This window comes from Amycolatopsis sp. NPDC043885, from assembly GCF_056435685.1.
Genome location: NZ_JBWKEA010000026.1, coordinates 1 through 57,671 on the forward strand (window position 1 = coordinate 1; position 57,671 = coordinate 57,671).

The 57,671-nt window shown below is 69.3% G+C and carries 51 protein-coding genes (1 of these 51 running past the window's edge); 20 read left to right on the forward strand and 31 right to left on the reverse strand.

The genetic code is table 11. The features are described from left to right. Positions 1 to 265: 265 nt before the first annotated feature. Both AC069I_RS41215 and AC069I_RS41220 read right to left on the reverse strand, forming a co-directional pair. A complete protein-coding gene (locus AC069I_RS41215; RefSeq protein WP_276370645.1) occupies positions 266 to 1,090 on the reverse strand; it encodes a tRNA (adenine-N1)-methyltransferase in 825 nt (274 codons plus the stop codon). Between the two features lie 60 nt (positions 1,091 to 1,150). Beyond that, positions 1,151 to 2,302 carry a M50 family metallopeptidase gene (locus AC069I_RS41220; protein ID WP_340681806.1) on the reverse strand — a complete coding sequence of 384 codons (1,152 nt, stop codon included), beginning with the start codon at positions 2,300 to 2,302 and terminating at the stop codon, positions 1,151 to 1,153. 128 nt (positions 2,303 to 2,430) lie between these two features. Here AC069I_RS41220 and AC069I_RS41225 point away from each other — a divergent pair, with 128 nt between their 5' ends. The 3 genes from AC069I_RS41225 to AC069I_RS41235 all read left to right on the forward strand — a co-directional run bounded on the left by AC069I_RS41225 (position 2,431) and on the right by AC069I_RS41235 (position 5,219). Then, positions 2,431 to 3,324: a RecB family exonuclease gene (locus tag AC069I_RS41225; RefSeq protein WP_340681807.1), complete on the forward strand. Its 894-nt coding sequence runs from the start codon at positions 2,431 to 2,433 to the stop codon at positions 3,322 to 3,324. A 9-nt stretch (positions 3,325 to 3,333) separates the two neighbouring features. Continuing rightward, positions 3,334 to 4,119, forward strand: coding sequence for a thioesterase family protein (locus AC069I_RS41230; protein ID WP_478267787.1), 786 nt, complete (start codon positions 3,334 to 3,336; stop codon positions 4,117 to 4,119). A gap of 164 nt (positions 4,120 to 4,283) precedes the next feature. After that, entirely contained in the window at positions 4,284 to 5,219 is a 936-nt protein-coding gene (locus tag AC069I_RS41235) for a ParA family protein (RefSeq protein WP_034306615.1), read from the forward strand. 72 nt (positions 5,220 to 5,291) lie between these two features. Here the strand turns inward: AC069I_RS41235 and hisG are convergent, their stop codons facing one another. The 5 genes from hisG to AC069I_RS41260 form a co-directional block, all read right to left on the reverse strand. Beyond that, on the reverse strand, positions 5,292 to 6,137 hold the full coding sequence (gene hisG, locus AC069I_RS41240; RefSeq protein WP_478232653.1) for an ATP phosphoribosyltransferase: 846 nt from the start codon (positions 6,135 to 6,137) through the stop codon (positions 5,292 to 5,294). Positions 6,138 to 6,169: 32 nt separating this feature from the next. Next, positions 6,170 to 6,433 (reverse strand): phosphoribosyl-ATP diphosphatase, encoded by a 264-nt coding sequence (locus AC069I_RS41245; RefSeq protein ID WP_034306611.1) that lies wholly within the window; start codon positions 6,431 to 6,433, stop codon positions 6,170 to 6,172. A gap of 72 nt (positions 6,434 to 6,505) precedes the next feature. Next, a complete protein-coding gene (locus tag AC069I_RS41250) occupies positions 6,506 to 6,997 on the reverse strand; it encodes a methylated-DNA--[protein]-cysteine S-methyltransferase (RefSeq protein ID WP_340682101.1) in 492 nt (163 codons plus the stop codon). Between the two features lie 15 nt (positions 6,998 to 7,012). Further along, positions 7,013 to 8,476: an AlkA N-terminal domain-containing protein gene (locus AC069I_RS41255; protein ID WP_478228326.1), complete on the reverse strand. Its 1,464-nt coding sequence runs from the start codon at positions 8,474 to 8,476 to the stop codon at positions 7,013 to 7,015. A 56-nt stretch (positions 8,477 to 8,532) separates the two neighbouring features. Beyond that, positions 8,533 to 9,213 (reverse strand): HAD family hydrolase, encoded by a 681-nt coding sequence (locus tag AC069I_RS41260; RefSeq protein ID WP_478228325.1) that lies wholly within the window; start codon positions 9,211 to 9,213, stop codon positions 8,533 to 8,535. A gap of 178 nt (positions 9,214 to 9,391) precedes the next feature. Here AC069I_RS41260 and AC069I_RS41265 point away from each other — a divergent pair, with 178 nt between their 5' ends. Next, a complete protein-coding gene (locus tag AC069I_RS41265; RefSeq protein WP_126732014.1) occupies positions 9,392 to 10,291 on the forward strand; it encodes a PAC2 family protein in 900 nt (299 codons plus the stop codon). 105 nt (positions 10,292 to 10,396) lie between these two features. On the opposite strand, the gene AC069I_RS41270 is transcribed toward AC069I_RS41265, so the two are convergent. Genes AC069I_RS41270 through AC069I_RS41280 form a run of 3 tightly spaced genes read right to left on the reverse strand, consistent with a single transcriptional unit; the run spans position 10,397 to position 13,056 of the window. Beyond that, positions 10,397 to 11,221, reverse strand: a complete 825-nt coding sequence (locus AC069I_RS41270) for a metallophosphoesterase family protein (RefSeq protein WP_378444121.1) — start codon at positions 11,219 to 11,221, stop codon at positions 10,397 to 10,399. A 15-nt stretch (positions 11,222 to 11,236) separates the two neighbouring features. Next, entirely contained in the window at positions 11,237 to 12,481 is a 1,245-nt protein-coding gene (locus AC069I_RS41275) for an MFS transporter (RefSeq protein ID WP_478228324.1), read from the reverse strand. Continuing rightward, positions 12,478 to 13,056, reverse strand: coding sequence for an ArsR/SmtB family transcription factor (locus AC069I_RS41280; RefSeq protein ID WP_478228323.1), 579 nt, complete (start codon positions 13,054 to 13,056; stop codon positions 12,478 to 12,480). Before AC069I_RS41280 ends, AC069I_RS41275 begins: the two co-directional genes overlap by 4 nt. 151 nt (positions 13,057 to 13,207) lie before the next feature. Here AC069I_RS41280 and AC069I_RS41285 point away from each other — a divergent pair, with 151 nt between their 5' ends. Continuing rightward, positions 13,208 to 13,678, forward strand: coding sequence for a MarR family winged helix-turn-helix transcriptional regulator (locus AC069I_RS41285; protein WP_478228322.1), 471 nt, complete (start codon positions 13,208 to 13,210; stop codon positions 13,676 to 13,678). Between the two features lie 146 nt (positions 13,679 to 13,824). After that, positions 13,825 to 15,432, forward strand: a complete 1,608-nt coding sequence (locus AC069I_RS41290) for an ABC-F family ATP-binding cassette domain-containing protein (RefSeq protein ID WP_478267788.1) — start codon at positions 13,825 to 13,827, stop codon at positions 15,430 to 15,432. A 50-nt stretch (positions 15,433 to 15,482) separates the two neighbouring features. On the opposite strand, the gene mshC is transcribed toward AC069I_RS41290, so the two are convergent. The 4 genes from mshC to AC069I_RS41310 all read right to left on the reverse strand — a co-directional run bounded on the left by mshC (position 15,483) and on the right by AC069I_RS41310 (position 20,932). Then, on the reverse strand, positions 15,483 to 16,721 hold the full coding sequence (gene mshC, locus AC069I_RS41295) for a cysteine--1-D-myo-inosityl 2-amino-2-deoxy-alpha-D-glucopyranoside ligase (RefSeq protein WP_478267789.1): 1,239 nt from the start codon (positions 16,719 to 16,721) through the stop codon (positions 15,483 to 15,485). 74 nt (positions 16,722 to 16,795) lie between these two features. Then, positions 16,796 to 17,560 (reverse strand): MerR family transcriptional regulator, encoded by a 765-nt coding sequence (locus tag AC069I_RS41300; protein ID WP_478228320.1) that lies wholly within the window; start codon positions 17,558 to 17,560, stop codon positions 16,796 to 16,798. Between the two features lie 19 nt (positions 17,561 to 17,579). Next, complete coding sequence (locus tag AC069I_RS41305; protein WP_478267790.1) at positions 17,580 to 19,538, reverse strand: vWA domain-containing protein; 1,959 nt, start codon at positions 19,536 to 19,538, stop codon at positions 17,580 to 17,582. After that, on the reverse strand, positions 19,535 to 20,932 hold the full coding sequence (locus tag AC069I_RS41310) for a sigma 54-interacting transcriptional regulator (RefSeq protein ID WP_478232645.1): 1,398 nt from the start codon (positions 20,930 to 20,932) through the stop codon (positions 19,535 to 19,537). Before AC069I_RS41310 ends, AC069I_RS41305 begins: the two co-directional genes overlap by 4 nt. 133 nt (positions 20,933 to 21,065) lie before the next feature. Here AC069I_RS41310 and AC069I_RS41315 point away from each other — a divergent pair, with 133 nt between their 5' ends. Beyond that, positions 21,066 to 21,863: a hypothetical protein gene (locus AC069I_RS41315; RefSeq protein ID WP_478228317.1), complete on the forward strand. Its 798-nt coding sequence runs from the start codon at positions 21,066 to 21,068 to the stop codon at positions 21,861 to 21,863. Between the two features lie 4 nt (positions 21,864 to 21,867). Here AC069I_RS41315 and AC069I_RS41320 read toward each other — a convergent pair whose 3' ends face one another. Together AC069I_RS41320 and AC069I_RS41325 are read right to left on the reverse strand one after the other, a co-directional pair. Beyond that, positions 21,868 to 22,488: a VC0807 family protein gene (locus AC069I_RS41320; RefSeq protein WP_340682113.1), complete on the reverse strand. Its 621-nt coding sequence runs from the start codon at positions 22,486 to 22,488 to the stop codon at positions 21,868 to 21,870. Further along, complete coding sequence (locus tag AC069I_RS41325; RefSeq protein ID WP_478228315.1) at positions 22,485 to 23,369, reverse strand: alpha/beta fold hydrolase; 885 nt, start codon at positions 23,367 to 23,369, stop codon at positions 22,485 to 22,487. The genes AC069I_RS41320 and AC069I_RS41325 overlap by 4 nt, the downstream gene beginning before the upstream one ends. A gap of 87 nt (positions 23,370 to 23,456) precedes the next feature. Between AC069I_RS41325 and AC069I_RS41330 the strand changes: the two genes are divergently transcribed. Continuing rightward, entirely contained in the window at positions 23,457 to 24,029 is a 573-nt protein-coding gene (locus tag AC069I_RS41330) for a TetR/AcrR family transcriptional regulator (protein ID WP_478228314.1), read from the forward strand. Between the two features lie 208 nt (positions 24,030 to 24,237). On the opposite strand, the gene AC069I_RS41335 is transcribed toward AC069I_RS41330, so the two are convergent. Further along, the gene (locus tag AC069I_RS41335) at positions 24,238 to 25,284 is read right to left on the reverse strand and encodes a ferrochelatase (RefSeq protein WP_478267791.1); all 1,047 of its coding nucleotides are present in this window, start codon (positions 25,282 to 25,284) and stop codon (positions 24,238 to 24,240) included. A gap of 85 nt (positions 25,285 to 25,369) precedes the next feature. Between AC069I_RS41335 and AC069I_RS41340 the strand changes: the two genes are divergently transcribed. The 3 genes from AC069I_RS41340 to AC069I_RS41350 all read left to right on the forward strand — a co-directional run bounded on the left by AC069I_RS41340 (position 25,370) and on the right by AC069I_RS41350 (position 27,622). Next, positions 25,370 to 25,954, forward strand: a complete 585-nt coding sequence (locus AC069I_RS41340) for a TetR/AcrR family transcriptional regulator (RefSeq protein ID WP_478228312.1) — start codon at positions 25,370 to 25,372, stop codon at positions 25,952 to 25,954. Positions 25,955 to 26,027: 73 nt separating this feature from the next. Continuing rightward, positions 26,028 to 27,209, forward strand: coding sequence for a Cmx/CmrA family chloramphenicol efflux MFS transporter (locus AC069I_RS41345; protein WP_478228311.1), 1,182 nt, complete (start codon positions 26,028 to 26,030; stop codon positions 27,207 to 27,209). Between the two features lie 8 nt (positions 27,210 to 27,217). Beyond that, positions 27,218 to 27,622, forward strand: a complete 405-nt coding sequence (locus tag AC069I_RS41350; RefSeq protein ID WP_478228310.1) for a nuclear transport factor 2 family protein — start codon at positions 27,218 to 27,220, stop codon at positions 27,620 to 27,622. Positions 27,623 to 27,726: 104 nt separating this feature from the next. On the opposite strand, the gene fabI is transcribed toward AC069I_RS41350, so the two are convergent. Both fabI and fabG read right to left on the reverse strand, forming a co-directional pair. Further along, positions 27,727 to 28,494: an enoyl-ACP reductase FabI gene (gene fabI / locus AC069I_RS41355; protein WP_034306560.1), complete on the reverse strand. Its 768-nt coding sequence runs from the start codon at positions 28,492 to 28,494 to the stop codon at positions 27,727 to 27,729. Between the two features lie 50 nt (positions 28,495 to 28,544). Beyond that, positions 28,545 to 29,249: a 3-oxoacyl-ACP reductase FabG gene (gene fabG, locus AC069I_RS41360; protein WP_478228309.1), complete on the reverse strand. Its 705-nt coding sequence runs from the start codon at positions 29,247 to 29,249 to the stop codon at positions 28,545 to 28,547. 190 nt (positions 29,250 to 29,439) lie between these two features. On the opposite strand from fabG, the gene AC069I_RS41365 reads away from it, so the two are divergent. The 6 genes from AC069I_RS41365 to AC069I_RS41390 all read left to right on the forward strand — a co-directional run bounded on the left by AC069I_RS41365 (position 29,440) and on the right by AC069I_RS41390 (position 36,241). Then, the gene (locus AC069I_RS41365; RefSeq protein WP_478267792.1) at positions 29,440 to 30,798 is read left to right on the forward strand and encodes an MFS transporter; all 1,359 of its coding nucleotides are present in this window, start codon (positions 29,440 to 29,442) and stop codon (positions 30,796 to 30,798) included. Between the two features lie 10 nt (positions 30,799 to 30,808). Then, positions 30,809 to 31,477, forward strand: a complete 669-nt coding sequence (locus AC069I_RS41370; protein ID WP_478228307.1) for a response regulator transcription factor — start codon at positions 30,809 to 30,811, stop codon at positions 31,475 to 31,477. 3 nt (positions 31,478 to 31,480) lie between these two features. Beyond that, complete coding sequence (locus AC069I_RS41375; RefSeq protein ID WP_478267793.1) at positions 31,481 to 32,884, forward strand: sensor histidine kinase; 1,404 nt, start codon at positions 31,481 to 31,483, stop codon at positions 32,882 to 32,884. Then, on the forward strand, positions 32,881 to 33,822 hold the full coding sequence (locus tag AC069I_RS41380) for a TAXI family TRAP transporter solute-binding subunit (protein ID WP_478267794.1): 942 nt from the start codon (positions 32,881 to 32,883) through the stop codon (positions 33,820 to 33,822). The genes AC069I_RS41375 and AC069I_RS41380 overlap by 4 nt, the downstream gene beginning before the upstream one ends. A gap of 100 nt (positions 33,823 to 33,922) precedes the next feature. Continuing rightward, a complete protein-coding gene (locus AC069I_RS41385; RefSeq protein WP_478232634.1) occupies positions 33,923 to 35,209 on the forward strand; it encodes an alpha/beta hydrolase family protein in 1,287 nt (428 codons plus the stop codon). 600 nt (positions 35,210 to 35,809) lie between these two features. Beyond that, a complete protein-coding gene (locus AC069I_RS41390; RefSeq protein ID WP_478228303.1) occupies positions 35,810 to 36,241 on the forward strand; it encodes an acyl-CoA thioesterase in 432 nt (143 codons plus the stop codon). Here the strand turns inward: AC069I_RS41390 and AC069I_RS41395 are convergent. Then, a complete protein-coding gene (locus tag AC069I_RS41395) occupies positions 36,229 to 37,824 on the reverse strand; it encodes an alkaline phosphatase D family protein (protein WP_340682126.1) in 1,596 nt (531 codons plus the stop codon). The genes AC069I_RS41390 and AC069I_RS41395 overlap by 13 nt on opposite strands. A gap of 111 nt (positions 37,825 to 37,935) precedes the next feature. Here AC069I_RS41395 and AC069I_RS41400 point away from each other — a divergent pair, with 111 nt between their 5' ends. After that, positions 37,936 to 38,397, forward strand: a complete 462-nt coding sequence (locus AC069I_RS41400) for a tRNA (cytidine(34)-2'-O)-methyltransferase (protein ID WP_478228302.1) — start codon at positions 37,936 to 37,938, stop codon at positions 38,395 to 38,397. 80 nt (positions 38,398 to 38,477) lie between these two features. Here AC069I_RS41400 and AC069I_RS41405 read toward each other — a convergent pair whose 3' ends face one another. The 5 genes from AC069I_RS41405 to AC069I_RS41425 all read right to left on the reverse strand — a co-directional run bounded on the left by AC069I_RS41405 (position 38,478) and on the right by AC069I_RS41425 (position 43,681). Continuing rightward, positions 38,478 to 39,458 (reverse strand): VWA domain-containing protein, encoded by a 981-nt coding sequence (locus AC069I_RS41405; RefSeq protein ID WP_378444146.1) that lies wholly within the window; start codon positions 39,456 to 39,458, stop codon positions 38,478 to 38,480. Beyond that, a complete protein-coding gene (locus AC069I_RS41410; protein WP_478228368.1) occupies positions 39,455 to 40,339 on the reverse strand; it encodes a DUF58 domain-containing protein in 885 nt (294 codons plus the stop codon). The genes AC069I_RS41405 and AC069I_RS41410 overlap by 4 nt, the downstream gene beginning before the upstream one ends. A gap of 70 nt (positions 40,340 to 40,409) precedes the next feature. Then, positions 40,410 to 41,480 (reverse strand): AAA family ATPase, encoded by a 1,071-nt coding sequence (locus AC069I_RS41415; protein ID WP_034306533.1) that lies wholly within the window; start codon positions 41,478 to 41,480, stop codon positions 40,410 to 40,412. A 300-nt stretch (positions 41,481 to 41,780) separates the two neighbouring features. Next, positions 41,781 to 42,323 (reverse strand): molybdenum cofactor guanylyltransferase, encoded by a 543-nt coding sequence (mobA, locus tag AC069I_RS41420; protein ID WP_478228301.1) that lies wholly within the window; start codon positions 42,321 to 42,323, stop codon positions 41,781 to 41,783. A 2-nt stretch (positions 42,324 to 42,325) separates the two neighbouring features. Then, a complete protein-coding gene (locus tag AC069I_RS41425; RefSeq protein ID WP_478228300.1) occupies positions 42,326 to 43,681 on the reverse strand; it encodes an NlpC/P60 family protein in 1,356 nt (451 codons plus the stop codon). 386 nt (positions 43,682 to 44,067) lie between these two features. Between AC069I_RS41425 and acnA the strand changes: the two genes are divergently transcribed. Both acnA and AC069I_RS41435 read left to right on the forward strand, forming a co-directional pair. Beyond that, entirely contained in the window at positions 44,068 to 46,875 is a 2,808-nt protein-coding gene (gene acnA, locus AC069I_RS41430; protein ID WP_478228299.1) for an aconitate hydratase AcnA, read from the forward strand. 74 nt (positions 46,876 to 46,949) lie between these two features. Continuing rightward, positions 46,950 to 47,753 carry an alpha/beta fold hydrolase gene (locus AC069I_RS41435; RefSeq protein ID WP_478267795.1) on the forward strand — a complete coding sequence of 268 codons (804 nt, stop codon included), beginning with the start codon at positions 46,950 to 46,952 and terminating at the stop codon, positions 47,751 to 47,753. 404 nt (positions 47,754 to 48,157) lie between these two features. Here AC069I_RS41435 and AC069I_RS41440 read toward each other — a convergent pair whose 3' ends face one another. The 6 genes from AC069I_RS41440 to AC069I_RS41465 form a co-directional block, all read right to left on the reverse strand. Further along, positions 48,158 to 51,067, reverse strand: a complete 2,910-nt coding sequence (locus AC069I_RS41440) for an AfsR/SARP family transcriptional regulator (RefSeq protein ID WP_478267796.1) — start codon at positions 51,065 to 51,067, stop codon at positions 48,158 to 48,160. A 382-nt stretch (positions 51,068 to 51,449) separates the two neighbouring features. Further along, a complete protein-coding gene (locus tag AC069I_RS41445) occupies positions 51,450 to 52,622 on the reverse strand; it encodes a pyridoxal-phosphate dependent enzyme (protein WP_478267797.1) in 1,173 nt (390 codons plus the stop codon). Positions 52,623 to 52,644: 22 nt separating this feature from the next. Further along, a complete protein-coding gene (gene sbnA / locus AC069I_RS41450; protein WP_478267798.1) occupies positions 52,645 to 53,631 on the reverse strand; it encodes a 2,3-diaminopropionate biosynthesis protein SbnA in 987 nt (328 codons plus the stop codon). Positions 53,632 to 53,669: 38 nt separating this feature from the next. After that, the gene (gene sbnB, locus AC069I_RS41455; RefSeq protein WP_478267799.1) at positions 53,670 to 54,719 is read right to left on the reverse strand and encodes a 2,3-diaminopropionate biosynthesis protein SbnB; all 1,050 of its coding nucleotides are present in this window, start codon (positions 54,717 to 54,719) and stop codon (positions 53,670 to 53,672) included. Between the two features lie 32 nt (positions 54,720 to 54,751). Then, positions 54,752 to 55,759 carry a TauD/TfdA family dioxygenase gene (locus AC069I_RS41460; RefSeq protein ID WP_478232624.1) on the reverse strand — a complete coding sequence of 336 codons (1,008 nt, stop codon included), beginning with the start codon at positions 55,757 to 55,759 and terminating at the stop codon, positions 54,752 to 54,754. Positions 55,760 to 55,771: 12 nt separating this feature from the next. Beyond that, positions 55,772 to 57,671, reverse strand: partial view of a non-ribosomal peptide synthetase gene (locus tag AC069I_RS41465; RefSeq protein WP_478267800.1) — the 3' portion only. It continues 620 nt past the right edge of the window; only the last 1,900 of its 2,520 coding nucleotides appear in the window; its start codon lies beyond the right edge, outside the window — the gene reads right to left on this strand; its stop codon occupies positions 55,772 to 55,774.

Here is a 57,671-nt window from a genome sequence, read left to right on the forward strand (position 1 = left end):
ATCACCACACAAGCCCTGGTCACCACGCCGACAGGCCGGTCAGTGTCCGTGAGGTCCTGAAACATCAACTGTCCGACATGTCCTGAACTCAGACAGATCATTCTAACCGTCTATGCCGCTCACGACCCCGGCAAGAAGCGGACATCATGACATCAATCGGGCACGCAATCGGCGAAGACGGCCCGCGTGACAGGAAGTCGATCACGCCACGTTTGCCCTTCCCGCAAAGAGAACCCGAAACGCCACTCACGACCGGCTGTACCGATCAGCCCTTGCCGGAGCGGCGGTGCACCCGCGGCGAAACGGTGCCGTCAGCCAGACGGCGCGCCGTCAGCAGGAACGCGGTGTGCGCGACCATCCGGTGGTCCGGCCGCACCGCGAGGCTCACGACGTGCCAAGGCCGCATGAGGGTCTCCCACGATTCCGGCTCGGTCCAGCACTGCTGGTCCCGCAAGGCTTCCGTGATCCGCGAAAGCTGTGTGACCGTCGCCACATAGACCGTGAGCACGCCGCCCGGCACCAGATGCGCGGCGACCGTCTCCAGCTGGTCCCAAGGCGCCAGCATGTCGAGGACGACGCGGTCGACCTCGCCGGTGTGCGTCGACAGGTCCGCGACCGTCAGCGACCAGTTGTCCGGCTTGTGGCCGAAGAACTTCTCGACGTTCCGCTCGGCGTGTTCGGCGTGGTCGTCCCGGATCTCGTAGGACCGCACGGTCCCTTCCGAACCGACCGCCCGCAGCAGCGAACAGGTCAGCGCGCCGGAGCCGGCGCCCGCCTCGAGTACCCGCGCCCCCGGGAAGATGTCGCCCCACATCACGATCTGCGCGGCGTCCTTCGGGTAGATCACCTGCGCGCCACGCGGCATCGACAACACGTAGTCCGGCAGCAGCGGGCGAAGCGCCAGATAGTGGCTGCCGCCTGCCGAAGTGACGACCGATCCCTCCTGCGCACCGATCACGTCGTCATGCGCCAGCGCGCCGCGATGGGTGTGATATTGCTGTCCCTCGGCGAGGACCATGGTGTAGTGCCGCCCCTTGGAGTCGGTCAGCTGAACCCGGTCACCAACACGAAACGGCCCTCGGACCGACACTGAACCTCCATACGCGCGAACACAGATCGACGACCGATCCTCGCAGGTGGCCGCACCGCGCTACGCCGGGGGTCGGCTCCGGGTCATCGCGGCGCGCAGGTCTTCACGCCTGAGCACCCCCGCGGGCCTGCCTTCGTCGTCCACCACGAGGAACTGCCACGCGGCCGTTTCCCGCACCCGCTCGGCTATCTCCTCCCCCGACTCCGAGGAAAGCAGCACGGTGTCGGCACGGATCGGCTCCGCGGCCATCTCCGCGGGCGCGTGCGGCGACGTCCCGGCCAGCTGCGCGGCTGCCGTCTCGTCGAGCAGGCCCGCCGCGACGCCGTCGGCACGCACCAGGACCACCCCGCGGCCCGCCGATGCGGCCAGCGCGTCCGAGACGGGGCTTTCCGCCGGAAGCTGGAGAACGGGACGGACGAGTTCGCTCAGCCGCACACCTTCCGGCCACCCCCGGCGGGTTTCGGCGGCGAGTTCGCTTCGGGCGCCGAGGATCACGAACCACGCCGTCACGACGCAGACACCGAGCCGGAGCCAGCGGTCCTCGCTGCCCGCCGCCAGCCCCCACAGCGCCCAGACGAGCAGTCCGGCGGCGACGACACCGCCACCGACGACCGCTGCCCGCGTGCCCTTCTCACGGCGGCCGGTCGCCGCCCAGACCCCGGCGCGGACCAGCCTGCCGCCGTCGAGCGGAAGCCCGGGAAGGAGGTTGAAGATCCCGACGGCGAAGTTCGCGACGGCGCATTCGGCGATGAGCAGCCATGCCGCGCTTTCCGGTGGGACGGCGAACATGAGCAGACCGCAGAAACCGCCGAGCAGCAGGGAAACGATCGGTCCCGCGGCCGCGACGAGCCCTTCTTGCCTCGGCTCGCGGGGGGTCCTGGCGACCTCGGAGAGACCGCCGAGCAGGAACAGCCGCAGGCGCCGGACCGGGATCCCGAGCCGCAGCGCGACCAGGCAGTGCCCGAGTTCGTGCGCGAGCACGGAGAGTCCGAGAAGGACCGCGAACGCGGCCGCCAGCAGCCACGAGGTCAACGTCGTCGCGCCGGGCAGGATCCGCCCGACCAGCGGCGTGTAGAGCACCACGATGATCAGGGAGCCGATCCACCACGAAGGGGCCAGCAGCACGGGGATCCCGGATACCCGGAACAGCAGGAGCCCACCCTCTGGCGCCACGCCTCGTCGAGGCGGGCCCTGCTCACCCGTCACCGCCATGTGTCAGAGCGTAGATGCCCAGGTGTGGGGTGCCGGTAACCCGCCCTTCCCGTCCGGGTGGTGTCGGTCATGTCGCTCCGGTGCGTCGCGGCCCCGAAACTGTCGGTGCCCGGCGATACGCTCACCCCATGCCCGACACCGACACGGTCACCGCCGATCCGCCGCCCGGCGCCGAAGTCCCGCGCCGTCGGCCGGCCCTGTCCCCGTCGCGTGCCAGCGACTTCAAGCAGTGCCCGCTGCTCTACCGCTTCCGAGCGGTCGACAGACTGCCCGAGGTCCCGACGAAGGCCCAGCTGCGCGGCACGCTGGTGCATTCCGTGCTGGAGCGCCTGTTCTCCCTTCCCCAAGCCGATCGCACCCCGCCGCAGGCAAAGGAACTGCTCGCGCCGGCGTGGGAGGACCTGTCCGCGGAACGCCCGGAATGGATCGAGCTGTTCGACCAGGACGATCCCGAGGCCGTCACCTCGTGGCTCTCGTCGGCCGAGCAGCTCGTCGACACCTACTTCGGCCTCGAGGATCCGCGCCGTCTGGAGCCTGAGGCGTGCGAGCTGCACGTCGAGATCGAGCTCGGCTCCGGGGTGCTGCTTCGGGGCTACGTCGACAGGCTGGACGTCGCGCCGACCGGCGAGATCCGGGTCGTCGACTACAAGACCGGCGCCGCGCCGCGCGAGATCGGCGAGGCCAAGGCGATGTTCCAGATGAAGTTCTACGCCGTGGTCCTCTGGCGGCTTCGCGGTGTCGTGCCGCGCCAGCTGAAACTGATGTACCTCACCGACGGGCAGTCCCTCGCCTACACGCCGGACGAGGGTGAGCTGATCCGCTTCGAGCGCACACTGGAGGCGATCTGGCAGGCGATCCTCAAAGCGGGCAAGACCGGCGATTTCCGCCCCAATCCGAGCAAACTCTGCGCGTGGTGCGATCACCAGGCGCTCTGCCCGCAGTACGGCGGCACTCCCCCGCCGTATCCTGGCTGGCCAGAGCCGGATCCCGGCGAGGAGTCCGTATTGGACCGTGCTGATTAGAGTGCCCTTGTGACAGAAGCCTTCTACGTGCCGTCAGGTGACGGCGTCTTCCTCCCGACCCCGCACACCGCCGGCCCTTGGACCCCGGACGCGCAGCACTTCGGGCCACCCTCGGCGTTGCTGGTCCGCGCGCTCGAAGAGGTCGAGGCGACGCACGCGAGCCAGCTGGCACGGGTGACGATCGAGATCCTCGGGCCCGCGCCGCTGAAGGAGCTTTCGGTGCGGGCGTGGGTGGAGCGGCCGGGCCGCTCGGTCGAGTGGCTGGTGGCCGAACTCTCCCACGGTGAGCGGGTCGTCTCCCGTGCGTCGGCGTGGCGTATCGCGACCTCGGACACCACGGCGGTGGCCACCGCGGAAGGTCCGGCGCTGCCTTCGCCGGAGGGGCTGCCGACGTCCTCCTGGCCGGAGGGCTGGCACGGCGGGTACCTCGACGCCGTCGAGTGGCGGCGGGTCAAGGGCGCGCTCGACGCGGCTGGACCGGCGACCGTCTGGGGCCGCCAGCACGTCGCCCTCGTCGACGGGGAGAAACCCAGCCCGCTGCAGCGGCTGTTCGTCCTCGCGGACTCCGGCAACGGGATCTCGAACTTCCTCGACCCGCGTGTGTGGTGGTTCATCAACTCGGAGCTGACGGTGCACCTCCGCCGCCCACCGCTGGGCGACTGGATCGGCGTCGACGCGGCCACCCTGGTCGGCCCGAACGGAATCGGGACGGCGACCACCACGCTGCACGACGCCTCGGGCCCGGTCGCCTCCGGCGCCCAGGCTCTCCTGGTGCGACCGCGACAGGCGGGCTGACGTGGCAGCCGCACGGCCCTGACCAGCTGCACCGCAGGGCGCGGGCCCGCGCCCTGCGGGATGCTTCCGGTAGCGCGCGACCAAAACACCATCGGATAGACGCGCTTTCTCGGCGGGTTTCCAATAGCCTTCCCGGAACAAACAGACACAGGGAGCGCTTCGGCATGCAGATCACCTCGGTGGTCAACCAGAAAGGCGGGGTCGGCAAGACCTCACTCAGCGTGGGCGCGGCGGCCGCACTGGCCGAACGCGGCCGCCGGGTGCTGCTGATCGACCTCGACCCCCAGGGCCACGCGACCACCGAACTCCTCGGGCTCGACGAGGTGGCGCATGACATGCCCAGCCTGGCGAAAGCCCTGACCAAGGTATGGAAGGGGCCGATCGAGGAACTCGCCGTGCGGCATCCGCGCAGCAACCTCGGCCGGGGCGGCGCGTTCGACGTCATCCCGACCTCGCCGGGCATGTTCGACCTGATCCGGCGGCTGGACCAGTTCCGGGTGCCCGGCTGGCAGCTGGCCAGGGTCATCCAGTTCGCGAACTACGACCACATCATCATCGACTGCCCGCCCGCGCTCGACGTCCTGACCAACAACGCGCTCGCCGCTTCGCACGGGATCCTCGTGCCGGTGCAGCCGGACCGGACGAGCATCCGCGCGCTGCGCCTGCTCGCGGACCAGGTGCGTTACGTCGAACAGACCGTCGGCCGTCCGCCGATCGCCTACTACGGCCTCGTCCCCGGTCTGTACCGCCGCCCGATCTCGCACTACGCGGCGGCGGCGTTGCAGGAGTTGTACGCGTTCGGGATCCCGATGCTGTCGCACGTCCCACTCGGCGTCGTGATGAACGAGGCCGCCGCGCACGGCGTACCGGTGACGACCTACGCGCCGGAAACCTTGCAGGCGCTGTCGTTCCGGGAGATCGCGGCGACACTGGACGGCTATCTGCAGAACCATCCTGCCGCGGCGATCGTGCCCGCGGACGAGGAGTTCGTCTTCGAGGACTTCATCACCGAGGTGTCGGTGACCCGCAGTGCGAAGGACAACGGGGCACGCAAGAAGCTCTACGACCTGATGCCCAAGAAGCCGAACCGGCCCCGCTGACCAACGCCATGAAAGGTCCTTTCCTTGCAAATTTCGCGAGGAAAGGACCTTTCATGGCGTCTGTGACCGGGGTCAGAGGCGGCAGGCCCGGATGTCCGAAGCCAGCACGGCCTTGGCACCGGTCTCGGCGAGTTCGTCCATGATCCGGTTGACCTCCTTGCGCGGCACCATCGCCCGCACGGCCACCCAGTCTTCGTCCGCCAGCGGCGCGACGGTCGGGGACTCGAGACCCGGCGTGATCGCGATGGCCGCGTCGAGCAGCGAACGCGGGCAGTCGTAGTCCAGCATCATGTAGTGCTGCGCGAAGACGACTCCCTGCAGCCGTGCCTTCAGCTGGTCCTTCGGCCGAGTGTGCTCGGTGCCGGCCCGCTGCAGCAACACCGCCTCCGACACGCAGATCGGATCCCCGAAGGCCACGAGGTTGTGCTGGCGCAGCGAACGTCCGGACTCGACGACGTCCGCGATGGCGTCGGCGACGCCGAGCTGGATCGAGATCTCGACGGCGCCGTCGAGACGGATGACCTCCGCCTCCACCCCGTGCTGCTTCAGGTTCTCGCGCACGAGGCGCGGATACGACGTCGCGAGCCGCTTGCCCTGCAGGTCTCCGGCCTTCCACTCCCGGCCCGCGGGTGCGGCGTACCGGAAGGTGGAACCGCCGAAGCCGAGGCCGAGGATCTCCTCGACCGGGGCGCCGGAGTCGAGCGCGAGGTCGCGGCCGGTGATGCCGAGATCCAGCTCGCCGGACCCGACGTAGATCGCGATGTCCTTGGGACGCAAGAAGAAGAACTCGACCTCGTTGACGGTGTCCAGCACGGTCAGGTCGCGGGCCTCATGTCGCCTGCGGTAGCCGGCCTCTCCGAGCATCTCCGACGCGGCGGCGGCGAGGGCTCCCTTGTTCGGCACGGCGACACGCAGCATTGCTTCTCCTTGGTTCTCCGGACGCGAACGCGTCACAGGTACCGGTACACGTCCTCTGTCGACAGTCCTCGGCCGAGCATGAGCACCTGCACGCGGTACAGCAGCTGTGAGATCTCCTCGGCGAGCCTGTCGTCGGATTCGTGCTCGGCGGCGATCCACACCTCACCCGCCTCTTCGAGCACCTTCTTGCCCTGCGCGTGCACTCCCGCGTCGAGCGCGGCGACGGTGCCGGAACCGTCGGGCCGCGTGCGGGCGCGGTCGGCAAGCTCGGCGAACAGCTCATCGAAGGTCTTCACAGTCTGGAGATCCTTCCATCCGCGCCCGCACCGCGCTGCCCCGGGCCGGTGTGGTGCCGGTCGCGTCACACTTCAGAACAGCGCCGCGCCGCCCCGCTCGAAGTCGAGCAGGTGCCGCTTCCGTTCGACGCCACCGCCGTATCCGGTGAGATCGCCGTTGGAACCGATCACCCGATGGCACGGCACGATGATGCTGATCGGGTTCTTCCCGTTCGCGAGACCGACCGCGCGCGACGCGGTGGGCCTGCCGAGCCGGTCGGCGAGCTGACCGTAGGAGACCGTCTCGCCATACGGGATCCCGAGCAGCCCTTCCCAGACCATCCGCTGGAATTCGGTGCCCCCGAAGCTCAGTGGGAGATCGAATTCCTTCCGCTGGCCGGCGAAGTACTCCTTCAGCTGTTTTTCGGTGTCCACGAAGATCGGCGAGCCCGGATCCGGATGGCCGAACGTCTCCTCGGCCGGGCGATGCCGCTGCTGGACCATGTACACCCCGCAGAGGCTTTCGCCGTCCGCGACCAGGGTCAGCTTGTCGTACGGGCTGTCGATGACGGTGTGCGTGCGCATGGCGCTCCTCGAAATTCAGGCGGCGGGCAGCCGGTTGATCGGGTGATCTCCGGTCGCCCAGAGGTGTTGGACGGCGTAGGCGCGCCACGGGCGCCAGCGTTCGGCGTGCGCGGCGAACGCGGACGGGCCGAGTCCGAGACCCTTCGCGGCGACCTTGACGCCGAGGTCGGTCGGCAGGAAGGCGTCCGGATCGCCGAGCGAGCGCATCGCGATGCTCTCGACGGTCCACGGGCCGAAACCGGGCAGCGCGTGCAGCCGCTCGCGGGCTCGCTGCCAGTCACTTCCCGCGCCGAGGTCGAGGTCGCCGTCGTTCAGTTCGGCCACGAGACCGAGCAGGGTCCGCTTGCGGCTCTGCGGCATCGCGAGGCTCTCCGGGTCGATGTCCGCCAGCGCGGCGGCGTCCGGGAAGACATGTGTGAGGCCGCCGTCCGGGTCGTCGATGGGGGCACCGTGCGCGAGGACCAGCCGGGCCGCGTGGGTGCGGGCCGCGGCGGTGGACACCTGCTGGCCCAGGACGGCGCGGACGGCGAACTCGTCACCGTCGACCGTCCTCGGCACCCGCCTGCCCGGCGCGGCGGCAACGAGTGGCTCGAGCAGCGGGTCCGCCGCCAGCGCCTCGTCGACCGCGATCGGGTCGGCGTCGAGGTCGAGCAGGCGGCGGCAACGGCTGATCGCGGTCGAGAGGTCTCGCAGGTCAGAGACTGTGAGACGGCAGCCGATGTAGCCGTCCTCCGGCTTGAGCGCGACGATGGCGGGACCGTGCGGGAGCCTCAGCGTCCGGCGGTACGCGCCGTCGCGCCATTCTTCGACGCCGGGGACGCCTGTCGCGACCAGATGCCCGAAGAGGTTGTCCGGGAACAACGGCTTCCGGTACGGCAAGCGCAGGCTCAGCGTGCCAGGTGCGGTGGCCGGCGCCGTGCGGACGCGAGCCCGCAGCTCCGTCGGGGACAGGGCGAAGACCTCTCGCACTGTGTCGTTGAAGGTCCGGACGCTGCCGAAGCCCGCGGCGAGGGCGACGTCGATCATCGACAGGCCGGTCGTCTCGATCAGCAGCCGTGCCGTCTGCGCCCGCTGCGCGCGGGCGAGGCTGAGCGGGCCGGCACCGAGTTCGGCGCGCACATGCCGCTCCACCTGCCGGACGCTGTAGCCCAGCCGGGCGGCCAGCCCGCTCACTCCGTGGGTGTCGACGACGCCGTCGGCGATCAGCCGCATCGCCCTGGCCACCAGGTCCGCGCGCTCGTTCCACTGCGGCGAACCCGGGCTCGCGTCCGGACGGCATCGCTTGCAGGCGCGGAACCCGGCCTCCTGCGCGGCGGCCGCGCTCGGGTAGAAGCTCATGTTCTCCGGTTTGGGCGGGACGACCGGGCAACTCGCCCGGCAGTAGATCCGCGTCGTCAGCACCGCGGTGAAGAACCAGCCGTCGAACCGGGCGTCCTTCGACTGGACCGCCCGGACGCAGCGCTCGAAATCCTCATGCACCCGGCAAGCATCACCGACCGCACGGGGCTGGGTCTAGCGGAAATGCGACATGGCGGTCAAGGCAGGAGCGCGGTCAGCGCCGACACGTCGAGACCCACCAGCGACGAACGGAACACGCGCCGTTCACCCGGCTCGACCTCGACGTCGTTCGGGATCACCACCACCGTGCAGCCCGCGGCGGCCGCCGAAGCCGCGCCCGGCGGGGAATCCTCGATCGCGACACACCGGGAAGCCGGGACTCCCAGCAACTCCGCGGCCAGCTGGTACGGCCTGGCGTTCGGCTTGTTCAGACCATCGACCTCGTCGCCGCAGACCGTGGCGGCGAAGTGCTCGCGGCCGATGGTGTTGAGCGCGAGCTCGGTCAGCGACCGTTCGGTGGAGGTGACCAGCGCCATCGGGACACCGTTGGCGCGCAACAGTTCGAGCAGCTCCTGCGCGCCGGGGCGCCACGGGAGCGGGCCGTCGAACAGATTGGCCGTGCGGCGGCGGATCCACTCCCCCATCTCCGCGATCGACTCGGGCGTGACGGGCCTGGCGCACACTTCGAGGAGGAAGGCGGCCGTGTCGTCCATATTGGACCCGACGAGACTCAGGCGCTGCTCCTCGGCCAAGGTGCCGCCGAGGCTTTCGACGGCCTCGTAGAGCGCGACGTCCCACAGCTTCTCCGAGTCGACCAGCGTGCCGTCCATGTCCCACAGCACGGCGGCGAGTCCGTCCAGTGTGGACGGTTCGGTCACGGTTCCCCCTCATGATCGGATGGACCTTCCGGGACCCACGGTAGCCGAGACGGATTCACGTCGGCGGCGAGGCCACTGCCCGAAATGTCGCGTTACGTCGGCTCCGCACGGTTCGCCCCGGCGAAACGCCACCGGACATGCCCAACGCCGCACGGCCCCCTGGTCGTAGGCTGGTCCGGTGAGTGAGCCCGTCGACGAGACCCAGCGGCCCGGCCGCGACCACCCGGATGACAGCAAGCCGATCATGATCGTCGCCTTCGAAGGATGGAACGACGCAGGTGACGCGGCCAGCCGGGCGGTCGAGCATCTCCAGCTCAACTGGGATGCGACACCGCTGAGCGAGCTGAGTCCTGACGAGTACTACGACTTCCAGGTCAGCAGACCGACCGTACGCATGGTGGACGGCGTCACCCGAAGGGTCGACTGGCCGACCACGCGGCTCTCGGTGTGCCGCCCGGAGGGCTTCAGCCGCGACATCGTGCTGGTCCAGGGCCCCGAACCGAATATGCGCTGGCGCGCCTTCTGCGCCGAACTGCTCGAGCACATCCAGCAACTGGAAGTCGCCACGGTAGTCACCCTCGGCGCGCTCCTGGCCGACACCGCGCACACCCGCCCTGTCCCGGTCACCGGGACGGCGTACGACAAGGACACCGCTTCGCAGTTCGGCCTGGAGCTGAACAACTACCAGGGGCCGACCGGCATCGTCGGGGTCCTGCAGGACTACTGCGTGCAGGCGGGCGTCCCGGCGGTGTCGATCTGGGCGGCCGTGCCGCACTACGTCTCGCATCCGCCGTCGCCCAAGGCCACGCTGGCGCTGCTGCACAAGCTCGAGGACGTCCTCGACGTCGAGATCCCGCTCGGCGCCCTGCCCGAGCAGGCCGAGGAGTGGCAGCGGACGGTCACCGAGATGGCCGAGGAGGACGAGGAGATCAGCGAGTACGTCCGGGGGCTCGAGGAGCGCGGTGACGCGGAGACCGAGTTCACGCTGGACGACGTGAGCGGGGACAAGATCGCGGCCGAGTTCGAGCGGTACCTGCGGCGGCGCCGTCCCGGCCAGGACGGTCCCGGACGCGGCTGAACTCCCGGCCACGGACTCCGAGTGAGCAAGGGACACCGGTACTGAGTTGGTCACGCCTCGTGAGTGGTAAGGACGGTTCTAACCGTCCTTACCACTCACGAGGCGTCAGAAGATGCGCCGCAGCGGGATCGGCCCCCGCGACCGCTTCCGCCACTCACGCGGATAGCCGAGCGAAACCTCTTCGAACCGCACACCGTCCGCTTCCGTGGAGCGCGGGATGTGCAGGTGCCCGTAGACGGCGACCTCCGCCCGGAAGCGCTGGTGCCAGTCCTCGGTCTCCGTCGTCCCGCACCACAGCGCGAACTCCGGGAAGTACAGCGGCTCGGTCGGGTGGCGGTGCAGCGGCCAGTGCGACATGAGGATCGTCCCGTGGTCCTCGGGGATCGCCTCCAGCCGTTCCGTGCTGATCTTCACCCGGTCGGCGCACCACGCCTGCCTGCTGGGATACGGGTCCGGATGCAGGAAGAACTCGTCCGTGCACAGCACGCCGGCCTCCCTTGCCTGCTCGATGGCCGCCAGCATCGGCAGGCCGTCGGCCGCGGGGGTGCGCCAGCTGTAGTCGTAGAGCACGAACAGCGGGGCGATCGTCAGCGGCTTCTCCTGGTGTTCCCACACCGGGTACGGATCCTCCGGAGTGAGGACGTCGATCTCGCGGCAGCGCTCGACCAAGTGCTCGTAGCGCGCCTGTCCCCGCAGCTGGCATTCATCCTTCTGGGTGGTCCACAGCTCGTGGTTTCCGGGCACCCAGACGACCTTCGCGAAGCGTTCACGCAAGGTCCTGAGCACCCCGATCACGGATTCGGCGCGTTCGGCGACGTCACCGGCCACGAGCAGCCAGTCGTCGGGGGTCCTGGGGACGACCTCGTCTACGAGCGGGGCGTTGCCCTCATGGGTGACGTGGAGGTCGCTGGTGGCGAAGAGATGCGGCACTCCACCACCGTAGCTTCACCCGGACCGGGGAACCGCCGGAATCGGGTCACGGCGCACCTTGCCCGACGCCGACACGCCCAGTACGACCAACGCCGAGACGGTGTGCAGGCCCGCCTGGACGTTGAGCAGGACACCGGAGCCCAGCACGTCGAGCAGGCCGCCCGTCAACAGCGCGCCCAGTGCCGTGAACCCCGCCGTCCCGGCGAAGACGGTGCTCAGCACACGGCCGGAGCGCTCGGGGGACGCGGCGGTCTGGACCAGCGAGAGCAGACCGGAGCCGGCGAGCACTCCAGGGGCGCCGACCAGGCCGAAGAGCCCGACGAAGACACCCAGCGGCAGCGACACCGTGAGGGCCGGCAGGTTCCAGATCACCGCCGACAGCAGGCCGAGCGCCAGGCCGCCCCAGCCGAGCAGAGCCACGGGCGCGACCCTGCGGGCGACGGTGGCGACGGCGAATCCCGCGGCCAGCCCACCGAGGGCCTGCACGCCGCGCAGCAGGCCGACATCGCCTTCGGTGCCGTCGAGGATGTCGAGCACGAACACCACGAACAGCACCAGGAACATCCCCTGCGCCAGGGACGTCAGCACCACGACGACACCGGCGAGGCGAAGGCGCCCTTCGCGGGCGATCTCGCGAAGCCCGTCGATCCAGGCTCGCACCACCGGTTCGTGCGGTCCAGCCGCTTTCGGCGCGGCGACACGGGCAAACGGGCGCGCCAGCAGGGCCGAGCCGATCACGAGCACGCCGAGATAGGCCACCACGACCCAGCCAAGGCCGCCGAATCCGAGCAGGAGACCACCCGCCCAGCCGCCGGCAAGACGAGCGACGCTGCCGTTGATGCTCATCAGACCGTTGGCACCGATCAGCTCGCCGGGGGCGACCAGTTCGGGCACGAGCGCGTTGCGGGCGGGTTCGAACAACGAGGCCAGACCCGCCTGCGCGGCCATCACCCCGTAGATCACGAACACCGGGCCACCGGACGCGGCGAACAGCAGCGGCAGCGCCACGAACGCCTGTCCCGCGCACACCACGCACAGCACCAGCCGCCGGTTCCACCGGTCCGCGATCACGCCGGCGACCGGGCTCAGCAGCACCGCGGGCACCAGGCCGAGGACGATGCTCAACGCCGTGGTGGCCGCCGAACCGGTCGCCTGGAAGACGAACACCGGCAACGCGATCTGCAGCATCCACTCGGCGGTCTCGGAGAAGAAGGCCGCGATCCACAACCGCGCGAAGGCGGGTTCTCTCAACGGTTTCATCTGCTCGGCTTCCCCTCTGCGTCGATGCGCAAGAACGCCCGCAGTCCCAAGTGGACCGGAAGGGCTTCCGCGGGAGCGTCTTCACGGATCGACCCGACGTAGGGCCGCACGAGCGCGTCGATTCCCCGGACCAGTTCGTCCAGCTCGCCCGCGGTCACCCGCAGCGAGTAGTTGTTGATCCCCGACGCGTCCCGCCATTCCTCGTCGAGCCGGTCGGCGGCGTCGAGATAGCGCTCGGTCAGCTCCTTCTCCCGCGCGAGGGTGGTGCCGACGACCGCCAGTTGCGCGCCGCGCAGCTCCGGGTCGTCGCCGAACTCGATGCCGACCTGGCACGCCCGCCACGGCCGCTCCCGCCCGTCCTCCCCTTCGACCCGCTCCACGAGACCGTGCTGCGCCAGCTGACGGAGATGCCAGCTGCAGTTCGAGGCCGTCGAGCCGACGGCCTCCGCGCACTCGCTCGCGGTCCGCGGACCGACCGCCATGAGGTGGTCCACCAGCGCCGAACGCAGCGGATGCGCCAGCGCCCGCATCAGCTCGACGTCTTCGATCCGCTTGCGCGGCGGTAACCCGGTCATCGGCCCAGCCAATCTGAAAGAAGTCTTTCGAAATTTCTCTTTCAGATTCACAGGTGGCCGACCGGATGTCAAGGCGCCCCGGATACCCTTGCCGGGACAGTTGCTGCACGATGCAGTCACTGCATGACTCAACGACTTAACAAGGAAGCACATGCCTGACCAGCGCGAACTCGCCACCGCGGCGGCTCTGGAGATCCCCCGGTTCGTCAGCGCGACCGTCCTGTTCCAGACGGCCATGGCGGAGCGACTCGGGATCAGCGCCACCGAGCTGCACGGCCTCCAGCTGGTCATCAGCGGTGCCGCGACCTCGCCGACCGGGCTGGCACGGGCCCTCGGCATGACCACCGGCGCGGTGACCCGGATGCTCGACCGCATGGAGGAGCGACGCCTGGTCGAACGCGTCCCCGACCCGGCCGACCGGCGCCGCCTCGCGATCCGCCCACTACCCGACCGGCTCGACGATGTCGCCGACCTCTACTCCCCCATGGCCCGCTTCTTCGGCGACCGCCTCGGCAGACTTGACCGGCGCCAGCTCACCGCGCTTCTCGGCGTCATGACCGACGGGCGCGCGTTCGCCGAACAGGAGGCCGCTCGCCTGCGCTCCGAAAAGGGGGTTGACTAACGCTACACGGGTTGCGTTAGACTGCTCGCATCATGGACAACTGACATCGCACCTTCCCGCTCCGAGGCGGCTTCGGTCGAGCACCGCTCCCGTAAGCCATGAGGCCCGGCGGGGATCCCTCATGTCCGAGAACACGGTGATGTCGTATGTCTCTTTCCCTGATCGCCAAGGACCTCGTCCATTCCTACGGTGCCCGCGTCGTCCTCGACGGCGTCAACCTGACCGCTTCGGCGGGACAGCGGCTCGGACTGGTCGGCGAGAACGGCGTCGGCAAGTCCACGCTCCTGCGGTTGCTGGCCGGGGTCGAAGAGCCGCAGAGCGGTGAGGTGCTGCGAGGTGACGATCTCGGGTTCCTCTTGCAGGAGCTGCCTTTCCCGCTCACCGCGCGGTTCTCCGACGTCATCGACGACGCGCTCGCCGAGATCCGGCGAGCGTCGGCGAGGCTCGACGAGCTGACCGCGGCGCTGGCTCGGCAGCCGGACGACGCCGCCGTGCTCGACGAGTACGGCACCGTCCTGGAATGGGCCCAGGCACACGACCTGTGGGACGCCGACCGGCGTGCCGAGGTCGTGTGCGCGGGTCTCGGGCTCGCCGGGATCGACCCGGCGCGCGAACTGGGCACCCTGTCGGGCGGGCAACGGTCGAGGCTCGGCCTCGCGGCGTTGCTGATCCGGCGACCGGGCACGCTCGTCCTGGACGAGCCGACGAACCACCTCGACGACGCCGCGATGGAGTTCCTGGAGCAGCATCTCGCCTCGCTGACCGGTGTCCTCGTGCTGTCGTCGCACGATCGCGTGTTCCTCGACGCGGTGTGCACCGACATCGTCGACCTCGACCCGGCCCTGGGCGGACCGACCCGGTACGGCGGCACGTATTCCGACTACCTGGACCAGAAACGGGCCGAACGGGCGCGCTGGGAGCAGCGCTACGCCGAGGAACAGGACGAGCTCAAGGAACTGCGTGAGTCGGTGGCCGTCACCGCGCGCAACGTCGCGCACAACCGGCCGCAGCGCGACAACGCCAAGATGCTCTACGACTTCAAGACCGGGAGGGTGCAGAAGCAGATCTCACGCCGAGTCCGCAACGCCCAGCTGCGGCTGGCCGAACTGGAACGCGACCAGGTGCGGAAACCGCCCGCGCCGCTGCGGTTCCAGGGCGAGCTGACCGGCGAACCCGGAGAGGGCAAGACGGCGATCTCCGTACGGGACATCGAGATCGCCGGACGGTTGCGGCTGGCGACCTTGGACGTCACCACGACGTCGAGGCTCCTGATCACCGGCGGGAACGGCGCCGGGAAGTCGACGCTGCTGTCCGTCCTCGCCGGCTCGCTGACACCCGACTCCGGCACCGTCCTTTCCGGACGCGGCGTGCGGATCGGCATGCTGGCTCAGGACGTCGCGTTCGCCGAGCCGGAGAAGACCGCGCAGCGGACCTACGCCGAAGCCCTCGGCGAGGACGCTCCCCCGTTGCGCGGCCTGGGATTGCTGGCCCCGCGCGATCTCGGGACCCGGGTGGGCGCGTTGTCGGTCGGGCAGCGGCGGCGGCTCGCGCTGGCATTGCTGATCGCCGACCCGCCGGAGGTGCTCCTGCTGGACGAGCCGACGAACCACATCTCGCTCACCTTGGCCGAGGAGTTGTTCACCGCGCTCGATTCCGCGCCGGGTGCCGTCGTCATCGCGTCGCATGACCGGTGGCTGCGGCGCGATTGGGCGGGTGACCACCTCCGGTTGGAAGCCGGGCGCGTCGCCGTGTAGGGCGTTATACACACTGCCGGGGCGGGAACTTCCCGCCCCGGCAGTGTTCGTCAGAGCTCGATGCCGAGCAGCGCGTCGACGGCGTTCCGGATCAGCCCGGGCGCGGCCGGGTCGGTGCCGGAGCGGTTCAGCGCCTGCTCCGCCCAGGCGTCGACGGCCGCGAACGCCTTGGGCGTGTCGAGGTCGTCGGTGAGGTGGTCACGCAGGCGCGCGACGGTGTCCTCCGCCGCCGGGCCGGTGCCGAGGGAGACGGCTTCGCGCCAGCGCGCGAGGCGCGCTTCGGCGTCCGCCTGCAACTGCGCGGTCCACGGCCGGTCCTCGCGGTAGTGGCCGGCGAACAGCGCGAGCCGGATCACGCCCGGGTCGACCTTGTCGGCCCGCAGCCGCGAGACGAACACGAGGTTCCCGCGCGACTTCGACATCTTCTCGCCGTCAAGGCCGATCATCCCGGCGTGCACGTAGTGCCGCGCGAACGGCCTGTCCCCCGCGACGGCTTCCGCGTGCGCGGCGCTGTACTCGTGGTGCGGGAAGATCAGGTCCGAGCCGCCGCCCTGGACGTCGAAGCCGAGGCCGAGCCGGTTGACCGCGATCGCGCTGCACTCGATGTGCCAGCCCGGCCGCCCCGCGCCCAGTTCGGACTCCCACGACGGCTCACCCGGCCGCGCCATCCGCCACAGCAACGCGTCGAGCGGGTGCCGCTTGCCGGGACGGTCCGGGTCGCCGCCGCGTTCGGCGAAGAACTTCGCCATGGTCTCGGCGTCGTAGTTCGACTCCGAACCGAAGTGCCCGGTCGCGTTGTGCTCGAAGTAGATGTCCGGGTACTCCGCGTCGTCCGCGCGGTACGCGCTGCCGTTCGCCACCAGCTTGGCGATGACCTCGACGATCTCCGGGATGCTCTCGACCGCCCCGACGAACTGCCGCGGCGGCAGCACCCGCAACGCGGTCATGTCCTCGCGGAACAGCGCGGTCTCGCGCATGCCGAGGACGACCCAGTCGTCCTTGTCGCGCTCGGCGCGCTCCAGCAGGGGCTCGTCGATGTCCGTCACGTTCTGCACGTAGTGGACGTCGTGCCCGGCGTCCCGCCACAGGCGGTTCACCAGGTCGAATGTCAGGTACGTGGCGGCGTGCCCCAGATGGGTGGCGTCGTACGGCGTGATGCCGCAGACGTACATCCGGGCGGTCGACCCGGGCGCCGTGGGGCGGATCTGCCCCGTCGCCGTGTCGTGAAGCCGCAGCGGACGGGGGGTGCCAGGGATACGGGGCACGTCGACCGATGACCAAGTCTGCATACCTCGACTGTAAGCGGAGCCGCCGCGCCGTTCCCGTCCGGTGGGAGCCGGACACGGCCGGAGTAACCGATTCGCTATCCCGTGACCCGTTCGGCGTTGGCGTGGACGGCGTCCCGGATGTACTCGCCGAGGCCCGGTCGCTGGTCCGGCTCACGCACCAGGAAGCCGAGCTGGACCGGCTCGGTCGCGTACAGCCCGGCGAGCTCCCGGTGCGTCGCGAGGTCGCAGTCCCCCATGAACGCCGCGAGCATCCGGCGGTGCTCCTCGGCGAGGTCCATCGCCGCACGGCCGTCGGCGGGCGCGCCGGAGTCGAAGACGGCGAGCAGCCGCCGGACCCAGTCCTCCCGGAGCTTCTCCGCCTCGATCCATTCCTGCTTTGACCGCGGGATGGCCGCCGCCTGCCAGTGCGGCGTGTCCCCCCACCGGCGGACGGCCTCCTCCGCGTAGCCCTCCGGCTCACGGAACTCGCCGAAGACCTCGAACCGCTCCTCCGCGGTCAGCGCGGCTCCGGCCTCCTTCGCTGCGATCACCCGCTCGACCGTTTCGGCCATCCGCGTCAGCTCGAAGATCCGCTCGGCGAGCAGCACCCGCTGGCGCCGCAGGTGCTCCAGCGCGTCGACCGCCGGGTCGTCGATCACCTTCGCGATCGTCTCGAGGCCGAACCCGAGTTCGCGGTAGAACAGGACGCGCTGCAGGCGGTCGAGGTCGTCGTCGCTGTAGCTCCGGTACCCCGCCGCCGTCCGCCCGCTCGGGCACAGCAGGCCGATCTCGTCGTAGTGATGCAGCGTGCGCACGGTGACCCCCGAGAGCGCCGCGACCTTTCCGACCGAGTACCCCATCGGGCCAGCGTAAGCGAGTTCAGCGCTTCCTGGTTCGCAGGTAGTCGCCGACCACGGCGGCGCCGAGCCCGTCCAGATCCGGAGCGACGACACGGCCGCCCGAGCGGCGCGCGATGAGGTCGACGAACTCCGTCAGGCGCGGGTCGTCCCCGAGCCGGAACACCGTCACCGACGCGCCCAGCTTCGCCATCCTGTCCACTTCGGACAGGGTTTTGAGCAGGGTCCTCGGCTGGGGCGGGTAGTCGAACTCCGCCGTGCCGTCGGGCTCGAGATGTGCCGTCGGCTCCCCGTCGGTGACCATCAGGACCACCGGCTGCGCGTCGGGATGCCGCCGCAGATGCCGTCCGGCCAGGAGCAGCGCGTGGTGGGCGTTGGTGCCCTGTTCCCAAGCGCCCTCCAGGCCCACCAGCTCGGCCAGTTCGACCGACGTCGCGTAGCGGCCGAAGGTGATCAGCTGGAGCGCGTCGTTGCGGAACCGGGTGCTGATCAGCTGGTGCAACGCGAGTGCCGTCCGCTTCATCGGCAGCCAGCGACCCTCCTGCACCATCGACCACGACGTGTCCACGAGCAACGCCACCGCCGCGCGCGACCGATGTTCGGTCTCGATCACCTCGACGTCGGAGACGTCCATCCGGACCGACCGCTCGCCCACCGAAACCGAACGCAGGACCGCGTTGCGGACCGTTCTGGAGACGTCCCACGGCTGCATGTCCCCGAACCGCCACGGCCTGGTGGCGCCGGTCGGCTCGCCCGCGGCTCCGGCGGACTCCGTCTCCCGTTGGCCGGTCTTGCCGCGCAAAGCGTTCACGACGTCAGCGAGCGCCGTCTCCCCCAGCCGCCGTAAAGCCTTGGGCGACAACCGGAGCGTGCCATCGGGGGCACGTTCGAAGAGACCTTGGCGCCGGAGTTCGCGTTCCAGTTCGGACAACCGCCGCGCGTCGACGCCCGCATCGGGTCCGAGCCGGCGTTCGAGAGCGTCGACGTCGATGTCCTCCAGCCTCGCGCCGGGGTAGGACTGGCCGAGCTGTTCGGCCAGCGCGTCCAGTTCGGCGAGATCGGACATCGCCCGGGCGCCTTCCCCGAGGCCCAGCGGATCGTTGCCCCGGAACCGTTCGGAAGACGTCCAGTCCTCGCCGGGCCGCAGCGCCCGCAACTGGGCGTCCAAAGTGGACAGCTGCTGCGCGAGCCGAGGGTCGCCGAACGCCTTCTGCGACAGTTCGGCCAGTTCGGCCCGCTGTTCCGGCGTCATCGAGTTCAACATTCGTTGCGCGGCCGCGGCACGAGCGGCGAGGACATCGATCAGCTCCTCGACGTTCTTCGGATTCTCCGGGAAGAACTCGCCGTGCTCGCGCATGAACTCCGCGAACCGCTCCGGGACGTCCTCCCTGCCCTGTGCGTGCGCGGCCAGGAGCGCGTTGAGGTCGGCGAGCATCCGGTTCGCCCGCTCGGCCTCTTCCGGCCCGGCGTTCCGCAGCGCCTCCTTCATCCCCTCGAAACGGGAATCCAGCAGCTCACGGCCGAGCAGGTCACGGATCTTCTCGTAGTTCTCCCTGCCCTCCCGCGAGCGCCAGTCGTACCCGGAGAGTTCGCGCACGGCCGCCGCCGTCCCCGGCGGCAACGCGTCCAGCTGAGCTTCACGGAAGCGGGCGTCGTCGTCCGGATCGGGGAACAGCTCGCGCCGCTCGGCCTCCAGCGCCTGGTCGAGCAACCGCTGGACCTCCTGGAGCGTGCCGTCCAGCCGGTGCCGCCGCTGGATCTCCGACCGGCGCTGCCAGAGCCGCCTGGTCAGTTCGTCGAGCCCGGCGGTGCGCGGGGTGCCGCGGCGCAGCAGTTCTTCCAGCGCGGACCGGGGCGAAGCGCCCGCCATGACGTCGCGGCCGATCTCGTCGAGCGCGTCCCGCAGGTCCGCCGGCGGCGCCAGCGGATCGGGGCCGTTGTCCCACGGCCCGTACGAATATCCCTCCGGGAGGAGACTCATCGGCCGTAGACGGTCGTCGAGTCGTCGGAGTCCTTGGCGAGTTTCCTCGACAGGAACAGGGATTCCAGTGCCAGTTCGACCGCGGCCGCGATCCGCCCGGCCGGTTCGTCCGGACCGACGCCGGCGCGCGCGGCGACGTCGTGGAGCACGGGCAGTTCCGGCAGTGCGGCGAGGACGTCCTTGCCGGGTACGCGTTCCCCGGTGGCGACCAGATGCCCGGACTCGACGGCGTCGGCCAGCGGCAGCAGGTCCAGGCCGGCGAACCGCGAACGGGCCGTCTCCGCGACCGCCCGGCGCAGCAGGTGCACGAGGTGCTCGGTCTCGCGTCCCTCCTCCCCCGGCTCGAATTCGAGCTTGCCGCGCAGGACGCCGGGGACCGCGTCGAGGTCGACCGGACGCGCCACGGCGGGTTCCTCACCGGTCAGCGCGGACCGGCGCAGTGCCGCCGCGCCGACCGTTTCCGCCGCGGCGACGGCGAACCGGGCCGAGACACCCGACCGCTGGTCGATCACCGGCGACTCGCGCAGGTTCCGCACGAACCGGGCGAGCACCTCCAGCAGCGGCTCGCCGACTTCGGCGACCAGCCGGGCCTCCTGCCGGACGACCGCGATCTCCGCCTCGACGTCGAGCGGGTAGTGCGTGCGGATCTCGGCGCCGAACCGGTCCTTGAGCGGGGTGATGATGCGGCCGCGGTTGGTGTAGTCCTCCGGGTTGGCCGTCGACACCAGCAGCACGTCCAGCGGCAGGCGCAGCGTGTAGCCGCGCACCTGGATGTCGCGTTCCTCCATCACGTTCAGCAGCGCGACCTGGATGCGCTCGGCGAGGTCCGGCAGCTCGTTGATCGCCACGATGCCGCGATGGGCGCGCGGGACGAGTCCGAAGTGGATGGTCTCGGGATCGCCGAGGCTGCGGCCTTCCGCGACCTTCACCGGATCGACGTCACCGATCAGGTCACCGACCGAAGTGTCCGGTGTGGCCAGTTTTTCCGTGTACCGCTCGTCGCGGTGGCGCCAGGTCACCGGCAGCGCGTCGCCGAGTTCGGCGGCACGGCGGCGCGATTCCGGGGTGATCGGGTCGAGCGGATGCTCGGCCAGCTCGGCGCCCTCGATGACGGGCGTCCATTCGTCGAGCAGCCCCGCGAGGGTGCGCAGCAGGCGGGTCTTGCCCTGGCCTCGTTCGCCGAGGAGGACGACGTCGTGCCCGGCCAGCAGCGCGCGTTCCAGTTGCGGCAGCACGGTGCGCGAGAACCCGACGATCCCTGGCCAGGCGTCTTCCCCGGCGCGGAGCTTGGCGAGGAGGTTGTCGTGCAGCTCTTGTTTGATCGACCGCGGCAGGTGACCCGCCGCGCGAAGGTCCCCGGCGGTCCGGGGCAGGTTTGCGGGAACATCGTTCACCCGTTCGACGCTACGTCGCGAGCGTGGTCCCTGTCGACGTGAAGCAACTCCAGCTCCGGCGATCGCGAACGGCAAGCCTGGGTTAACCCTCCCATAGCCGGGTTTCGCCGAAAGCACGACTAAAATCAATCCGGTGTGCCGTCCTAGTGCGACCCTCGCGGTCTGGTCTTCGGCGTGGCTGAACGGAGCCGCCGCCTCCGACGACGTCCTTGACGCCCTGCAGGTCTGGGGCGAAGCCCATGACTTCGTCGCCGCGGACGCGGCGGCCGCCGAAGCGTTCGACCTGCCGCTCGCGTTCAACCGGGCCGCGACCCCGGTCCAGCTGCTGCTCGCCCTGCGCGCGCAGGGCGCCAAGAGCATGCAGCTGCTGCTCCCGGTACCCGGCGACGTCCGAGGCCTGGGTGGCGGCGGGCCGTTCACCGAGGCCGCGCTGCGGATCGGAGAGGCCGTCCTGCTGCCGGACCTCGGCTACGGCGTGGTCCCCGAGGCGATCGCCGAGGGGCTCATGCGGTGGACGGTGTACTCGGTGCCCATGCCGGGCGTCCTCGAGTACCGCCCGCTGGGCGAGGCCGAACACGGTCTGACCGACGCGATCCGCGCGAGTGCGGGCGCGTTGCAGGCGCTGGACGTCGCCAGCGAGCGGCCAGGGGTGCGGGCGGAACTCTCGGCGCGGCTGCGGGCCACCACCGACGCGCCCTGGCCCGCCGGGATGCCCAGCCGGGCGCTGCGGGTGCTCCAGCGTTCCCAGGAGATCGCGGCGATACTCGCCATCGCCGAATCCGACGATCCGGGCGGCGCGCTCTCTTCGTCGGCGGCGCTCCGGCGGGCGGAGGCGCTGCGGCCGCTGACCGAAGCGGTCCGCAACGCCCGCTACGCGGCGATCAACGAAGCGGTGCGAGTGTTCGCCGAACAGGCGGACAGGCACCCGTAGCGGTTCACGTGGTCACTGTGTGCTTTTTCTGGACTTTCTCGGCATAGCGGACGGACCACAGCGAAAGCCCGCCGATGACGGCGAGCAGCAGGACCACGCTGAGCGCGTTCATCACGTCGGCCGACAAGGTGTACACCAGCGGCACCCGGATCGCGGCCTCCAGCAGCAGCGCCACTCCCCACACCGCCGACATCCGGGTGAACGCCCGCCGGAACTCGGGGACCTCGTCGCCGAGCCGGTCGATCTCCGCGCGTTTGGCCGCGCTGGAGCCTGCCCGCACGGCGACGAGCACCATGGGCGTACGGCTGAAGCAGCTGAGCAGCAGGACGATCGCGGCGGTCGCGGTGGCGAAGGATTCCTTCAGCAACAGGAATTTCGCGTCCCCGGTGACCAGCGAAAGCACCAGCCCGACCCCGAGCACACCGGCCAGCAACGCGGCGAAGCCGTCGAAGGACCGGTCCCGGACGGCGACCCACACGATCCGGGCCGCCGCCACCCCCGCCCCGGCCAGCAGCGAGACCTGCTCGCTCTGTCCGGCGAGCCGGAGCCCGTAGTAGGCGGCCAGCGGGAGCGCGACGTCCCAGAGCAGCAAGGACAGCGTGGGGTTCTTGGCGCGCGCGGTCACGAGTCCATCTCGCACTCGGACAGGAACTTCAGAACACGTGCGTTGACCTCGTCCGCCGCTTCCCCGGCGATGGCGTGGGTCGCCGAGGGCCACAGTTCGACCTGACCTCGCGACAGGAACTCACGGGCGCGGGCGGCCGCCCGTTCCGGGTGGTGGATGACGCTGCGCCCGGCGATGAGGGCGAGCACGGGCATCCGCACGGAGCGCAATTGCTCATCGGTGAACAACCTGGGCGACGGCAGGGCGATGCGGTAGGTCCGCATCCCCTCGTCGATCACCCGCGCGACCGGATCCGTGGCGTCGACTTCCGCGCCGCCGGAGATCCAGTCGAGGAACGACGGGCGGGTCCATCGGTTGATTCCGGGGATCGCGGCGAGCGTGGAGCGGAAGACCAGTCCCGCGGTCAGACCGCCGAACGTCAGCACGGGGTCGATCACGGTGAGCGATTTCAGCCGTTCCGGTGCCCGCACGGCGAGGTTGGTCGCGAGCCAGCCACCGAACGAGTACCCGATCAGGTGCACGGACGGCAGGTCGAGCTCGGCGAGCACCGTGCTCGGCCACGCGGCCTGGTCCGCGGCGTCGCGGATCGGGGCGGTCTGCTCGCTGCGGCCGGCTTCGCCGATGAGGTCCACCGCGAAGACCTCGCCGTGCCCGAGCAGCGCGGTGAGGTTGGGTTCCCACATCACCGCGGTCCCCGCGCGGCCGGGCAACAGCACGATCGGCGTCGCACCCGGCTCCCCGAACCGGTACACGCGCGCCACCCCGAACGCCGTCCGGACGTCGTGGATCCCGGTCGGCGCGGGCAAGGCCGCCAAACCTCGTTCGTAGACGGCCTCGTACTCGGCGCGCGCCTCCGGCGAGGCGAATCCGCCCACCTTCATTCTCACCCCTCCTTTTTACGGTACGATCGGATTGTAACCAGTTGGTGAGAAGTTTGCAATCCGATCGGACTGCCAAAAGGAGTACGGGTGCCCAAACGAGTCGATCACGAGGACCGGCGGCGGCAGATCGCCGCGGCCGTTCGCCGCATCGCGGCCGACCGGGGGCTCGAAGGGGTCAGCCTGAACGAGGTCGCGGCAGAAGCCGGTATCTCGAAGGGCTCCGTCCAGCACTACTTCGCGTCGAGGGACGAGATGCTGCGCTACGCGACGACCACCCTGCGAGGTGGCATTGAGGAGCGCATCGCCACCCCGTCCGAGCCGCGGGTCCGAGACCTGCTCATCGCCCTGCTCCCCCTGGACGAGGCAGGCCGGGACCACGCGCTCGTCGCGAACGCCTTCGTGGTGCGCGCGCTCAAGGATCCGGAGATCGCCGGCCACTTCCGGACCGGGCACGGCCAGCTCCGCGACGCGGTGGCAGCCCTGCTCATCGCCGGCCAGGACGCCGGTGACCTCCTGCTCACCGGCGACCCGGCCACGGAGGCCGACCTCCTGCTCGCCCTAGTGGCCGGCCTGGGCGACGCGGTGCTGCTCGGCTACCAGACCGGCGACGAGGCCATCGCCCTCATCGACCTCCACCTGTCGAGGATCGCCGCCCGATGACGATCGATCTCGTGAGTGGCAAGGACGGTTAGCGCCGAGGTATGTCTGTTTGTGGCGACAGGTCCGTGAAGGCCTCCTTGCCTACCCTGAAGGTAGGCAAGGAGGCCTTCACGGACTACGCGCGATCGCCACCCATAGCCTCAGCGACATCACTGGTCCCAGCAGCCACAGTGGCGGCGCAGGAAGAGCGGCGGTGGCCGCTGAGCACTTACGGGCGCGCGGGCCTCTTGGCGGGCTCGCAGCATCCGATCGCGCAAGGCGCCCCGTTGACCGTGCACCCGGCCGCCGGGAACGGCGACAGCTTCCGCGCCGGCAGCCCCTCGGTGTGTTCCCGGACCAACTCCACGACGAGTTCGGCGAACCGCGGGTCGGTATCCGGCGTCGCGGCCCGCGCGAAGCCCATGCCATGTTCCGCGGCCCGCTCGGCGGCCTCGTTGTCGAGGTCCCAGATCACCTCGAGGTGATCGGAGACGAAACCCACCGGGCAGACGACCACCGAGGTGACACCTTCCGCGTGCAGCGCGTCGATGTGGTCGACGATGTCCGGCTCCAGCCACGGCACCTGCGGCGGGCCGGAGCGCGACTGCCAGACGACGTCGTAGGTCTCGATCCCCGCTTCGGCCGCGACGAGGCGCGCGGCCTCGGCGATCTGGCGCGAGTAGCGCCGTCCGCCTTCCGACGGCGGGCCGGACGCGGCGTCGGCGGACTCGGGCACCGAGTGGGCACAGAACACCGTGCGGGTTCCGGGCCGGTTCCCCAGTTTCGCGTGCGCGGCGCGGACGGCGTCGGCGAAGGCGGCGATGAACAGCGGGTGGTCGAAGAACTGCCGCAGCTTCACCAGTTCCGGCGCGCCGTCGCCGACCGCCGCGCGGGCACGCTCGATGTCCTCGTCGTACTGACGGCAGGCGGAATAGCCGCCGTACGCGCTCGTCGGGAAGACCAGGACGCGCCGAGCGCCCGCCTCGGTGATCTCGGCGAGGGTGTCCTCGACCATCGGCCGCCAGTTGCGGTTGCCGAAGTGAACGGGCAGGTCGATCCCGGCGGCCGCGAGTTGCTTCTCCACCGCGGAGATCGCGTCCCGGTTGAGCCGGTTGATCGGCGAGACCCCGCCGAAGTGCTGGTAGTGCTCGGAGACCTCGAGCAGGCGTTCCCGGGGGACCCCACGGCCCCGCGTGACGTTCTCCAGGAACGGCATCACCTCGTCGGGCCCCTCGGGACCACCGAACGAAAGCCAAAGCAGCGCGTCGTAACCCACCCTGCCATCTTGCCGCTATGGCGCCCCGCACGCTGACCCGGCCCATTTTGAACCGACCGATCCAAAACCTGGTACGGTCATTTCCATGGCCAGGCCGAAGGAATTCGACGAGCGCGCCGCGATCGGGCGCGCCATGGACGCCTTCTGGGCACGCGGCTACGAGGGCACGTCGACACAGGCCCTCTGCGAAGCCACCGGTTTGGGCCGCAGCAGCATCTACAACACCTTCACCAGCAAGCACGAACTGTTCATGCGCGCGCTCGATCACTACGCCGATCGCGGGATCGTGGCCAGGACGGCCTTGCTGGAGGAATCCGGGACCGGCGTCGAGCGATTCCGTGCCCTGTTCTCGTGCACGATCGACGAGGAGGTCGCGCACCACGGACGGGGCTGCCTCGTGGTCAACACGGTGGCCGAATTCGGCGGGCGCGACCCCGAGGTCAAGGCGCGGATCGAGGCCGACACCCGGCGGCATCTCGCCCTTCTTTCGGCCTGCGCCAAGGAAGGGCAGCTCGACGGGACGATCGACGGCGATCGCGACCCCGGTGCGATCGCCGAGTTCGCGCACAGCACCGTCGCCGGCCTCCGGCTGATGTCCCGCCGAGGCGCCGACCGGGCGGCCATGGAGTCCGTCGCCGCCATCGCACTGGACGCGATCGCCGCGAAGTAAGACCTCGAACGAATCCCGTGCGCGACGCTGCCCACATTTTGGACTGATCGATACAAAACTGGAGGGACTTCCCGTGCCTTTGGCAGTCTGCGTACTCGGACTGAGCGTGTTCGCGCTCGGCACGTCCGAGTTCATGATCACCGGCCTGCTTCCGGGGATGGCGGCCGATCTGAACGTCGGCATCCCGGAGGCCGGGCTGCTCATCTCGGCGTTCGCGATCGGCATGGTCGTCGGCGCTCCCCTGCTCGCGATCGCGACGCTGCGGGTGCCGAGGCGCGCCACCCTCATGGCCTTGCTCGTCGTCTTCGGCGTTTCGCACGTCGTCGGCGCGCTGGGCTCCGGGTACGCCCTGCTCTTCGCGACGCGTGTCGTCAGCGCGGTCGCCTGCGCCGGATTCTGGGCGGTCGCGGCGGCCACCGCCGTCGCGCTGGTGCCGGTCGAGCGCCGTGGCCGCGCGCTGGCCATCCTGGTCGGCGGACTCACCGTCGCGAACATCGCCGGCGTCCCCGCGGGGACCTTCCTCGGCCAGCACGCGGGCTGGCGGGCGGCCTTCTGGGCGGTCACGGCGCTGACCGTCGTCGCGTTGATCGGGGTCTTCGCCCTGATCCCGGAGACCCAGAACGGTGCGGACAAGACCGACGTCGCGACCGAACTGCGGCTCTACCGCGGCGGCCGGTTCTGGCTGGCGCTCGGCGTGATCGCGCTCGCGCAGGCGATGATCTTCGCGACCTTCAGCTACCTCGCGCCCTTGCTGACCGAGGTCGCCGGGCTGCCGGAAAGCTGGGTGCCGGGAGTCCTGTCGCTGTTCGGGCTCGGCGCGCTGATCGGCATCACCGCGGGTGGCAGGCTCGCCGACGCGAGGCCTTTCGCGACCCTCTACGGCGGCCTCGCCGTCGCCCTGCTCGCCCTGGTCCTGCTCGCGATCTCCGGCCCGGCGACCCCGGTCGCGATCTTCGCCGTGTTCCTGTTCGGCGTCGCCGGATTCGGGGTCAACCCCGCTTTGAACGTCCGCGCCTTCGCCGTGGCGGGCAACGCGCCCACGCTCGTCGGCGCGAGCACGACGGCCGCGTTCAACGTCGGCAACACCCTCGGCCCGTGGCTCGGCGGCGAATCGATCGACGCCGGTCTCGGCTACCCCAGCGTCGCGTGGGTGAGCGTCGGGCTCGGGGTCGCCACCGTCGTCGCGCTCACCTTCGCCGCCGGTGTCCAGCGCACCGACGACACCCGCCTGCTCCGCGAACCCGTTACCCAGTAGGGAGAATCATGTCCGAACGAACCCGATCCACCCTTGCCGAGTTCTTCCGCCGAATGTCCACAGGGGACACTGACGGAGCCACGGAACTGTTCGCCGACAGCGTCGCGTGGGACATCCCCGGTGCGACCGAGCTGGTCCCGTGGATCGGCCCGCGCCGGAATCCGGCGGAGATCCGCGAGTTCTACGACCTGCTCGACAAGGGCCTCGTCAAGGACCGGTTCGACGTCGAACGCGTTCTCGTCGACGGGCCGCACGCGGTCGCGATCGGCCGCCTCCGCTCGACGATCCGCAGCACCGGCAAGGTGATCGAGACGGCCTTCACCATCGAGTTCGAGCTGAACGACGACGGGCTGATCACCAAGTACCTGCTGCTCGAGGACTCGTGGCACGTCGCGAACGCCGTCCTCCCCTGATCCCGCCAGCCCGCAGGGCCGTGAAGGCCTCCTTGCCTACCCTGAAGGTAGGCAAGGAGGCCTTCATTACTCCGGCAGCCACCACCGGAAGCGCGTGAAGAGACCTAGATGCCGAGAGCGTGCACTCCGCCGTCGACCATGATCATCGAGCCGGTGGTGGCGGGCAGCCAGTCCGACAGCACGGCACAGACGGACTTCGCCGTCGGGTCCGGGTCGGAGCTGTCCCAGCCGAGCGGCGCACGGTCGCCCCAGCCTTCCTCCAGCTCGGAGAAGCCCGGGATCGACTTCGCCGCCATGGTCTTCATCGGACCGGCGCTGACCAGGTTGACCCGGATGCCCTTCGGGCCGAGGTCGCGCGCCAGGTACCGGTTCACCGACTCCAGCGCCGCCTTCGCGACACCCATCCAGTTGTAGACGGGCCACGCGACGCGCGCGTCGAAGTCCATGCCGACGATCGACGAACCGCGCGACAGCAGCGGCAGGGTCGCGACGGCCAGCGCCTTGAAGGAGTACGCAGAGACGTCGACGGCCACCTTCACGTCCTCGCTCGGAGCGTCCAGGAACGGCGCGCCGAGGCAGGACTGCGGGGCGAACCCGATCGAGTGCAGCACGCCGTCGAGCCCGTCGACGTGCTCACGGACGCGGTCGGCGAGCGAGTCGAGGTGCTCCTGGTTGGTGACGTCCAGCTCCAGCACCGGCGCCTCCTCGGGGAGACGCTTGGCGATGCGCTCGACGAGCGACAGCCTGCCGAAGCCGGTGAGCACGACCTTCGCGCCCTCCTGCTGCGCGATCTTGGCCGCGTGGAACGCGAGCGAGGCGTCGGTGATGACGCCGGTGATCAGCAGGCGCTTGCCTTCGAGCAGTCCTGGCACGGGACCTCCAGTCCGGAGTGGTTTGCGATCGGTACGGGAAAACGGGGACGTCAGTGGCCCATGCCGAGGCCGCCGTCGACCGGCAGCACCGCGCCGTTGACGTAACCGGCCTCTTCGGAGGCGAGGTAGCGGACGGCGGCGGCGATCTCCGACGGCTCGGCGTACCGGCCGGAGGGAACCTGGGCGAGGATCTCCTTCTTGCGGTCCTCGCCGAGCTCGTCGGTCATGTCCGTGGCGACGAAGCCCGGCGCGATGACGTTCGAGGTGATGTTGCGCGAGCCCAGCTCACGCGCCAGCGAACGGGCGAGACCGACGAGGCCGGCCTTGCTCGCCGCGTAGTTGACCTGCCCGGCGGACCCGGTGAGCCCGACGACGGACGAGATGAAGATGTAGCGGCCCCACTTGCCGCGGAGCATGCCGCGGGAGGCACGCTTGGCGACCCGGTACGCGCCGGTGAGGTTGGCGTCGACCACGCGGGTGAACTGCTCCTCGCTCATGCGCATGAGGAGGGTGTCGTCGGTCATGCCGGCGTTCGCGACGAGGATCTCGACCGGGCCCTGGTGCTCCTCGACGAGTTTGAAGGCGGCGTCGATCTGCTCGGCGTCGGTGACGTCGGCCTGCACCCCGAAGAGGCCCTCGGGCGCGCCGGAACCGCGGTGCGTGATCGCGACCTTGTGCCCCTGCGCCGCGAGGTCCTTCGCGATCGCCAAACCGATGCCGCGGTTGCCGCCGGTGACCAGTACCGACCGTCCCACAGAGCTCTCCTCGCCTCGTCCTGTCGCGCTGACGGCATGAGGTTATCGGCTCGTCAGGTTCACGCCCGAGCCGCGCCACCCCTACCTCCGGGTAACCGCGACCGTCCTAAGCGGATGTTAGGAACCGCGCCGAAACCTTGCCCGGTCGTCACGGATTGTTCACCGTGAGCCGGAACACAGGAGGTCAAAGATGACAACCCGGATCGGCGAATCCGCGCCGCCCGTGAGCGAGAGGCGAGTCGTCGGCAACGTGCTGCGCGGCTCCATCGGCAACCTGGTCGAGTGGTACGACTGGTACGCCTACGCCGCTTTCACCACTTACTTCGCCAAGTCCTTCTTCCCCACCAAGGACACGACGGCGGCCTTCCTCGGCACCGCGGCGGTCTTCGCCGTCGGCTTCCTCATGCGACCGCTCGGCGGCTGGATGCTGGGCCGGTTCGCCGACCGCTTCGGGCGACGAAGCGCACTCGTGCTTTCCGTCACGTTGATGGCGGCGGGGTCGCTGATGATCGCGCTGACGCCGACCTACGCCACGATCGGGATCGCCGCGCCGATCCTGCTGCTGGTGGCCCGGCTCATCCAGGGGCTCTCGGTCGGCGGTGAGTATTCGACCTCCGCGACCTATCTGTCCGAAGTGGCCACACCGGGCAAACGCGGCTTCTACTCCAGCTTCCAGTACGTGACGCTGTACGGCGGCCAGTTGCTGGCTCTCGGCCTCCAGCTGCTGCTGCAGGCCATCCTGACCGAACAGCAGCTGACCTCGTGGGGCTGGCGGATCGCCTTCGTCGTCGGCGCGCTCGCGGCCGTCGTGGTGATGGTCCTGCGCCGCGGGATGGACGAGTCGGCCAGCTTCGAGGAGACCAAGGCGTCCGGCACCGGCAAGGACGCGGGCGACAAGGGCACGCTGCGCGCGCTGATCAAGTACCCCAAGGAGATCGCGCTCGTCGTCGGCCTCACCCTCGGCGGCACGGTGTCGTTCTACACCTTCGCCACCTACAGCCAGAAGTTCATGGAGAACACCGCGGGTATCCCGCGCCGGACGGTCACGCTGATCCTGTTCTGCGCGATCCTCGTCGCCGCGATCCTTCAGCCGTTCGCGGGCAAGCTGTCCGACCGGATCGGCCGTCGCCCGCTGCTGATGTTCTTCGGGATCGCGGGCACCCTGCTGACCGTCCCGATCATGACGCTGATGGGCGGCACCAAGGAACCCGTGCTCGCCTTCCTGCTGATGCTGGCCGGACTGGTGATCGTCACCGGGTACACCTCGATCAACGCGATCGTGAAGGCCGAGCTGTTCCCGACGAAGATCCGCGCCATCGGCGTCGGTCTCCCCTACGCGCTCACCGTGGCGATCTTCGGCGGAACCGCCGAGCTCATCGCGCAGGCGCTGAAGGGCGCCGGTCACGAATCGGTGTTCTTCTACTACGTCGCGGGCTGTGTCCTGGTCTCCCTCATCGTGTACGGCACAATGCGGGAAACCTCGAAGACCTCGGAACTGGACAAGAAGAAGCAGCCCGAGCCCGAGCTCGTGTCCGGCCGCGAAGGCTAGGCGGGAAGGTGTGGCCGTGCGGGTGCTGCTCGTCGAGGACGACGCCGGTGTCGCCGACGCGCTCGCCGAGGCGCTGCAAACGCGCGGCCACACCGTCTCCCACGCGATCCGTGGCAGCGACGCGCTGCACCGGCATCGCGCGGCCGACGTGATCCTGCTGGATCTCGACCTGCCCGACATGCACGGGCTCGACGTGCTCAGGAAGGTCCGGCAGGTCTCGCCGGTGCCGGTGCTCGTGCTCACCGCGAGCGGGGACGAGCGGTCCGTGGTGCGCGGCCTGCGGCTCGGCGCCGACGACTACCTGACCAAACCCATCCGCCTGGCCGAACTGCTGGCGAGGATGGACGCGGTCGTGCGCCGTGCGGCCGTCTCCGCCGCACCACAGGACGGCGTCGTCCGTATCGAGGACGTCGAGATCGATCTCGGCGCGCGGCGCGTGCTGGTCGACGGGAACGACATCGGGCTGACCGCCAAGGAGTTCGCCGTCTTGGCCGTGCTCGCCGCCCGGCCGGGCACGGCGGTGAGCCGCCAGCAGCTCATGGACGAGGTCTGGGGCGACGCGTACCTCGCCGTCTCCCGCTCCCTCGACGTGCACCTGACCCAGCTGCGCGCGAAGCTCGACAGGCCGGGACTGCTGACCACGATCCGCGGTTTCGGCTACCGGCTGGGCCGGGACTGAGCGGTGCGCACCCGGCTGCTGGTCGTCCTCGTCGCGCTCGCGCTGACCGTGGTCGCCGCGTTCGCGATCCCCCTGTTCGGGTCGACCGCCGCGCAGCGGACCCAGCAGCTGGTGATCGCCCGCAACGCCGACGTCGACCGCTTCGTCGTCCTGGCGCAGCAAGCCGTCGACGCCGCCGACCCGACCGCGCTGGCGGTCGACGCCGAGCGGTATTCGTCGTTATACGGCGAAGCGGTCGTGGTGGTCGACGCACGCGGGGTGCCGCTGGTCGAAACCGGCGGGATGACCGCCGCCGAGCCGGTGGCCCGCTCGCTTGTCGAGGCCGCGCTTCGCAACCAGCCCGCGAAGGGACCGGAACAACTGAGCCCGTGGTCGGCCGATCCGGTCCATTTCGCTCGTCCGGTGGGCACGGGCACTCGGGTCGCCGGAGTGGTCGTGCTTCGCGCGTCGGTGTCCACGGCGGCGACCGACGTCGCCATCCGCTGGGCCGCGATCGTCGCGGGCGCGGTGCTGGTCGCGGCGGTGTTCGTGGTGCTCGCGGTCCTGCTGGCCCGCTGGATGGTGCGGCCGCTCCACGAACTGGAGACCGGCGTGCAGGCGGTGACCGAGGGGCATCGCGCCCAGGTTCCCGACCGGGCCGGGCCCCGCGAGCTGCGTTCGCTCGCGACGTCGTTCAACCGGATGTCCGACGCCGTCGTCGAGGCGTCCGAACAGCAGCGGCGGCTCGTCGCGGACGCGTCACACCAGCTGCGCAATCCCATGGCCGCCTTGCGGTTGCGCGTGGACTCGCTGGCCGCGCAGGTCGACGGGGACGGTCAGCGGGCCTACCGCGCGACCGTCGCGGAGGTCGAACGGCTGGAGTCCCTGCTCGACGGCCTGCTCGCGTTGGCGCTCGCCGAAAGCGCCGCGACCCGGCTCGCCGCGGGTGAGTCCGGCGATGAACCCTGCGACCTCCCGGCGGTCCTGGCCGAACGAGTCGACGCGTGGCGTCCCTCGGCCGAAGACGTGGAGGTGAGCCTCGCGGCGGCGGAAGGCCACGACGAGCCGGTGCCGGTGCGGTGCACGGAAAGCGAGCTGGCCCAAGTCCTGGATGTCCTGCTGGACAACGCGGTGCACTACGCGGGACGCGGCGCGACGATCACCACCGGCTACGAAACCGGAGACACGACGGCCACGTTCTTCGTCTCCGACAACGGTCCCGGACTGTCCGCTGAGGACCGTGAACGCGCGACCGAACGGTTCTGGCGCGCGGGTGGCGACGGCGCGCCGCGCGGAACGGGCCTCGGGCTCGCGATCGCGAGCCAGCACGTGCTCGCCCGGGGCGGGAAACTCGAACTGCGCGAAGCGAAACCACATGGGCTCGAAGTCCGCGTCGAACTGCCTCTCGCGACAGGGGAAATGCCGTGACCGTCACCAGGCGCACCGCTCTCCTGGCCGGGCTCGCGACGCTCGCGGGCTGCTCGACCGTGGGTTACCGGGGCCCGGAACGCGAGGTCGTCATCGCGGCGGGAGAGAGCGGCGGTTTCTACCTCGCCTTCGCGGAACTGCTGGCCCAGCAGCTGAACCTGGCGGAACCGCGGCTGCGCGCGACGGCCGTCGCCACCGAGGCCAGCGTCGAGAACCTGCGGCGGTTGCGGGACGGCCGGGCGGATCTCGGGCTCGTCCTCGGCGACGTCGCCGAGTCCGCTTTCGCCGGCGCGGAGCCGTTCTCCGTCCCGATCGCGTTCTCGGCCATCGGCCGTGTCTACGAGAACTACCACCAGCTCGTGGTCCGGGCGGACGGCGGGGTGCGCTCGCTCGCCGATCTGACCGGGCGGCCGGTGGCGATGGGTGCGAGCGGATCCGGCGTCGCGGTGTTCAGCACGCGCCTGTTCGCCCGCGCCGAAGTCCCGGTGAAGGCGAAGAACCTGCTCTTGGGTGAAGCGATCAACGCGTTGGCGGCGCACGAGGTCGACGCGCTGCTCTGGTCCGGCGGGATCCCGACCCCCGCGCTCACCGAACTGAACCGGACCACTCCGATCACCCTTCTCCCGCTGGACGCTCATCTCCCCGCCCTGCGCGCGGGCTACGGCCCGGTGTACGACCAGGTCCTCGTGCCGGCGCAGGCCTATCAGGGGGTCGGTGAGCTGCGGACGATCGGCGTCGCGAACCTGCTGCTGGCGGCTCCTTCACTGCCCGACGACGTCGCGGCGGCGGTGACCCGGGTGCTGGCCGGGCACGCCGCCGATCTCGTCCCGGTGGCCGCGGTGGGAACGCAGTTCCTCGACGTCCGGACGCTGATCGGCACCGGCAAGGTGCCCCTGCATCCCGGAGCCGCCTCGGCCTACCGTGCCCTGCACGGGTGATCCGGGCTCCATCTTCAGAGGGATGCGCGTCGCACCGGCGCGCTGCCAGGGTCGGAACCAGGCGGCCAACGGGCCGCCCCGATCCGGAAGGACTCCAGCAGTGTCATCGAGACACACCAGGGTGGTGCGGGGTTCGGCGCTGATCGCGAGCCTCGCGCTCGCGGGCGGACTCGCCGCGGCGGCCCCCGCCGTCGCGGCCGACCAGGCCAAACTCACCGCACCCGCCCTCACCGGCCACTACGAGGTCGGCACGACCGACCTCCATCTCGTCGACCCGTCCCGACCCGATCCGTGGAAACCGGAGCGGCGCCGGGAACTCATGGTCACCGTCACCTATCCGGCGGACCGGTTCGCCGACGGACCGCGCGCTCCGTGGCTCACGCCCGGCATCAGCGGTGTCATCGACCAAGCGTTGTCCGGGGAGGACTACCTCGGCCTCCCGGTCGGCTCCATCGACTGGGCGTCGGCGAAGCGGCGGGCCGAGATCGGCGTTCCCGCGGCGCACGGCGCGCCCAAGCCGGTCGCGCTCTTCTCCCCCGGTTTCGGCGGGCCGCGGGAAACGTACTCGGCGATCGTCGACGATCTGGCCAGCCGCGGCTACGTCGTCGTCTCGCTCTCGCACACCTACGAGAGCGCCGCGGTCGAGTTCCCCGGCGGACGGCTCGAAACTGCTCTTCCGCCGGGCGAGGGGCCCGAGTTCATGAAGAAGGCTCTCGACGCCCGGGTCGCCGACAGCCGGTTCGTCCTCGACCAGCTGGCGAAGATCACCCGCGGCCAGAACCCGGACGCGGAGAACCGGCCGCTCCCCCGCGGGCTCGGCTGGTCGCTCGACCTGTCCAGGGTCGGCGCCTACGGTCACTCCTACGGCGGGTTCACCGCGGGAGAGACGATGGTCCACGACCGCCGTGTCGACGCGGGGATCAATCTCGACGGCGCCATGGCGACCGCGTTCGGCTACCCGCCGGGCAGTGCCTACGTGCCCGGTGAAGTCACGAAACGCGGTCTCGACCGGCCGTTCCTGCTGATGGGCGCCGAGGGCGTCGACGAGAACGGGAAGCCGCTGGAGCACACGCACCGGCAGCCCGAGTTCGATCGCAGCTGGGCGGACTTCTGGGCAAACCAGCGGGGCTGGAAGCGAGACCTGCTGCTGCGCGGCGGGAGCACGCATATGGCGTACAGCGATCTGCAGGTCGTGGTGCCGCAGCTCGGCTCGCGCGTGGCGCCGGAGAAGCGTGAGGCGGTCATCGGCACGATCGATCCCCGTCGTTCGCTGGCCGCGCAACGGGACTACATCGGCGCGTTCTTCGATCTGCACCTGAAGGGCCGTGACCGGCACCTGTTCGACGGCGAGTCGCCGCGCCACCCGGATATCGATTTCATCGACTGAGCCGCGTGAAGGACTCCCTTCCCCCAAGCCACAGGGTCCCGGCGAAGTCCTCTATCCGCTGGTCACGTGGGTGTTGGAGGGGCTCGTCACAGTGGCCTGCACATTCTCGACTGTCCACAGGGGACACTTTGGGGACGGCCGTACCCGATTCGAGCGTTTTGCGAAGGGGGTCGTGAGCGCCAGGGAGGGGTAAGTCAAATGTGGCGTGACCGAGCCTCTGCGGTGAAGGACCACTTCGCTGAGTCAAGGCAGAGAGGCGGCTCTTCGCGACGTGGTTCCGGACTGGCCGACAGGAGTCAAACGCGCTCTCCTGCTTCAAGGCCATATGACTGGTTTGACGAGGGGGTCGTGAGTGGCAATGAGGGTTAGAACCCGAATCGCCACTCACGACCCCGATCGAAAACCGTACAGATGAGCACCGAACGGACATCCACCTGTCAGCTGGCGTCCTTTGCGGACACCGCCCGTTCAAACCCCTGTCGTCTGCCCGTTCGGACGTCCAGTTCGAATCACCAAGAGCGACACCGGCCGGCGTTCATGCGGCTTTGCCGAGCCCCTGCCCCAAGCCAAGGGAAGGAGCCCTTCACGTAGGTTGGAACCGTGACGGAGCCACGGAAACCGATCGTCGAAATGCCGCTGCGCGTGCGCTACCACGAGTGCGACGGGCAGGGCATCGTGTTCAACGCCAACTACCTCGCCTACGTCGACATGGCCATGTTCGAAGTGGAGAAAGCCCTCTTCGGCTCGCACCAGGAAGCGCTGGCCCGCGGCGTCGACGTCGTCGTCGCCGAGTCGAACCTCCGCTACCGCGCGCCCTGCCGCTACGACGACGAACTGGTCGTGGCCGTGTACCTGGAACACCTCGGCACGACGTCGCTGATCATCGACTTCGAGATCACCCGCGGCGGCGACCTGTGCACGGAAGTGAAGACCCGCTACGTCTTCGTCGACCCGAAGACGCTCAAGAAGGCGGCGCCACCAGCGCCGGTGCGCGAGGTGTACGCCGCCCTCCTGCCCGCTCAGGCGGACTGAACGCCGGGTCGCCGGTCTTCGACGACGTAGCTGGCGCGCGTGCTGATCGGCGCGCCGGGGGTGTTGACGAACGGCACCACCCGGAAGTCGCTCCGCCAGCGCTGCCGGTTGACGTTGACCCGGACGTACCCGCGCTGGCTGTTGAAGAACTTCATGTGCGGGTTGGCCTTCAGCAGGTTCTCACCGCCAGGCGTCATGTCCGCGCCGTTGCCGCCGCTGGTGATCGACGTCCCGACGAACTCGCTCGCCACGGTGGGCGAATCCGGGTCGGCGAAGTCGCGCTTGAGGTCCCAAGCGTAGTTCTGGTGCCTGTCGCCGGTGATGACCACCAGGTTCCGCACCCCGCGGTCCTGCGCCGCGGCGAGCACGCGGTCGCGGTCGGCGACGTAGCCGTCCCACGGGTCGAGGTAGACGTTCGTCGCCTCGCCCGCGTCGGTGTCGGTCTGGCCCATCGGCGCCTGGTTGCCGAGGATCTGCCACCGCGCACGGGACCGGGAGAAGCCGTCGAGCAGCCAGTTCCGCTGCTCCGAGCCGAGCAGGGTGCGGTTCTCGTCGAACCGTTCCGTGCAGTTCGCCGACTGGCCGTCACCGCACGGCTGGTCGTCGCGGTACTGACGGGTGTCCAGCATGGTGAAGTCGGCCAGTGTGCCGTAGCTCAGCCGCCGGTGCAGACGCGCGTCCGGGCCCTTCGGCAGCTGGGCGATGCGGTACGGCAGGTGCTCGTACATCGCCTGGAACGCCTCAGCCCGCCGCTGCCGGAACACCGCGCGGTCCTGGTCCGGTTCCTTGTCGATCTGCGAGATGTCGCCCGCCCAGTTGTTCTCCACCTCGTGGTCGTCGTTGACGTGGATCCACGGGAAGGCGGCGTGCGCGGCCATCAGCGGCGCTTCGGATTTGTAGAGCGCGTACTGGAGCCGGTAGCGGGCCAGGTCGAAGGTCTCGCCCTTGAACTGCGGCCCCACCGGCGTTCCGCGGCCGACGCCCGTGACACCGCTTTCGTAGAGGTAGTCGCCCAGGTGCACGACCAGGTCGAGGTCCTCGGCCGCCATGTGCTCGTACGCGGTGAAATGCCCGGCCTCCCAGTTCTGGCAGGACGCGAACGCGAAGTTCAGCTCACGCGGCGACGACCACGCGACCGGCGCCGTCCGGGTGCGCCCGACCGGAGAGATCTCACCGCCCGTGCGGAAACGGTAGAAATACTCGTGGTCCGGCGCGAGGCCGTGGATCTCCGGGTGCACGGAGTGACCGAGTTCGGGCGTGGCGACCACGGATCCCCGGCGGATCACGGCGCGGAAGCGCTCGTCCAGCGACACCTCGTACTCGACGCGGACCGGCGTCCGCGGCATACCGCCGAAGCCGTCGGCCTCGTAGGGCTTCGGCGCGAGCCTTGTCCAGAGCACGACACCGCCGGGCAACGGGTCACCCGACGCGACTCCGAGGGTGAACGGGTTACCGGCACCGCTGGCGAGCGGCATCGCGCCGGCGGCGTTCCAGGCACCGGTCCCCAGCAGGACTGCGGCCGCGCCGGCGGAGCCATATCCGAGGAAGCGACGCCGCGACAGGGGGTGAGGGAGCGAAGGCATGATGCCCTCCTGTGGTGGGATGGTCACGGGCGGGCCTCATGCTCGTCCGGCTTGATGGCCACCCGGCCGCGCTCAGGCGAAGCGCCCGTGAACGAAAGACGATCAACCCTCGTGTTCCGCATCCTGTTCTACCGCCCCGAAATCCCGCCCAACACGGGTAACGCGATCCGCTTGACCGCGAACACCGGCTGCGAACTCCACCTGGTGGAGCCGCTCGGTTTCACGCTGGAGGACAAGCAATTACGGCGTGCGGGGCTCGACTACCACGACCTCGCACGTGTCCACGTCCACGCGGATCTCGACGCCGCTTGGGCGGCGCTCCTCCCGGCGCGGGTCTACGCGTTCAGCGCTTCGGCGACGCGGCTGCACACCGACGTCGCGTACGAGCCCGGTGACGTCCTGATGTTCGGGCCGGAGTCGGCGGGGCTGCCCACCGAGATCCAGGAATCCCCGCAGGTGAGCGACCGGGTACGGCTGCCGATGCTGCCGTCGAGCCGGTCGCTGAACCTGTCGAACACCGCGGCGATCAGCGTCTACGAGGCTTGGCGGCAGAACGGCTTCGCGACTCCCTGAGACGCAGCCCCACTGCAATGAAGGGGCCTTTCATAGCAAAATTTGCTATGAAAGGCCCCTTCATTGCAGAGCCCGAGCGTCTACGGCAGCCGCTGCCCCAGGAAGAGCGAAGCCGCCGCCCCGATCATCAGCACCAGCGTCCCCAGAATCACCCAAGGCCTGCTCGCGTCGGCGTCCTTGAGCTCGTATCCGATCTGCTCGCCGAGGTCGTCGTACACGCGTTTCAGCTCGTCCGCGCTCGCCGCCTTGTAGAAGTCGCCGCCCGAAAGCCGGGCGATCTCCTCCAGCGATTCGTCGTCGACCTTCACGTCCTGCGGTTTGCCGTCGATGTCGACCGAACCGTGCGTGGTGCCGAACGAGATCGACGAGATCGGCACCTGAGCCTGCTTCGCCGCCTGCGCCGCCGTGTAGCCGCCTCGCGGGGCGTACAGATCGTCCGGGACTGTCTGCTTGCCGTCACTCATCAGGACGATCCGTGCGGGCGGCGGGCCTTCCGCGCCGCCCACGATCGCCGAGAAGCTCTCGATCGACTGCAACGCGGCGAAAATCCCTTCGCCGGTGGCCGTCGACTGCGCCAGCTTGAGATTGTCGATCGCCTTCACCACGCCGCCGCGATCGGTGGTCGGCGCGACCAGCACGGTCGCCGTCCCGGCGAAGGAGATCAGCCCGAGGTTCACCCCCGGGGTCATGTTCTGCGCGAACGAACGCGCCGACTCCTGGGCCGCCTTCAGCCGGGTCGGGGCGACGTCGGTCGCCTCCATCGACAGCGAGGTGTCGATCACCAGCATCACGGTGGCCCGGTTGCGGGGCACCTTCTGTTCGGCCGTCGGCCCCGCGAGCGCGACGGTGAGCACCAGCAGCGAAAGCACGATCAGGATGGCGGGAACGTGCCGCACCCATCCCTGGCTCTTCGGCGCGACCTTCTCCAGCAGTTCCAGGTTGGCGAACCGCATGGTGCGCTTGCGCCGCGCGCGCTGGGAAAGCACGTAGCCCACGGCCACCGCGGCGACCGCCAGCAGCAGCAGGAACCACCACGGCGAGGCGAATCCGCTGAGGCTCACGCGACACCACCGGACCAGCGGCGCTTGCGGGCCACCACGAACCGGACCATGTCCGCGATCCAGTCCGAATCGGTGCGCAGCACCAGATGCGCGGCACCGGCCCGGCGCAGCGCGGCCGCGACGTCCTGCCGGTGAGCGTGCGCCGCGGCGCCGAATTCCTTGCGCAGCAAGGCCGAAGCGTGCACTTCGCGCTGTTTCCCTGTCTCCGGGTCGGCCAGCACGACGGTGCCCACGTCGGGCAGGTCGATGTCGCGCGGGTCGAGGACTTCGATGGCGATGAGGTCGTGGTGCCCGCCGAGCGCGCGCAACGGCCGCTGCCATTCGGTGTCGCCGAGGAAGTCGGAGAGCACGACGGCGAGCCCGCGACGGCGGGGCGGACGGCGCAGTTTTTCCAGTGCCGCGGCGAGATCCCCGCGGACACCTTCCTCGGCGCGCGGGGTCTCGGCGATCTTGCGGACCAGCCCCCGCGCGTGCGGGAGGCCGCCACGCGCCGGAATTCGCGTGATGTTGCCCGCCCCGTTGGAGACGAGCGCACCGATCCGGTTGCCGCCACCGCCGGTCAGATGGGCGACCGCGGCCGTCGCGCAGACGACCAGGTCTCGCTTCTCGCACAGCGCGGTGCCGAAGTCGAGGCTCGCGGACACGTCCGCCACCAGCCACGTCTCCAGCTCACGGTCGGCGACGGTCTCCCGGATATGCGGGCTCGTCGTCCGCGCGGTGACCGCCCAGTCCATCCGGCGGACGTCGTCACCGGGCTGGTACGGCCGGGCCTCCCCCGGTTCCGAACCGGGCCCCGGCACCAGGCCGAGATGGTTTCCCTGCAGCAGACCGTCGAGGCGGCGGCGCACGTCGAGTTCGAGTGTGCGCAGGCCCGCCTCCATCCGCTCCCCGCGGAGTACCGGCGGAGCCCAGGAAGGACGTTCGCCCTTCTCGTTCTTCACGCTCGCTTCCCTACCTGACCGGTGCGCCGGCCGGGACCGGGCCGCCCTGCCCGGCGCCGCCCTGCGGACGGGCCGAGACCTGCGGCAGCGGCACGGTCTGCAGCACCCGCGTGATGATGTGGTCGATGGGCACGCCGTCGGCCAGCGCGTCGTAGGACAGCACGAGCCGGTGGCGCAGCACGTCGGGAACGACGTCGACGACGTCCTGCGGCAGCACGTAGTCCCGGCCGCGGACCAGCGCCAGCGCGCGGGCCGCGGCGATGATGCCGAGGCTGGCCCGCGGCGAGGCACCGTAGGACACCCAGCCCGCGACGTCGGCGAGGCCGTGGTCGTTCGGCGTACGAGTGGTGAGCACGAGGCGGACGACGTAGTCGACCAGCGCGTGGTGCACGAAGACCTGCGAAGCGACGTTCTGCAGGCGGACCAGTTCGGCCGGGGTCAGTACCTCTTGCGGGGTGGGCGGGGTGACGCCCATCCGGTAGATGATCTCCCGCTCTTCCTCGGCCGTCGGGTACTCGACGACGATCTTGAAGAGGAAGCGGTCGCGCTGCGCCTCGGGCAGCGGGTACACGCCCTCGTTCTCGATCGGGTTCTGCGTGGCGAGCACGAGGAACGGGTCGGGCATCGGGAAGGTCTGGCCGCCGATGGACACGTGCCGCTCGGCCATCACCTCCAGCATCGCCGACTGCACCTTCGCCGGCGCGCGGTTGATCTCGTCGGCGAGAACGAAGTTCGCCACCACCGGGCCGAGTTCGACGTCGAACCGCTCGGCGCCCTGGCGGTAGATCCGGGTGCCGAGGATGTCGGCGGGGACCAGGTCCGGGGTGAACTGCACCCGCGAGAACGAACCGCCGACCACTCGCGCGAAGGTCTCGACGGCGAGGGTCTTCGCGACACCGGGAACGCCTTCGAGCAGGAGGTGCCCCCTGGCCAGCAGGCCGACCAGCATCCGCTCGACCAGCCTGTCCTGGCCGACGATGATCCGCTTGACCTCGAACACGGTCCGCTCAAGCAACTGGGCGTCCCGCGCCGGCGTTCCGGGCTGCTGCTGCGCGCCGTCGGCGTAGCCGGGCTCGGTCACTGTGCCTCCTGTGTTCCCCGCTTGCGTACTTGTGTCCGGATGTGACCGTAGTGGTCGGTGACACAGCCGTTCGTGACGGTAGCCAACCCGATCAGCGGTATGACGGCTGTGAAGGCCTCGGCGACGCCTGCTGGAGCCTACGGCGAACCACCGCCACGACTATGGCGAGTAAAGGCCCAGGTACATGAAGGGGGCCTTCATGTGCTTGGGCCACACCCCGCCCAAGGCGCAGGTATCGAGCCGGTCGGGTCTCGTGAGTGGCAGGAACGGTTCTAACCGTCCATACCACTCACGAACACCCTAAGAGAGCCGGTCCAGATCCTCTGGCGTGTCGATGTCTTCGCTCTCGCCAGGCTCCTCGGGCACCTCGACGATCTCCAGCCCGCCCAGCGTCCGCCGCAGCGACGCGTTCTCCACCGTCTCCGGCAGCGCGTCGCGCAATGCCTCCACACGCCAGGCGCCGAGCAGCCATTGCCGCTCCCCCGAGGCGTCGACCAGCACCGCGCCCGAAGCCCGGCCGAGCCCGGCCAGCAGCCGGTCCACAGTGGACTTCCGGACGCCCGCGAGATCACCGGCCAGCACCACGACGAGGTCCGAGCGCACCAACGCGAGCCCGGCGGCCAGCGCGGCCACCGGTCCCGTACCGGGTGAGGACTCCCGGGTCCAGACGACGTCGCCGAATCCCGGCCGTTCCGGGCCGACGACGATCACCGGGTCCGCGTCCGCGAGCGCGGCCAAAGCCCTGGACAGCAACGGCTTTCCGCCGACAGGGAGCGCGGGTTTGTCCACACCGGACAGGCGACGGGCGGCGCCGCCCGCCAGCACGATCCCCGAGTACGTCACGCCTAGCCGATCAAGCGGGTCGCGTACGGCATGATTCCGCCGTAGCGCACCGGCGCGATGCGGACCCGCAGACCGGACTGCGGCGCCTCGACCATCTGCCCGTTCCCGAGGTACATCGCGACGTGGTGGATACCCCGCGCGCTGCCGCCCCAGAAGAGCATGTCGCCGCGGCGCATCTGGGAGAGCGGCACCTTCCGCCCGGCGTTGTACTGATAGCCGCTGTAGTGCGGGAGCGACTTCACCCCGGCGAACGCGTAGATCATCAGGCCCGAACAGTCGAAGCCGATCTTGTTGTAGTCGCCGTAACGGTCCGCCGTACCACCGTCGCGGATACCGCGCGTCGGGCCGGACGTGTTGCCGCCACCCCAGGCGTACACCACTCCGAGCTGCGACAAAGCGCGCCGGACGACGGCTTCGACGCTCGCTCCGGCGGGGGCCGACTGGACGGGCCTGGCCGTCGGGCGGCCACCCCCGCCTTGGCTGGGGCTGGGCCTCGACGCGGCGAGAGCGGCCTGACGGGCACGCTCCTCGTCCTCGCGTGCCTTCTGCGCCTTCCAGTCCTCGTAGCGCTGCCGCTGCCCCTGCAGGCCGCTGACCTTCTGCTGCGCTTCGAAGAGTTGCTTCTCGACGCTCGCCTTGTCGGCTTCGAGCCTCTCGTTCTGCGCGGCCTGGGTGTCCTGCGCGTGCTGCGCGGCGCTTTGGGCGTTGTCGGCCTCGTGCTTGGCCGCCTCGGCCGCGCGTTTGCGCTCCTGCGCGATCTCCAGTTTCTTGCGCGCGGTCGCGTCCTTGTTGGACTTGTCCGTCTGCGCGCGCTTCATCGTGTCGAGCGCGTTGAGCCTGCTGCCGCCGACCGCGTCGAGCATCTGGGCGCGGCCGAGCAGTTCCTTCGGGCTGTTGGCCGTCAGGTATGCCGAAACCGAGCCGATCTTGCTGCCCTGCTGGAAGCTGGCGGCGGCGAACCTGTCGAGGTCGGCGCGGGCCTTGTCGATGGCGGCCTGCGCCGCGTCGGATTCGGTGCGCGCGGCCTGCGCGTCGCGATCGGCCTGCGCGGCTTCGTCCTGCGCGGTCTCCGCGTCGACCCTCGCCTTGTTGGCCTCTTCCATTTTCAGCTCGACGTCGTCGTTGAGCTGGGCGAGCTTCGACTCGGCCTGGGCCAGCTGGTTCGTGAGCCTGCCGACGTCGCCCGCCTTGGCGTTGGCGTCGGCCTTGCTGGAGTTGATCTCGGAGTCGCTGGGATTCGGCGGGGGCGGCGGTACCGCAACGGCGGTACCGGTCACCCCGAGCAACAGGGCGACACCGAGCGCGCCGATGGTCACGCCACGGCGGGCACGTGCCCCAGACCCGGCTTCACCACGCACGATCCACCCACCTCCTGATCTTGAACAATGAACTCACTGTGCCACTGCCGTCACAGCATTACCAGAAGCACCACCAGGAACTTACACACCGTAGGCACCATTTCCCCTCAACGGGGGACGACAGACGACCGTTTCGTCACTCGAACGGCCGCCGGTGGATGAGACGTTCCTGACCCGCGTGTCGGCTTGCCAGTCAAAGTGAGCGGGAACGGTCCGGCACCGGGGGGGCGACTTGAATTTAAAAAAGGACGGGCGTACTGTTTGAGGAGACGAACGAGGTGTGCCATCCCGCGTCCGGACCTACGGTGGGGGTGCGCAAGACTCGCTCCCGGCCGACCCGAACGGCCTGGAGAACTCACCGAACTGACCCGCCACTGGAGTTAGAAGTGACCGCACCCGCCAGCAAGGACAGCTTCGGCGCCAAAGACACGCTGAAGGTGGGCGACGCCTCCTACGAGGTGTTCCGTCTGAACAAGGTCGAGGGCTCCCAGCGCCTTCCCTACAGCCTGAAGATCCTGCTCGAGAACCTGCTGCGGACCGAGGACGGCGCGAACATCACCGCCGACCACATCCGCGCGCTCGGCAACTGGGACGCCAAGGCCGACCCGTCGATCGAGATCCAGTTCACGCCCGCCCGCGTGATCATGCAGGACTTCACCGGCGTGCCCTGCGTCGTCGACCTCGCCACCATGCGCGAGGCCGTCACCGACCTCGGCGGCGACCCGGACAAGGTCAACCCGCTCGCCCCCGCCGAGCTGGTCATCGACCACTCCGTGATCATCGACGTCTTCGGCCGCGCCGACGCCTTCGAGCGCAACGTCGAGATCGAATACGAGCGCAACCGCGAGCGCTACCAGTTCCTTCGCTGGGGCCAGGGCGCCTTCGACGAGTTCAAGGTCGTCCCGCCGGGCACCGGCATCGTGCACCAGGTCAACATCGAGCACCTCGCGCGCACGGTGATGGCCCGCAACGGCCAGGCGTACCCCGACTCCTGCGTCGGCACCGACTCGCACACCACCATGGTCAACGGCCTCGGCGTGCTGGGCTGGGGCGTCGGCGGCATCGAGGCCGAGGCCGCCATGCTGGGCCAGCCGGTCTCCATGCTCATCCCGCGCGTCGTGGGCTTCAAGCTCACCGGCGAGATCCCGACCGGCGTGACCGCCACCGACGTCGTGCTCACCATCACCGAGATGCTGCGCAAGCACGGTGTGGTCAGCAAGTTCGTCGAGTTCTACGGCGAGAGCGTCGGCGCGGTGCCGCTGGCCAACCGCGCCACCATCGGCAACATGAGCCCGGAGTTCGGTTCCACCGCGGCGATCTTCCCGATCGACGAGGAGACCGTCCGCTACCTCAAGCTCACCGGCCGCTCCGAGGAGCAGGTCGCGCTCGTCGAGGCCTACGCCAAGGAGCAGGGCCTCTGGCACGACCCGTCGCACGAGCCGGAGTACTCCGAGTACATCGAGCTGGACCTGTCGACGGTCGTCCCGTCGATCGCCGGCCCGAAGCGACCGCAGGACCGCATCGAGCTCACCGACGCGAAGAACTCGTTCCGCAAGTCGATCCACGACTACGTGGGCGGCGAAGAGGTCCCGCACACCAACGTGGACGAAGCCGTCGAGGAGTCGTTCCCGGCCAGCGACCCGGCCGCCCTCTCGTTCAAGGACGAGGGCGCGGTCGACATCCAGTCCGCGGCGAACGGCCACAGCGGCCGCCCGACCAACCCGGTCAAGGTCAGCACCCCCGACCGCGGCGAGTTCATCCTCGACCACGGCGCCGTGGTGATCGCCTCGATCACCTCCTGCACCAACACGTCCAACCCGTCGGTCATGCTCGGCGCGGCGCTGCTCGCCCGGAACGCGGTCGACAAGGGTCTCGCGGTCAAGCCGTGGGTCAAGACCTCGATGGCGCCGGGTTCGCAGGTCGTCACCGACTACTACGACAAGGCCGGTCTCTGGCCGTACCTGGAGAAGCTGGGCTACCACCTGGTCGGCTACGGCTGCACCACCTGCATCGGCAACTCCGGCCCGCTCTCGGACGAGATCTCCGCGGCGATCCAGGAGAACGACCTCACCGCGGTTTCGGTGCTCTCGGGCAACCGGAACTTCGAAGGCCGCATCAACCCCGACGTGAAGATGAACTACCTCGCGTCGCCGCCGCTGGTCATCGCGTACGCGCTCGCCGGCACGATGGACTTCGACTTCGAGGCCCAGCCGCTCGGCAAGGACACCGACGGCAACGACGTCTTCCTGAAGGACATCTGGCCGTCGGCCAAGGAGATCCAGGAGACCATCGACTACGCGATCACGCAGGAGATGTTCACCAAGGACTACGCCGACGTCTTCGACGGTGGCGAGCGGTGGAAGTCGCTGCCGACCCCCGAGGGCAAGACCTTCGACTGGGACGCGGAGTCCACCTACGTCCGGAAGCCCCCGTACTTCGAGGGCATGCAGGCGGAGCCCGCCCCGGTCACCGACATCTCCGGCGCGCGCGTGCTGGCGAAGCTGGGCGACTCGGTCACCACCGACCACATCTCCCCCGCCGGCGCGATCAAGCCGGGCACCCCGGCCGCGCAGTACCTGACCGAGCACGGCGTGGAGAAGAAGGACTTCAACTCCTACGGCTCGCGTCGCGGTAACCACGAGGTCATGATCCGCGGCACCTTCGCGAACATCCGGCTGCGCAACCAGCTGCTGGACGACGTGCAGGGCGGCTACACCCGCGACTTCACCCAGGACGACGCCCCGCAGGCGTTCATCTACGACGCGGCGCAGAACTACGCGGCGCAGGACATCCCGCTGGTCGTCCTGGGCGGCAAGGAGTACGGCTCCGGTTCGTCCCGTGACTGGGCGGCCAAGGGCACGCGCCTGCTGGGCGTGCGCGCGGTGATCACCGAGTCGTTCGAGCGCATCCACCGGTCGAACCTGATCGGCATGGGCGTCATCCCGCTGCAGTTCCCGGCGGGCGAGTCGGCCTCGTCGCTCGGCCTCGACGGCACCGAGACGTTCGACATCTCGGGTATCACGAAGCTGAACGACGGCGAGACCCCGCGCACGGTCCACGTCACCGCGACGAAGACCGACGGCACCAAGGTGGAGTTCGACGCGGACGTCCGCATCGACACCCCGGGTGAGGCGGACTACTACCGCAACGGCGGCATCCTGCAGTACGTCCTGCGGAAGATGACCCAGGCGTAAGCACGGCACACGAAGGCCCCTTTCCCCGCACTTGGGGGAAAGGGGCCTTTCGCGTTCTTCGGTACCGTGCGGGTATGACCACGGGGAGAGTTCAGGTCGAAAACGGCGAATTGGCGTACAAGGCCCGGGGCGATGGCGATCCGGTGATCCTGCTGCACGGCGGGATCCTCGACTCCCGGATGTGGGACGCGGAGATGACGGTGCTCGAACGCCACCACACCGCCATCCGGTACGACGCGCGCGGGCACGGCGAGTCGTCCACGCCGACGGAGCGATTCAGCCACTACGAGGATCTCCGGGAGCTGATGGCCACGCTGGGACTCCCCCGCGCGTCGCTGGTCGGACTCTCCGGTGGTGGCCGGATCGCGGTCGACTTCGCGCTGACCTACCCGGATCTGGTCGAGAACCTCGTGCTCGTCGCCACCGGCCTCAGCGCGATGGTGACGAAGGATCCTTTCGTCTTGGAACAGACCAAGAAGCTCGAAGAGGCGGGCGCTCGGGGCGATCTTTCCGGCGCCATCGAGTGCATCCTGCGCATGTGGGTGGACGGGCCGCGGCGCGCACCCGCGGACGTCGATCAGCGAGTCCGGCGGCTGTGCCAGGAGATGTACACGCAGACGGTAGTCCGGCACGGGCTCTCGGGCTTCACCCTGATGGACGAGCTCCGGGCCATCGAGCGCACCGGCGAGCTGACCCCACGCACCTTGACCTTGGTGGGAGATCTGGATTCCTCGGACATTCTCGCCATCGCCTGCCAGATCGAAAGCGAAGCACGCGACGCCCGGAAACTGGTCGTCCCCGGGGTCGCGCATATGATCAATCTGGAGAAGCCCGCCGAGTTTTCCCGGATGGTGCTGGATTTCCTGGCCTGCTCGTGAGTGGTGAGCTTGATCCTCAAGCAGGGTAAGGCAAACGTGGCGTGCCGGAGTTGGCGGCAGGAGCGGGACTCGCCGAAGAGACACCTTCCCGACTGTCCATAAGGGACAGTTTCTGCGGCGTCAGTGTCCGAGTCGAGCGATTTGTGCGGTTTGACGAGGGGTCCGGTCAGCCCAGTCGAGACGAGGTTTCGGTTTGCCTCTGCGCAGCACGGTGACCTCATGGCGCAGGACCAGCACCTCGACGTTCTCGGGCGCCGACGGGCGGCGAGCAACACCACCAGGCCCACCAGCCGAAAGAAGGTCGGATAGAGCAGACGCAACGACATGGCCGGCGATCATGCCTTACCCGTCGAACGTGCCTGTCACGGCAGGTCGGATGCATGAACCGCGAGAATCCGGCGGGACTACTTCGCTCGGCGGGTCGTCTGAAGGGTGGCGATCGGGCGTTTGTCGGCGGCTTTGAGCGCGGCCTGTGTGCGTTGGCAGAGGGGAAGTTCGCAGGTGGGGATGGGGCTGTTGATCTCCCTGCGCAAGGTTCCGGCCTCGTCCAGCAAGCCGGCCGTCTCTTCCCAGCGGTGCTGTTCACAAGCGATCGCGGCCATCGCCTCGAGCACGCTGGCCATCCGCCACCGGTCGCCTAGTTTGCGGTGCAGGGTAAGGCTTCGTTCAAGGAGCGTGCGGGCTTCCGCCGAGCCGGTCGCGTGGTGTACCAGGCCGAGCAGGTTCAGCGTCCAGGCGATTCCTTCCAGGAATCCGTTGTGCTCGGAAACCGTGTGTGCCTTGGCGAGCAGCTGGAGCGCCTGCGTGTTGTCGCCTCGGTAATGCGCTACCGCGCCGAGATGGATGACCGCGCTGGCGGTCGACTCCGCGTCGCCCAGTTCCTCCGAACGGCGCAGACTTTCCTGCGCCCACGCGACGGCTGAGTCGAAGTCGCCGCGCAGCCATGCGGTGAAGGCGCACAGCTGCAGGGCTCGCGCGATCCCTGGAGCGTCGTCGATGGCTTGGAAGGTCTCCAGAGCGGACCGGTGGTACTCCAGGGCCTGCTGGTAGCTGGCATGTTCCCGGCAGATCGAGCCGAGTAGCAGACGAGTGCTGGCAACGCCGTGCACGTCACCGAGCGACTGGTACAAGTCCAGGTTCTGCTCGGCCAGCTGTGCGGCAGCGTCGTAGTCGCACTGAAGGAAGGTGAGGGTGACCGCCCCGGCGATTGCCTTCGCCCGCAGCGCGGAGGGGGCCTGCCCAGCATGATCCAGAGCGCCCGCCAGCCACTTCCGGCCATCCCCGTAGTGTCCGCGCAGCCGGCAGTACCGCGACAGTGAGCCAGCCAGTCGCAAGACCGGTGCGGGATCGGGATGCGCCATTGTCCAAGTGATGGCAGCTCGAAAGTTCTCGTGCTCGGCGGTCAGCCGGTCCAGCCACTCCACGGCACTCACACCGTCGAGGTGTTCTTCCGCCCGTTCGGCCAGTGCCAGGTGGAATTCGGCGTGTCGTCGCCGCGCGCCGGCCAGTTCGTTCCCCACCAGCTGGACGGCGGCGAACTGGTGGATGGTGTCCAGCAGGTGGTAACGCGCGGCGCCGACTTCCTTGGCCACCAATGACTTCTCTACCAATCGGCCAAGCAGGGCGGCAGCATCGTCGCCGTGCGGCCATAGTGCCGTGACGGCGGATAGCCCGAAACTCCCGGCGAACACGGCAAGCCGCCGGAACAGTGCGCGTTCGTCGGGATTGAGCAGGTCGTAGCTCCACTTGATGGTCCTGTGCAGTGCCCGATGCTGGGGACGTGCGACCTGGCTGCCGGACAAGAGCGTGTGAAAGCGGTCGTCCAGGTGTTCGGCGATCTGCCGGATCGGCAGCGCCGCCGCGCGGGCCGCCGCCAGCTCGAGAGCGAGTGGCAGCCCGTCCAAGCGTGCACAGATCAAGGCCATCTCGTGTGCGGTAGCCCCGTCCGTGCCGATCTGGGCTCCGGCGTCCTGTGCCCGATCGAGGAACAGCCGGACCGCGTCGTAGCGGAGAAGATCTCGGTGGGAATGCGGGGCGCCGGGGTCCGGGGTTGCCAGGGGCCGCAGAGCGTGGATCGTTTCACCCGGCACATGCAGCGGCTCTCGGCTCGTTGCCAAGACCCGTAACTCAGGACAGCTGGGGAGCACCGCACAGGCTAGCTGCGCGCAGGCGTCGACGAGATGCTCGCAGTTGTCGAGTACCAGAAGGAGCGCTTGATCTGCCAGGTGGTCGACCAGGCTGTCGATGATACTGCGACCGCCCTGCTCACTCAGGCTGAGAGCGTCGGCGATCGCCTGCGGTACGAGGTCGGATTCGGCCAGTGGGGCTAGATCTACGAAGCAGACAGGTTGGGCGTGCTGCGCCGCTATGGCCACGGCCAGCCGCGTCTTTCCACAGCCTCCGGGGCCGGTGACGGTGACCAGACGCCGCCGGGCGAGAGACCGCCGCAGCGTCGACATGTCTGCCTCCCGGCCGACAAGGCGAGTGAGCGGCACTGGCAAGCGCCCTCTGAAGCGGTGGCCGGTCACGGTCACTTCCGGAGCAACCGGCTGATCGAGCGAGGGGTCGGCGGTGAGTATGGCTGTTTCGAGCCGGCGTAGCTTCGGGCCTGGTTCGATTCCCAGTTCGTCGATCAATGTGGCGCGGGCGCGTTGGTAGGCGGACAAGGCATCGGCTTGACGGCCCGAGCGGTACAGGGCAAGGATCAGCTGTTCCCACAACTGTTCCCGGAACGGGTGCTGGATGACGAGGAATTCCAGTTCGCCGACTGCGGTGATGTGTTCGCCGAGGGCGAGGCGGGCACTGATCAGGTCCTCTGTGGCGGCAAGTCTGGCCTCGTTGAGCCGGGTTGTCTCGGCACGCCGCCATTCGCCGGGACGGCAGTCGGTCAATGCCTCGCCACGCCACATCTTCAACGCGGCCTGCAGCGACTCGGTTGCCGCTTTGAGGTCTCCTGCGGCCAACGCGTTTCGCCCTTGCGCAGAGAGAGTTTCGAAGCGGATGGCGTCCACCGCGTCCGCGGGTGCGCGCAGTACGTAGCCGGAATCCCGGGTGGCGATCAGATCCGGGAGACCGGCCTCACGAAGCCACCGGCGCAGGTGAGCCAGGTGGCTGTGCAGGGTTTTCGGGGCGGCTGGTGGTCCCGCGTCAGCCCACAACGCGTCGATGAGCGCCCCACGGGTCACCGTCTTGTCCGGCGGCGATGCCAGACGGGCGATCAAGGTGCGTTGTCCCCCACCGTGCAACTCCACCACGCCGCCGGGCCCGAGTACCTCCACCGGCCCCAACAGATGGATCTTCACATTTTCCGGCATTCCCACCCCCACCTGCATCCCCCATCCGCAGGTCAGACACGGATCCGAGAATCATCGATGCTATCCGCTCCGCCGGGAAAGCAAGGGTTTGAACAAGGCCAAAAGCGTCATTTTCGCAAATCGGACAATCGGCTGTCATCGCCCAATGCCTGGATCATCGAAACCCGCCGAGCGAGACCTGGCGGTTTCACTGGACCTCCCCGACGTGACAATGCGGAGCTGAGCGTCCAGGTCGATGCGTGCGAGCTGGAGCCAGGCAAGACGACGTTTCGTGGGGCAGGCCATCACCAACACCGGCACCGGGCGTCACCTCTCCGAGTACGGCCGGGAAACGCGGTCGTGCAATCCACTGGATGACCTGGTCCTTACCGAGGGCACATCTTCATGGGGAAGGAATCGGGTCCGCCAGAGCCCGCTCGACCTCGTCGAGTCTTTCGACGACCGCCACCCGGCCCGGGTAGGCCGTCGCCCCACCCGCTTTCACCTCCCGGCCGGTGACCAGCAGAACCACGGTTTCCAACGGGTCCACCAGACCGCGTTCGACGGCACTTTCCAGCCCGGCCAGGGCCGCGGCCCCGGCTGGTTCGGCACCCACGCCTGCCCGGCCGGCCAAGGTCGCGACCGCGTTCAGCAGGGCGTCATCGGTGACCGCCACCATTTCTCCGCCGCCTCGGCTTACCGCGTCCAGCACGGCATCACCGATGGCCGGGTGTACCACCGCGATGCCGTCGGCGACCGTGGCTGCGGGCTCCAGCTCCGTCTGCCCGGCGGGCGTGCCGAACCAGGCTCGCACCAACGGCTGACAGCGCTCGGCCTGTACCCCGATCAGACGTGGTTGGCGCGCTGCGAGGCCGCAGCTGACGAGTTCGGCGAAGCCCTTGTCGAGCGCCACCAACGTGGGGCCGTCGCCGACCGGGACGATCATCACGTCCGGAACCCGGCGTTCGAGTTGTTCCCACACCTCGAACGCCACCGTCTTCTTCGCCTCGATGGTGAACGGGTTGGCGCCGGTGTTGCGGTCGAGCCAGCCGAACGTGCGGGCGGCGGCCCGGGAGAGCTCGACAGCGGCCGCATAACCTTCGCGCACCTGAAAGACCTGTGCACCGGCCTGCGTCATGAGCGCGAGCTTCCCCGGACGGCAGTCGGTGGACACGAAGATGACTGCCCGCATTCCGGCTGCCGCGGCACCGAAGGCGGTGGCCACAGCCGCGTTGCCGGTGGAGGCTGTCGTGATCGTATCCACTCCGCGCCGCAGCCCGTCTTCGATCACGAGCGCGGTGGCACGGTCCTTGTTGGACGCGCTCGGATTACGCGTCTCATCCTTGATCCATAGCTGCGGCATGCCCAACTCCCGTCTCAGAGCCGGTGCGGGCAAGAGCGGCGTGCCGCCGACCGGCAGCGGGTACCGCACCGGATCATCGGGAACCGGCAGCAGCTTCCGGTATCGCCACATGGTGAACGAACCCGGCCGCCCCCGCGACATCAGCGCGGGGCTGTAGTCGTATTGCAGCCATTCACATCCCGCCAGGTCGGCCGACCCGGTCACGCTGCCCACGTCGTAACCACCCCTCTGTGTGTCAGACTGCCCGGGAACCGGCGGACAGCTCGTCGGCGCCGAGCACATCCTCGCCGTAAAGATCCCGCAGCCAGTTGGTCTGGTAGACGGTGTCGAGGTAGCGCTCGCCGAGGTCCGGGGCGATGGCCACAGCGGTGAGTTCACGCGCGCCGCGCCGGGCCAGCCAGTCCATCGCGCCGCTGACCACTGTGCCGGTGGAGCCGCCGAACAGGAATCCGCTTCCGGCCAACCGATGGCAGGCACGGACGGTGTCCGCCTCCTCGACACGTACCACATCGTCCACATAGGACTCGTCGAGTAGCGGTGGACGGACGCTTGTGCCCAGGCCGGGAATCATCCTGCGGCCCGGCGGACCGCCGAAGGTCACCGAGCCGGCGCTGTCCACCGCGACGACCCGCACCGGCCGGTGCCACTCGCAGAAGTAGCGTGCGCAGCCCATCAGGGTCCCCGTGGTCCCGGCCCCGACGAACAGCACGTCCAGCTGCGGGAACGCGGCCGCGATCGCCGGGGCGGTCCTGCGGTAGTGCGCCTCCCAGTTGCCCGGATTGGCGTACTGGTTGAGCCATACGTACCGGTCGTCGGAGGCGCACAGCGCACGGACGTGGTCGATCCGTGCACCGAGAAAGCCGCCGACGGCGTCCGGTTCGGTGATGACGTGCACCTGGCTGCCCAACGCCTCCATCAGCCGCCTGGTCGACAGGTTGCAGCGGGAGTCGGTCACGCACAGGAACCGGTAGCCCTTGCTCGCCGCGATCATGCTCAGCGCCACGCCCAGGTTCCCGGACGAAGACTCGACCAGGATCGACCCCGGCATCAGGACTCCGTCCCGCTCGGCGGCCGCCACCATCTCGGTGGCGGCCTTCAGCTTGATCGAGCCGGCGAAGTTGAACCCTTCACACTTCAGGAAGAGCGAGTGCCCGAAGATCGACCGAAGATCGACGTAGAGCTCGTCTTCGTTGAAGTCCTGGGGAACGGATATGACCGGCACCTTTGCCCCCTTCATTTGTGTGGCAGCTACTCGGCCGCTCATCCGTACCGGCGCAGCTCGTAAAAGAAGTCGTCGACGACCCGCAACTCGCGGGAGCGGACCACTTCCTCGTAGACGTACTTGCCCACCGCGAGATCGAGCACTCCGAGGCCGAAGGGCGAGAACACCACCGGCCGGTCGGCCGGTACCGTCACCCGCCCGGAGATCACGTCGTCCAACGTGCCGTGCAGGAAGTCCCGGTCGCCCGTGAGCTGTTCGGCCAGATGTGGCGAGGTATCGGCTTTCAGGCAGTGCTCGATGTCGTCGACGATGTTGGTCGAGGCGAGCACGATCTCCGGCGCGAGGTCGCGTAGCGACACGTGCAGCACCAACGGATTGTGTTCGAACCACGCCGGTTCGCTGACATGCGGCTGACCGGCGACGGTGGCGAATACCACCAGGTCGGCCGACCGGATCAACCGCTCGGCGTCCTCGTGCACGACGATCCGGCCGCCGGTGCCCGCCCGCTCCAGGTAACCACGGAAGCCTGCCGCGCTGTCGGCGGACAGGTCGTGCACACCGATCTCGGCGAAGGACCAGCCCGTGCCGGCCAGGAAGGTGTGGATGTAACGGGCGATCAGGCCCGCCCCGAAGAACCCGACGCGCATCGGGCGTCGCCGGCCGCGGGACAGCCAGTCGGCCGCCGACGCCGCCAGCGCGGCCGTCCTGGTGGCGCTGATGATCGAGCTTTCCAGGCAGGCGAACGGGTAGCCGGTGTCGTGGTCGTTGAGGATCAGCACGGCCGAGGCCCTCGGGATGCCGGTCCCCACGTTCTCCGGGAAGCTGGAGATCCACTTCAGGCCGGCCACCCGCACCTGCCCGCCGATCGCGGCGGGCAGCGCGATGATCCTGGAGGACGGACGGTCAGGGAAACGCAGGAAGTAGGACGGCGGGTTCACCGAATCACCGGCGCTGTGCAGCCGATAGGCGGCCTCGACCAACTCCACGATCAGGTTTTCACGCCCCCGCAGCGTATGCTGGACCTGGGCGCCGGAGATCACCGCGAACGATGGCACGGTGATCGGTTCGGTGGCGATCGGTTCGGACATTGCGGGCTCCGTTGCGGTGGAACGGATTGTGGTCATCTTGTGGTCACCTCCACGGTTGGCGAGCAGTCGGCCAGGCGCACCGGGTCGGCCATCGCGACGAGCACTTCGCGCGGTCCCTCGTAGGGGTCTCTGCTGTGCGCGGTACGGATGTTGTCGACGAGCATCAGGTCGCCGGCCTGCCACGGCTCGCGTGCGGTGGTGGCCTCGTAGACCTTGTTGATCAGTCGGATGACGTCCTCGCCGATCGCGTCACCGTTGCCGAAGCGGGTGTTGAACGGCAGGGCGTCGGCGCCATGAACGTCCACCAGGTACTCGCGCACCTCCGGGTCCAGGGTCCACTCGTTGAGGAACGCGATCTGGTTGAACCAGCAGCGTCGGCCGGTGACCGGATGACGCACCACGGCGCTGCGGCGCTGCCTGGTGCGCAGTCCACCACCGGGTTGCCACTCGAAGTCGATCGCGTTGGCACGGCAGTAGCTCTCGACGGCGCCACGGTCCTCGGTGCCGAAGGCTGCGGCGATCGACGCCCCCATCTCGTCGTTGTAGGTGCGGGTGAGCAGCCAGCCCTCCCGCTCGAACCGCTCGACCACCTCGCCGGGCAGCGCCTCGAGCACACTCGGCGAGTCGGCCACCCCAGTGGCTCCGCCGACGGTGGGCGCGCGAAGACAGGCGAACAGCATCAGGCCGGGGAACTCAAGCGTGTAACTCAGTTCGTGGTGCATGCACATCGGCTGGTTCGCAGGCCACGTCGATGACGAGTACACGCCGCCGAAGTAGGTCTTCCGGGATGCGAAGGCCTCCCTCTCGGTCATCAGACCGGTGGGCACCATGACTCGGAAGACGGCACCGATCTCGGCCGCGTCGCACAGCCCGAGACCGCGGAGGAGGACCGAACCGTGCTCGGCGACGACGGCTCGCAGCGCGTCCGAGTGCTCGGCCGCCCAGCTCAGTGCGTCGCCGTTGGCATCGATCCGCAGTATCGGAGGTGTGCCGGGCCGCAAGTCCACGGCGAGCTGTGACGCCCGGGATGAGGACGACATCTCGGTTTCCTTTCAGTTGCCACTCGGGGAAGAAGTCAGCAATTCGACGGCGCTCCGTTCGGACCTGTCGTCGAGGATCGCGGCCAGATCGGTGAGGATCGGATGCCGGGTGACGTCGGTGAGGGACACCGCACGGTCCAGGGCGATCACCAGCCGCACTGCCGACAGCGACGTGCCACCCCGGTCGAAGAAGTGGTCCCGCCGTCCGATCTGGCCGGCCGGGATCCCGAGCACCGTCGCCCACGCGGCCGCCAGCCGAACTTCGGCCGGTGTACCCGGCGCCTGGAAGTCTTTCTTCGTGACGTCGTGGGCGTCGAGTTCTGCGGCGAGCGCCGTCAGCGTTCTCCTGTCGATCTTGCCGTTGGCGGTCAGCGGCAGACCTTCCCGCCAATGGAAGGCCGACGGGACCATGTACTCGGGCAGCGACTCACCCAGCCGGTCCCGTATGACACCGGCCTCGAGTGGCCGCCGACCGGAGTAGAAGGCCACCAGACGCTTGCTCTGGTCGGGCCCCTCGGCGACCACTACGGCACTGTCACGGACTTCGGCCACCCGCGACAAGGCGTTCTCGATCTCGCCGATCTCGATCCGGAAGCCACGGATCTTGACCTGGTTGTCCCGGCGGCCGAGGAACTCGAGCTTGCCCTCCGGCTGCCAGCGGCCGTAGTCGCCGCTCCGGCAGATCCGCTGACCCTCGCGGTGCGGATCGACCGTGAAGACCAGTCGGGTGCGCTCGGGGTCGTTGATGTACCCGCGGCCGACGCAGACCCCGGAGAAGACGATCACGCCGGGGGCGCCCAGCGGCACCGGTGACAGGTTCTCGTCGACGACGTAGACGTGCACGTTGTCGATGGGGCGGCCGAGCGGGACCCGTTCGCCGGCCGGTACCCGGTCCATGACCTCGTGGACGGCGTCGTCCGAGGTCTCCGTCAGCCCGTACGTGTTGACCAGCTTGATCTTGGGCTGGGCCGCGAACCAGCGCTCTACGAGCTCCTTCTTCACGAAGTCGCCGGTGGGCGACACCGTATGCAGGTCCGGCAGTTCGCGGGGGTGCTGCTCCAGATAGGACAGGACGACGTCGAGATATGACGGCACGACCTGGAGCACGGCAGCCCGGCCGTCGGCGATCGTGTCGACGAACCGCTCGATGTCCAGGATCACCTCCTGCTCGACCAGCAGGGTCCGCCCACCGACCAGCAGCGCGGCGACCAGCTGCCACACCGAGATGTCGAAGCACTGCGGTCCGGTCTGGGGGATCACCTCGCCCTCGCGGATCTCCAGGTCGGCGATCTTGGCGTAGATGTGGTTGAGCATGCCCACGTGCTCACACATCGCGCCTTTGGGTTCTCCGGTGGAGCCCGAGGTGAACAGGATGTAGGCGAGCTGGTCCGGCGCGACGTCGATGCCGAGATTCCCGTCGGCATGGTCCTCCTGGTAGGCCGCGTCGACGCTGAGGATCCCGATTCCGGGCAGGGTGTCGAGGGCCGCGTCGAGCGTGGTGGTGCTGCCGCGTTCGGTCAGCACGAGCCCGCACTCGGCGCGGGCGAGCGCGGTCGCGATGCGATCGGCCGGGAAATGCGGCTCCAGGGGCAGGTACACGCCACCGGCCTTGAATATCGCGAGGACGGCGGCCATCCAGTCCAGGTTGCGTTCCATCACCACCGCGACGACGCCTTCGCGGCGCAGGCCCCGCGCCATCAGGGTTCGTCCCAGCCGGTTGGCGCGGGCGTTGAGCTCCCGGTAGGTCCACTGCCGGCCGCCGTGCACGGCCGCGACGGCATCCGGGTGTGCCTCCACTCGCTGCTCGAACAGCTCGTGTACCCGCCTGTCCGGCAGCTCCCGGCGAAGTCCGGCGAGTCCGTTGAGCTGGAGGTCGAGTTCCTCGGCGGACAGCAGGCTCTGCCGCCCGTGC

Coding starts and splice junctions, on each gene's coding strand:
- AC069I_RS41220 (WP_340681806.1), bottom strand. CDS start 2,302: ATGGCGGTGACGGGTGAGCAGGGCCCGCCTCGACGAGGCGTGGCGCCA.
- AC069I_RS41225 (WP_340681807.1), top strand. CDS start 2,431: ATGCCCGACACCGACACGGTCACCGCCGATCCGCCGCCCGGCGCCGAA.
- AC069I_RS41235 (WP_034306615.1), top strand. CDS start 4,284: ATGCAGATCACCTCGGTGGTCAACCAGAAAGGCGGGGTCGGCAAGACC.
- hisG (WP_478232653.1), bottom strand. CDS start 6,137: ATGCTGCGTGTCGCCGTGCCGAACAAGGGAGCCCTCGCCGCCGCCGCG.
- AC069I_RS41250 (WP_340682101.1), bottom strand. CDS start 6,997: ATGCGCACGCACACCGTCATCGACAGCCCGTACGACAAGCTGACCCTG.
- AC069I_RS41275 (WP_478228324.1), bottom strand. CDS start 12,481: ATGAAACCGTTGAGAGAACCCGCCTTCGCGCGGTTGTGGATCGCGGCC.
- AC069I_RS41280 (WP_478228323.1), bottom strand. CDS start 13,056: ATGACCGGGTTACCGCCGCGCAAGCGGATCGAAGACGTCGAGCTGATG.
- AC069I_RS41285 (WP_478228322.1), top strand. CDS start 13,208: ATGCCTGACCAGCGCGAACTCGCCACCGCGGCGGCTCTGGAGATCCCC.
- AC069I_RS41290 (WP_478267788.1), top strand. CDS start 13,825: ATGTCTCTTTCCCTGATCGCCAAGGACCTCGTCCATTCCTACGGTGCC.
- mshC (WP_478267789.1), bottom strand. CDS start 16,721: ATGCAGACTTGGTCATCGGTCGACGTGCCCCGTATCCCTGGCACCCCC.
- AC069I_RS41300 (WP_478228320.1), bottom strand. CDS start 17,560: ATGGGGTACTCGGTCGGAAAGGTCGCGGCGCTCTCGGGGGTCACCGTG.
- AC069I_RS41305 (WP_478267790.1), bottom strand. CDS start 19,538: ATGAGTCTCCTCCCGGAGGGATATTCGTACGGGCCGTGGGACAACGGC.
- AC069I_RS41325 (WP_478228315.1), bottom strand. CDS start 23,369: ATGAAGGTGGGCGGATTCGCCTCGCCGGAGGCGCGCGCCGAGTACGAG.
- AC069I_RS41340 (WP_478228312.1), top strand. CDS start 25,370: ATGGCCAGGCCGAAGGAATTCGACGAGCGCGCCGCGATCGGGCGCGCC.
- AC069I_RS41350 (WP_478228310.1), top strand. CDS start 27,218: ATGTCCGAACGAACCCGATCCACCCTTGCCGAGTTCTTCCGCCGAATG.
- AC069I_RS41365 (WP_478267792.1), top strand. CDS start 29,440: ATGACAACCCGGATCGGCGAATCCGCGCCGCCCGTGAGCGAGAGGCGA.
- AC069I_RS41395 (WP_340682126.1), bottom strand. CDS start 37,824: ATGCCTTCGCTCCCTCACCCCCTGTCGCGGCGTCGCTTCCTCGGATAT.
- AC069I_RS41410 (WP_478228368.1), bottom strand. CDS start 40,339: ATGGAGGCGGGCCTGCGCACACTCGAACTCGACGTGCGCCGCCGCCTC.
- AC069I_RS41435 (WP_478267795.1), top strand. CDS start 46,950: ATGACCACGGGGAGAGTTCAGGTCGAAAACGGCGAATTGGCGTACAAG.
- AC069I_RS41440 (WP_478267796.1), bottom strand. CDS start 51,067: ATGCCGGAAAATGTGAAGATCCATCTGTTGGGGCCGGTGGAGGTACTC.
- sbnB (WP_478267799.1), bottom strand. CDS start 54,719: ATGTCCGAACCGATCGCCACCGAACCGATCACCGTGCCATCGTTCGCG.
- AC069I_RS41460 (WP_478232624.1), bottom strand. CDS start 55,759: ATGTCGTCCTCATCCCGGGCGTCACAGCTCGCCGTGGACTTGCGGCCC.